General features: G+C 58.4%; 55 protein-coding genes (2 of these 55 cut by a window edge). 21 read left to right on the plus strand and 34 right to left on the minus strand.

The window, feature by feature from the left end; all coding sequences use genetic code 11:
- From C2846_RS07975 to C2846_RS08020, 10 genes are all read left to right on the plus strand, one after another.
- Window positions 1-131, plus strand: the end of a protein-coding gene (locus C2846_RS07975) for an NUDIX hydrolase (RefSeq protein ID WP_080050693.1). The gene continues 304 nt to the left of window position 1, outside the view; 131 of the gene's 435 nt are visible here — the last part of the coding sequence; its start codon lies off the left edge, out of view; the stop codon is at window positions 129-131.
- Window position 132: 1 nt separating this feature from the next.
- On the plus strand, window positions 133-1,275 hold the full coding sequence (mnmA, locus tag C2846_RS07980) for a tRNA 2-thiouridine(34) synthase MnmA (protein ID WP_119701185.1): 1,143 nt from the start codon (window positions 133-135) through the stop codon (window positions 1,273-1,275).
- Window positions 1,272-1,892 carry a high frequency lysogenization protein HflD gene (gene hflD / locus C2846_RS07985; RefSeq protein ID WP_080050697.1) on the plus strand — a complete coding sequence of 207 codons (621 nt, stop codon included), beginning with the start codon at window positions 1,272-1,274 and terminating at the stop codon, window positions 1,890-1,892. Before mnmA ends, hflD begins: the two co-directional genes overlap by 4 nt.
- Entirely contained in the window at window positions 1,885-2,757 is an 873-nt protein-coding gene (locus C2846_RS07990) for a DMT family transporter (protein ID WP_080050699.1), read from the plus strand. Before hflD ends, C2846_RS07990 begins: the two co-directional genes overlap by 8 nt.
- A gap of 74 nt (window positions 2,758-2,831) precedes the next feature.
- Window positions 2,832-4,202, plus strand: a complete 1,371-nt coding sequence (gene purB / locus C2846_RS07995) for an adenylosuccinate lyase (protein WP_080050701.1) — start codon at window positions 2,832-2,834, stop codon at window positions 4,200-4,202.
- A gap of 379 nt (window positions 4,203-4,581) precedes the next feature.
- Window positions 4,582-5,748, plus strand: coding sequence for a ribosomal protein uL16 3-hydroxylase (locus C2846_RS08000; RefSeq protein ID WP_119701186.1), 1,167 nt, complete (start codon window positions 4,582-4,584; stop codon window positions 5,746-5,748).
- The gene (locus C2846_RS08005; protein WP_080050703.1) at window positions 5,741-6,757 is read left to right on the plus strand and encodes a GNAT family N-acetyltransferase; all 1,017 of its coding nucleotides are present in this window, start codon (window positions 5,741-5,743) and stop codon (window positions 6,755-6,757) included. The genes C2846_RS08000 and C2846_RS08005 overlap by 8 nt, the downstream gene beginning before the upstream one ends.
- On the plus strand, window positions 6,754-7,566 hold the full coding sequence (locus C2846_RS08010) for a secretin N-terminal domain-containing protein (protein WP_119701187.1): 813 nt from the start codon (window positions 6,754-6,756) through the stop codon (window positions 7,564-7,566). Before C2846_RS08005 ends, C2846_RS08010 begins: the two co-directional genes overlap by 4 nt.
- A 468-nt stretch (window positions 7,567-8,034) precedes the next feature.
- Window positions 8,035-9,630 carry an isocitrate lyase gene (locus tag C2846_RS08015; protein ID WP_119701188.1) on the plus strand — a complete coding sequence of 532 codons (1,596 nt, stop codon included), beginning with the start codon at window positions 8,035-8,037 and terminating at the stop codon, window positions 9,628-9,630.
- Between the two features lie 181 nt (window positions 9,631-9,811).
- Window positions 9,812-10,258 (plus strand): thioesterase family protein, encoded by a 447-nt coding sequence (locus tag C2846_RS08020; RefSeq protein ID WP_080050706.1) that lies wholly within the window; start codon window positions 9,812-9,814, stop codon window positions 10,256-10,258.
- An 88-nt stretch (window positions 10,259-10,346) separates the two neighbouring features.
- On the opposite strand, the gene C2846_RS08025 is transcribed toward C2846_RS08020, so the two are convergent.
- The 6 genes from C2846_RS08025 to ppsA all read right to left on the minus strand — a co-directional run bounded on the left by C2846_RS08025 (window position 10,347) and on the right by ppsA (window position 16,098).
- Window positions 10,347-11,306 (minus strand): OmpA family protein, encoded by a 960-nt coding sequence (locus tag C2846_RS08025; RefSeq protein ID WP_080050707.1) that lies wholly within the window; start codon window positions 11,304-11,306, stop codon window positions 10,347-10,349.
- 95 nt (window positions 11,307-11,401) lie between these two features.
- Entirely contained in the window at window positions 11,402-11,983 is a 582-nt protein-coding gene (sigX, locus tag C2846_RS08030) for an RNA polymerase sigma factor SigX (protein ID WP_080050708.1), read from the minus strand.
- A 42-nt stretch (window positions 11,984-12,025) separates the two neighbouring features.
- Window positions 12,026-12,847 (minus strand): mechanosensitive ion channel family protein, encoded by an 822-nt coding sequence (locus C2846_RS08035; protein ID WP_080050709.1) that lies wholly within the window; start codon window positions 12,845-12,847, stop codon window positions 12,026-12,028.
- A gap of 14 nt (window positions 12,848-12,861) precedes the next feature.
- Entirely contained in the window at window positions 12,862-13,113 is a 252-nt protein-coding gene (locus C2846_RS08040; RefSeq protein ID WP_080050710.1) for a hypothetical protein, read from the minus strand.
- Between the two features lie 110 nt (window positions 13,114-13,223).
- Entirely contained in the window at window positions 13,224-13,712 is a 489-nt protein-coding gene (gene rraA / locus C2846_RS08045) for a ribonuclease E activity regulator RraA (RefSeq protein ID WP_119701189.1), read from the minus strand.
- Between the two features lie 16 nt (window positions 13,713-13,728).
- Complete coding sequence (gene ppsA, locus C2846_RS08050; RefSeq protein WP_080050712.1) at window positions 13,729-16,098, minus strand: phosphoenolpyruvate synthase; 2,370 nt, start codon at window positions 16,096-16,098, stop codon at window positions 13,729-13,731.
- A 152-nt stretch (window positions 16,099-16,250) separates the two neighbouring features.
- Here ppsA and ppsR point away from each other — a divergent pair, with 152 nt between their 5' ends.
- Window positions 16,251-17,069 carry a posphoenolpyruvate synthetase regulatory kinase/phosphorylase PpsR gene (gene ppsR, locus C2846_RS08055; RefSeq protein WP_080050713.1) on the plus strand — a complete coding sequence of 273 codons (819 nt, stop codon included), beginning with the start codon at window positions 16,251-16,253 and terminating at the stop codon, window positions 17,067-17,069.
- 7 nt (window positions 17,070-17,076) lie between these two features.
- Here the strand turns inward: ppsR and C2846_RS08060 are convergent, their stop codons facing one another.
- Entirely contained in the window at window positions 17,077-17,988 is a 912-nt protein-coding gene (locus tag C2846_RS08060; RefSeq protein WP_205890133.1) for a LysR family transcriptional regulator, read from the minus strand.
- A gap of 462 nt (window positions 17,989-18,450) precedes the next feature.
- Between C2846_RS08060 and C2846_RS08070 the strand changes: the two genes are divergently transcribed.
- Window positions 18,451-20,625 (plus strand): TonB-dependent receptor domain-containing protein, encoded by a 2,175-nt coding sequence (locus C2846_RS08070; RefSeq protein ID WP_240638180.1) that lies wholly within the window; start codon window positions 18,451-18,453, stop codon window positions 20,623-20,625.
- 210 nt (window positions 20,626-20,835) lie between these two features.
- Window positions 20,836-22,029, plus strand: coding sequence for a benzoate/H(+) symporter BenE family transporter (locus C2846_RS08075; RefSeq protein ID WP_119701191.1), 1,194 nt, complete (start codon window positions 20,836-20,838; stop codon window positions 22,027-22,029).
- Here C2846_RS08075 and C2846_RS08080 read toward each other — a convergent pair whose 3' ends face one another.
- From C2846_RS08080 to C2846_RS08090, 3 genes are read right to left on the minus strand one after another with little or no spacing between them, the layout of a single operon-like run.
- Window positions 22,030-23,847, minus strand: coding sequence for a GGDEF domain-containing protein (locus C2846_RS08080; protein WP_119701192.1), 1,818 nt, complete (start codon window positions 23,845-23,847; stop codon window positions 22,030-22,032).
- Entirely contained in the window at window positions 23,837-24,973 is a 1,137-nt protein-coding gene (locus tag C2846_RS08085; RefSeq protein WP_119701193.1) for an ABC transporter substrate-binding protein, read from the minus strand. Before C2846_RS08085 ends, C2846_RS08080 begins: the two co-directional genes overlap by 11 nt.
- Window positions 24,974-24,983: 10 nt before the next feature.
- On the minus strand, window positions 24,984-25,778 hold the full coding sequence (locus C2846_RS08090) for a CHAD domain-containing protein (RefSeq protein WP_165443794.1): 795 nt from the start codon (window positions 25,776-25,778) through the stop codon (window positions 24,984-24,986).
- Between the two features lie 81 nt (window positions 25,779-25,859).
- Between C2846_RS08090 and C2846_RS08095 the strand changes: the two genes are divergently transcribed.
- Window positions 25,860-26,288, plus strand: coding sequence for a DUF411 domain-containing protein (locus tag C2846_RS08095; RefSeq protein WP_119701194.1), 429 nt, complete (start codon window positions 25,860-25,862; stop codon window positions 26,286-26,288).
- Here C2846_RS08095 and C2846_RS08100 read toward each other — a convergent pair.
- The 9 genes from C2846_RS08100 to iscR all read right to left on the minus strand — a co-directional run bounded on the left by C2846_RS08100 (window position 26,279) and on the right by iscR (window position 34,180).
- Window positions 26,279-27,304 carry a GGDEF domain-containing protein gene (locus C2846_RS08100; RefSeq protein ID WP_119701195.1) on the minus strand — a complete coding sequence of 342 codons (1,026 nt, stop codon included), beginning with the start codon at window positions 27,302-27,304 and terminating at the stop codon, window positions 26,279-26,281. The genes C2846_RS08095 and C2846_RS08100 overlap by 10 nt on opposite strands.
- A 156-nt stretch (window positions 27,305-27,460) precedes the next feature.
- Entirely contained in the window at window positions 27,461-27,877 is a 417-nt protein-coding gene (locus C2846_RS08105; RefSeq protein WP_119701196.1) for a SufE family protein, read from the minus strand.
- A gap of 11 nt (window positions 27,878-27,888) precedes the next feature.
- Complete coding sequence (gene sufT, locus C2846_RS08110) at window positions 27,889-28,422, minus strand: putative Fe-S cluster assembly protein SufT (RefSeq protein WP_205890135.1); 534 nt, start codon at window positions 28,420-28,422, stop codon at window positions 27,889-27,891.
- Between the two features lie 18 nt (window positions 28,423-28,440).
- The gene (locus C2846_RS08115; RefSeq protein ID WP_080050724.1) at window positions 28,441-28,797 is read right to left on the minus strand and encodes a HesB/IscA family protein; all 357 of its coding nucleotides are present in this window, start codon (window positions 28,795-28,797) and stop codon (window positions 28,441-28,443) included.
- Between the two features lie 9 nt (window positions 28,798-28,806).
- Window positions 28,807-30,054, minus strand: a complete 1,248-nt coding sequence (locus C2846_RS08120) for an aminotransferase class V-fold PLP-dependent enzyme (protein WP_080050725.1) — start codon at window positions 30,052-30,054, stop codon at window positions 28,807-28,809.
- Window positions 30,047-31,354 (minus strand): Fe-S cluster assembly protein SufD, encoded by a 1,308-nt coding sequence (gene sufD / locus C2846_RS08125; protein WP_119701198.1) that lies wholly within the window; start codon window positions 31,352-31,354, stop codon window positions 30,047-30,049. The genes C2846_RS08120 and sufD overlap by 8 nt, the downstream gene beginning before the upstream one ends.
- 4 nt (window positions 31,355-31,358) lie before the next feature.
- Window positions 31,359-32,108: a Fe-S cluster assembly ATPase SufC gene (gene sufC / locus C2846_RS08130; RefSeq protein WP_080050727.1), complete on the minus strand. Its 750-nt coding sequence runs from the start codon at window positions 32,106-32,108 to the stop codon at window positions 31,359-31,361.
- Between the two features lie 53 nt (window positions 32,109-32,161).
- The gene (sufB, locus tag C2846_RS08135) at window positions 32,162-33,598 is read right to left on the minus strand and encodes a Fe-S cluster assembly protein SufB (RefSeq protein ID WP_080050728.1); all 1,437 of its coding nucleotides are present in this window, start codon (window positions 33,596-33,598) and stop codon (window positions 32,162-32,164) included.
- Window positions 33,599-33,697: 99 nt separating this feature from the next.
- Window positions 33,698-34,180 (minus strand): Fe-S cluster assembly transcriptional regulator IscR, encoded by a 483-nt coding sequence (gene iscR, locus C2846_RS08140; protein WP_080050729.1) that lies wholly within the window; start codon window positions 34,178-34,180, stop codon window positions 33,698-33,700.
- A gap of 246 nt (window positions 34,181-34,426) precedes the next feature.
- On the opposite strand from iscR, the gene C2846_RS08145 reads away from it, so the two are divergent.
- A complete protein-coding gene (locus C2846_RS08145) occupies window positions 34,427-35,863 on the plus strand; it encodes an aldehyde dehydrogenase family protein (RefSeq protein WP_119701199.1) in 1,437 nt (478 codons plus the stop codon).
- Window positions 35,864-35,899: 36 nt separating this feature from the next.
- Here C2846_RS08145 and C2846_RS08150 read toward each other — a convergent pair whose 3' ends face one another.
- The 5 genes from C2846_RS08150 to C2846_RS08170 all read right to left on the minus strand — a co-directional run bounded on the left by C2846_RS08150 (window position 35,900) and on the right by C2846_RS08170 (window position 40,697).
- Window positions 35,900-37,324, minus strand: a complete 1,425-nt coding sequence (locus C2846_RS08150; RefSeq protein WP_080050731.1) for an NAD(P)(+) transhydrogenase (Re/Si-specific) subunit beta — start codon at window positions 37,322-37,324, stop codon at window positions 35,900-35,902.
- Between the two features lie 3 nt (window positions 37,325-37,327).
- Entirely contained in the window at window positions 37,328-37,654 is a 327-nt protein-coding gene (locus tag C2846_RS08155) for an NAD(P) transhydrogenase subunit alpha part 2 (protein WP_080050732.1), read from the minus strand.
- Between the two features lie 4 nt (window positions 37,655-37,658).
- The gene (locus tag C2846_RS08160; protein WP_119701200.1) at window positions 37,659-38,786 is read right to left on the minus strand and encodes an NAD(P) transhydrogenase subunit alpha; all 1,128 of its coding nucleotides are present in this window, start codon (window positions 38,784-38,786) and stop codon (window positions 37,659-37,661) included.
- A gap of 94 nt (window positions 38,787-38,880) precedes the next feature.
- A complete protein-coding gene (locus tag C2846_RS08165; RefSeq protein WP_119701201.1) occupies window positions 38,881-39,780 on the minus strand; it encodes an AEC family transporter in 900 nt (299 codons plus the stop codon).
- Between the two features lie 68 nt (window positions 39,781-39,848).
- Window positions 39,849-40,697, minus strand: a complete 849-nt coding sequence (locus tag C2846_RS08170; protein WP_119701202.1) for a metal-dependent hydrolase — start codon at window positions 40,695-40,697, stop codon at window positions 39,849-39,851.
- A 210-nt stretch (window positions 40,698-40,907) separates the two neighbouring features.
- On the opposite strand from C2846_RS08170, the gene C2846_RS08175 reads away from it, so the two are divergent.
- From C2846_RS08175 to C2846_RS08185, 3 genes are all read left to right on the plus strand, one after another.
- Window positions 40,908-42,320 (plus strand): alanine/glycine:cation symporter family protein, encoded by a 1,413-nt coding sequence (locus tag C2846_RS08175; protein WP_119701203.1) that lies wholly within the window; start codon window positions 40,908-40,910, stop codon window positions 42,318-42,320.
- A gap of 65 nt (window positions 42,321-42,385) precedes the next feature.
- Complete coding sequence (locus C2846_RS08180) at window positions 42,386-43,429, plus strand: M14 family zinc carboxypeptidase (RefSeq protein WP_119701204.1); 1,044 nt, start codon at window positions 42,386-42,388, stop codon at window positions 43,427-43,429.
- Window positions 43,430-43,507: 78 nt separating this feature from the next.
- Window positions 43,508-44,485 (plus strand): hypothetical protein, encoded by a 978-nt coding sequence (locus C2846_RS08185; protein ID WP_119701205.1) that lies wholly within the window; start codon window positions 43,508-43,510, stop codon window positions 44,483-44,485.
- Here C2846_RS08185 and C2846_RS08190 read toward each other — a convergent pair.
- The 7 genes from C2846_RS08190 to C2846_RS08220 all read right to left on the minus strand — a co-directional run bounded on the left by C2846_RS08190 (window position 44,467) and on the right by C2846_RS08220 (window position 52,274).
- Window positions 44,467-45,180 (minus strand): glutamine amidotransferase-related protein, encoded by a 714-nt coding sequence (locus C2846_RS08190; protein WP_080050739.1) that lies wholly within the window; start codon window positions 45,178-45,180, stop codon window positions 44,467-44,469. The two genes, C2846_RS08185 and C2846_RS08190, sit on opposite strands and share 19 nt — an antisense overlap.
- Window position 45,181: 1 nt before the next feature.
- Window positions 45,182-46,345: an iron-containing alcohol dehydrogenase gene (locus tag C2846_RS08195; protein ID WP_080050740.1), complete on the minus strand. Its 1,164-nt coding sequence runs from the start codon at window positions 46,343-46,345 to the stop codon at window positions 45,182-45,184.
- Between the two features lie 7 nt (window positions 46,346-46,352).
- Window positions 46,353-47,744 (minus strand): aldehyde dehydrogenase family protein, encoded by a 1,392-nt coding sequence (locus C2846_RS08200; protein WP_119701206.1) that lies wholly within the window; start codon window positions 47,742-47,744, stop codon window positions 46,353-46,355.
- 8 nt (window positions 47,745-47,752) lie between these two features.
- Window positions 47,753-49,126, minus strand: a complete 1,374-nt coding sequence (locus tag C2846_RS08205; protein WP_080050742.1) for a glutamine synthetase family protein — start codon at window positions 49,124-49,126, stop codon at window positions 47,753-47,755.
- 104 nt (window positions 49,127-49,230) lie between these two features.
- Window positions 49,231-50,289: a TRAP transporter substrate-binding protein gene (locus C2846_RS08210; protein ID WP_080050743.1), complete on the minus strand. Its 1,059-nt coding sequence runs from the start codon at window positions 50,287-50,289 to the stop codon at window positions 49,231-49,233.
- A 153-nt stretch (window positions 50,290-50,442) separates the two neighbouring features.
- Entirely contained in the window at window positions 50,443-51,768 is a 1,326-nt protein-coding gene (locus C2846_RS08215; RefSeq protein ID WP_119701207.1) for a TRAP transporter large permease, read from the minus strand.
- Window positions 51,765-52,274 (minus strand): TRAP transporter small permease subunit, encoded by a 510-nt coding sequence (locus C2846_RS08220; protein ID WP_165443795.1) that lies wholly within the window; start codon window positions 52,272-52,274, stop codon window positions 51,765-51,767. The genes C2846_RS08215 and C2846_RS08220 overlap by 4 nt, the downstream gene beginning before the upstream one ends.
- A 95-nt stretch (window positions 52,275-52,369) precedes the next feature.
- Between C2846_RS08220 and C2846_RS08225 the strand changes: the two genes are divergently transcribed.
- Window positions 52,370-52,591: a DUF3820 family protein gene (locus C2846_RS08225; RefSeq protein WP_080051742.1), complete on the plus strand. Its 222-nt coding sequence runs from the start codon at window positions 52,370-52,372 to the stop codon at window positions 52,589-52,591.
- Here the strand turns inward: C2846_RS08225 and C2846_RS08230 are convergent, their stop codons facing one another.
- Together C2846_RS08230 and C2846_RS08235 are read right to left on the minus strand one after the other, a co-directional pair.
- Window positions 52,592-53,740, minus strand: coding sequence for a hypothetical protein (locus C2846_RS08230; RefSeq protein ID WP_119701209.1), 1,149 nt, complete (start codon window positions 53,738-53,740; stop codon window positions 52,592-52,594). It abuts the gene before it with no gap.
- The gene (locus C2846_RS08235) at window positions 53,733-54,509 is read right to left on the minus strand and encodes a hypothetical protein (RefSeq protein ID WP_119701210.1); all 777 of its coding nucleotides are present in this window, start codon (window positions 54,507-54,509) and stop codon (window positions 53,733-53,735) included. The genes C2846_RS08230 and C2846_RS08235 overlap by 8 nt, the downstream gene beginning before the upstream one ends.
- Before the next feature lie 77 nt (window positions 54,510-54,586).
- Here C2846_RS08235 and C2846_RS08240 point away from each other — a divergent pair, with 77 nt between their 5' ends.
- Window positions 54,587-55,645, plus strand: a complete 1,059-nt coding sequence (locus C2846_RS08240) for an AI-2E family transporter (RefSeq protein WP_080050748.1) — start codon at window positions 54,587-54,589, stop codon at window positions 55,643-55,645.
- Window positions 55,646-55,660: 15 nt separating this feature from the next.
- Here C2846_RS08240 and C2846_RS08245 read toward each other — a convergent pair whose 3' ends face one another.
- Window positions 55,661-56,668 carry an Lnb N-terminal periplasmic domain-containing protein gene (locus C2846_RS08245; RefSeq protein ID WP_119701211.1) on the minus strand — a complete coding sequence of 336 codons (1,008 nt, stop codon included), beginning with the start codon at window positions 56,666-56,668 and terminating at the stop codon, window positions 55,661-55,663.
- A 269-nt stretch (window positions 56,669-56,937) separates the two neighbouring features.
- Between C2846_RS08245 and C2846_RS08250 the strand changes: the two genes are divergently transcribed.
- Window positions 56,938-57,671 carry the 5' portion of an OmpP1/FadL family transporter gene (locus C2846_RS08250; protein ID WP_119701212.1) on the plus strand. Its footprint extends 544 nt past the window's final position, so 734 of the gene's 1,278 nt are visible here — the first part of the coding sequence; its start codon is at window positions 56,938-56,940; its stop codon lies beyond the right edge, outside the window.

Consider the following 57,671-nt stretch of genomic DNA (forward strand, 5'->3'; position numbering starts at 1 on the left):
TCGTGCGAGCCAGTTGGATGAGCCTTGAGCAACTACAGGCCAAACGCCAGGATTTACGCAGTTACCTGGTGCTCGACTGCATTCAGGACTACCTGAACAAACCTCACTACTCTTTGGATCTGATTCGCTGACATGACCACTTCCGCCAGCCGCCCCGCCAACCAGGCCCCCAGCCAAACCAGAGTCATCGTCGGCATGTCCGGCGGGGTCGACTCGTCCGTTTCCGCAGCCTTGCTGCTTGAACAGGGCTATCAGGTCGAAGGCTTGTTCATGAAGAACTGGGATGAGGATGACGGCACCGAGTATTGCACTGCCATGACCGACCTGGCCGATGCCCAGGCGGTAGCCGATCGCCTTGGCATCAAACTGCACACCGCCAACTTCGCCGCCGAGTACTGGGACAATGTGTTTGAACACTTCCTGGCCGAATACAAGGCCGGACGTACACCAAACCCGGACATCCTGTGTAACCGCGAAATCAAGTTCAAGGCTTTTCTCGACTACGCGCTGATGCTCGGCGCCGATCTGATCGCCACCGGCCACTATTGCCGGCGCGGTGAGCGCGACGGCCAGACCGTGCTCCTGCGTGGCATCGACACCAACAAGGACCAGAGCTACTTCCTGCATGCGGTTGGCGCGGAGCAGATCGCTCGCACCCTGTTCCCGGTCGGCGAACTGGAAAAGCCCGAAGTACGGCGTATCGCCGAGAAATACGATCTGGCTACCGCCCGCAAGAAAGATTCGACCGGGATCTGCTTCATCGGCGAACGGCGTTTCACCGACTTTCTCAAGCAATACCTGCCAGCCCAGCCCGGTGATATTGAAACCACTGAGGGCACGGTGATCGGTCGCCATCACGGTTTGATGTACCACACTATCGGCCAGCGTCAGGGCCTTGGTATCGGCGGTATGCAGGGCGCTGGCGACGAGCCCTGGTATGTCCTGCGCAAGGATTTGACCCGTAACGTGCTGGTGGTTGGCCAGGGCAATGATCATCCATGGCTGTTCGCCCAGGCTCTGGAGTGCTCCAGCATCTGGTGGGTCAACCCGCTGGAGCTTGCCCAGCCGCGACGGCTGACCGCCAAGGTGCGCTATCGCCAGGCTGATCAGTCCTGCACCCTTGAACGCACCGCCAGCGGTTACCGCGCGCACTTTGACGAGCCCCAGCGGGCGGTGACACCCGGTCAGTCGGTGGTGTTCTACGACGGTGATATCTGCCTTGGTGGCGGCGTTATCGAAACGGCCATTCCGGCCTTTGCCGAGGATGCCGCATGACCCGCTATGAAGAGCTGGCCGTAGCCCTGGGCGCGGTATTCGAGACAGCCATTCTGGTCGACAAGCTGGCCCGTTCCGGGCAACTGGCCGAAGGGCCTGCCGCCTGTCTGGTGCGTAGTATTCTTGAGCGCTCGCCCGATGACGTGATGGGCGTTTATGGCGGCAGCCACCACCAGATCCGTCAAGGTTTGCAGGCGCTGGAATCAATGCTGGCTCGCGACAATGCCGCACTACAGCGCGATGCCCTGCGCTACACAATGAACCTGCTGGTGCTCGAGCGCCAACTCAACAAGCGCGATGACATGCTGCAGGTGCTTGGTCAGCGGCTTCAGCAAGCCGAAAGCCAGGTCGAACACTTCGGCGCCCTGCACGACAATGTCTGGGCCTCACTTGGCAGCATTTATCAGGACACCATCAGCACGCTGAAACTGCGTATCCAGGTGCATGGCGACATGCGCTACCTACAGCAGCCAGATATCGCCAACCGGATCCGCGCCCTGCTGCTGGCCGGTATCCGTTCAGCCCGGCTCTGGCGTCAACTCGGCGGTCACCGCTGGCATCTGTTGTTTTACCGCAAACGCCTGCTTGAAGCGGTGCGTGCGGTGCTCAATGACTGAATTGCCACGGACCGACCTGCCACGCAAAGGCGCCCTGCTGTTGGCTATTTCGGCGTTGCTGTTTGCACTGATGGGGGTGCTGATCAGGGAGGTCTCGAGCGGGGTCAATAATGAAACCGTGGTGTTTTTCCGCAACCTGGTCGGTGTGTTTTTCTTCCTGCCGATGATTCTGGTGCGCGGTTTTGGTCCTTTTCGTACCCAGCGCCTAGGTAATCATTTCCTGCGCACCTTTTACGGTCTGGGTGCGATGTATTGTTTTTTCTATGCCATCGCCCACCTGCCACTGGCCGATGCCATGGTGTTCACCTACGCCGCGCCGGTTTTCACTCCGATTCTGGCCTGGTGGTGGCTTAAAGAAAGCCTGACCGGGCGCATGATGTTCATGGTGCTGCTCGGCTTTGCCGGGGTGCTGCTGGTTGCCAAGCCCAGCGGCGCACTGTTCGATCCCAAGGGGTTGGTGGGCATCGGGGCCAGCTTGCTGGCTGCCTGCGCCTTTGTCTCAATCCGGGCCATGAGCAATAGCGAGCCGGCCAGCCGGATCGTCTTCTACTTCTCGACTTTCTCCGCCCTACTCTCAGCCATTCCGCTGATCTGGGCCTGGCAGCCGCTGACACTGACACAGCTGGCAATGCTGGTCGCGATCGGACTGGTCGCAACCACCAGCCAACTGGTTATGTCAAAGGCCTATGCCCTGGCACCACCCGGCAAGATCGGCCCACTCAGCTATCTGGCCATCGTCTTCTCCGGGCTGTTTGCCTGGTTGTTGTGGAGCGAGGTTCCCGGACTGTCCTCCTGGTTGGGCGCTGGCCTGATCTTCGCCTCGACCTTGATCAGCCTGACTCAACCCGCAGCGAAGACCAAATAGCCCATTGTGTTGTATCATTCGGTCCTTTTCTGCCAGACCCACTTCCGCCAGACCAATTGATGATGAGAACGCCCATGCAACTGTCCTCCCTGACCGCCGTTTCCCCGGTAGATGGCCGCTACGGCAGCAAAACCTCCAGCCTGCGTAGCATTTTCAGTGAATACGGCCTGATCCGCTTCCGCGTTGAGGTGGAGGTGCGCTGGCTCCAGTGCCTGGCCGCCCATCCAGGCATTCCGGAAATTGGTCCGTTCTCGGCCCAGGCCAATGCCCTGCTCGACGGCCTGGTCAGCGACTTCAAGCTGGAATACGCCGAGCGCATCAAGGAAATCGAGCGCACCACCAATCACGACGTGAAAGCAGTTGAATACCTGCTCAAGGAGCAGGTCGCAGTCCTGCCGGAACTGCAGCAGGTCAACGAGTTCATTCACTTCGCCTGCACCAGTGAAGACATCAACAACCTGTCGCATGCACTGATGCTGCGTGCCGGGCGTGATGAGGTGGTACTGCCGCTGATGCGCCGCATCGCTGGTGAAATCCGTACCCTGGCTCATGAGCATGCCAAGGTTCCGATGCTGTCACGCACCCATGGTCAACCAGCCTCGCCGACCACTATGGGCAAGGAACTGGCTAATGTGGTCTACCGCCTTGAGCGCCAGATTGCTCAGATTGAGCAGATTCCGCTGTTGGGCAAGATTAATGGCGCAGTCGGCAACTACAACGCTCATCTGTCGGCCTATCCGCAGGTTGACTGGGAAGCCAATGCCCGCCAGTTCATCGAAACCACCCTGGGTCTGGACTTCAACCCCTACACCACTCAGATCGAGCCGCACGACTACATCGCCGAACTGTTCGATGCCGTGGCCCGCTTCAACACCATCCTGATCGACTTTGATCGCGACATCTGGGGCTATATCTCCCTCGGCTACTTCAAGCAGAAGACCGTAGCTGGCGAAATTGGCTCCTCAACCATGCCGCACAAGGTCAACCCGATCGACTTCGAGAACTCCGAAGGCAACCTCGGCATCGCCAATGCAATCATGCAGCATCTGGCCAGCAAGCTGCCGATCTCGCGCTGGCAGCGTGACCTGACCGACTCCACCGTACTACGCAACCTGGGTGTTGGCTTCGCTCATAGCGTTATTGCCTATGAGTCAACCCTCAAGGGAATCAGCAAGTTGGAGATCAATGCTCAGCGTCTTTCTGAAGATCTGAACAACTGCTGGGAGGTTCTGGCCGAGCCGATCCAGACCGTGATGCGCCGCTATGCAGTACCCAATGCCTACGAGAAGCTCAAGGAGCTGACCCGTGGCAAGGGTATTACTCCGGATGCCCTGCTGGCCTTCGTTGACGGCCTGGAAATTCCTGAGCAAGCCAAAACCGAGCTCAAAGCGCTGACCCCAGCTTCGTACCTAGGCAACGCGATTGATCAGGCCGGCCGGGTTTAAGACTTTTGCTTTGTATAATGTGCCTGGACGGTGTTGTACTACGGCTGTTCCGGGCACGCACAAGTACTTCCCTGTAGCTCTTCGATGCCATCCCTGGTATCGAACGGCCCGGAACAGCCGTAGCACAACACCGCCCTACCAGTTCCGTGCATAATCGCATTCAGATTACTGCTGGAACGTGGACTGACCAACTCAGACCTCAAGAGCCGACTGCCTGTCCCCATATCCTGGACCGTTCGATGCCAGGGATGGCATCGAAGAGCTACAGGGATGTACTTGTGCGTGTCCAGGATATGGGGACAGGTAGTCGGCCAGCGCGCAAACCAATGTCAGTCCGCGATCCTTGCACGAACTTGAAATCACCACGAGAAACCAACCCATGTCCAACCTCCCACTGCTTGGCAACCTCACCCCAGAACAGTTCCTGCGCGACTACTGGCAGAAAAAGCCCCTGCTGATTCGTCAGGCAGTACCAGGCTATGAAAGCCCTATCAGCCCCAATGAACTGGCAGGACTGTCGCTCGAAGAAGAGGTTGAGTCGCGGATCATTCTCGAGCACGGCCAGCACCCTTGGGAGCAGCGCCGAGGCCCCTTTGCCGAAGATGCCTTTCAGAATTTGCCAGAGCGTGACTGGACACTGCTGGTTCAGGCCGTAGATCAGTTTGTCCCGGAAGTAGCCGAGTTGCTCAAAGCCTTCGACTTCCTGCCCAGTTGGCGCAAGGACGACATCATGATCAGCTACGCAACGCCGGGTGGTGGTGTCGGGCCGCACTATGACAACTACGACGTATTTCTGCTGCAAGGGCAAGGTCGCCGGCGCTGGAAAATTGGTCAGCACTGCGACGAAAACAGCCCGCTGCTCGACCATCCTGATCTGCGCATCCTACGCGACTTCGAACAGACGGATGAGTGGGTACTGGAGCCTGGCGACATGCTTTACATCCCGCCAGGTGTCGCCCACTGGGGGACCGCTGAGGATGACTGCATGACCTTCTCGGTAGGCTTTCGCGCACCCAGCCATGCCGAAATTTTGTTGCATTACACTGACTTCGTCAGCCAACAGTTGGGTGACAGCCTGCGCTACAGTGATGCAGGCATGACGCCAGTCGAGGATCCCGCCAGCATTGATGAGCAGAGTATCGACCGGTTGCAACAAATTTTGCGCCCACTGGTCGAAGACAGAGAGGCATTGGCCACCTGGTTCGGACGCTTCATGACCGAGGCGCGTTATCCGGAACTGATACAGCCTCAAGAGTGGGAAGCAGCCGATTTGCTTGCATTGCTTGAGGCTGGGTACGGTTTGATACGTCACCCAAGTAGCCGTCTGGCATGGCGCAAAGGGAAAAATGACAGCTTGCGGCTGTTCGCCAGCGGCGAGCATTGTGAGCTGTCAATTTCCTTGCTGCCACTGGTTCAGCTAGTCTGCAAACAGGACTACCTTGAAGCCGGAGCCCTGGAGCCGTGGTTGCAGCAGGAAGATGCACGGGAATTGCTGGTGCAATTGCTCAACAAGGGAGAACTCTTGCCGGAGGAGGATGATGAATGATGCAAGGGTCGAACTGGTAAGCTGGTCAGCCACACCTGCCTTGCGGGATATTCGCCAGCGGGTGTTTGTCGACGAACAGCATGTGCCGCCCTCCCTTGAATGGGATGAGCATGATCTGAGCGCGGTGCATTTTCAGCTTCTGGTCAATGAACAACCCGCGGGCACTGCCCGGTTGCTGCGCGATGGGCACATTGGCCGGGTGGCGATTCTTCCGGATTACCGTGGCCTGGGGCTAGGCAACCTGCTTATGCGAGAGGTGATGCGCCACGCCCAAGAACTTGGGCATCGACACCTGGAACTGTCAGCGCAAACGCATGCTCAGCGATTTTACGAACGCCTGGGCTTCATTCGCTGCTCCGAACCGTACATGGATGCCGGCATTGCGCATATCGATATGCGCTGGAGCGCTGACACCCAAAGCCAGGCCGAGCTGCCGCCAATCGAGTTTGTCTCTCCTGGCTCTTTCAGCATCCACAATCCCGAGCAGCAGGCCAAGCGCTACAGCACTCACCTGCCCTATCAACTGGGTGAACAGCGTGATTTGATCGAAATTGATGAGGAGCATGCCCTTGCACATGCCTGTCATCTGGTCCTGCAGGCCCGGCGACGCCTGACTATCAGCAGCCCGGAGCAGGCAATGTGGTTATTTCACCGACGCGATTTTATCGACTGCTGCGAACAGTTCATCGCCACCCATCCCAAGGGCAGTATCCGCGTACTGGTCAATCAAGTGACTGCCGATTTCACCCAGGGGCACAGCTTGTCCAGCCTGCAGCACCGCTTCCCCAGTCTGTGCGAAATCCGTAAGCGCCACCCTGATCTGGCCCGAGAGCCGCAGGTGTACCTGCTGGCTGACGACAGCGGTATTCTGATGTTTCCGCAGGCGCTTCAGCCTCAAGGGTTCGTGCGCTATAACAGCCCCGATCAGGTCAGGCGCTGGCAGGCCAGTTTTGATGAGCACTGGAGCCGCAGCCTGAGTGACCAGGGATTGAGGAGATTTACCCTATGAAATGGATTGTTTCGCTGGTTCTGCTGAGCACCCTGAGCTGGGCCGCCCCTACTCTCGCAGCGCCTCAGACCGAGGTCATCAACCTGAATTACAGCCTGGCAGAACAGGTATTGCCGGCACTTACACCCATGCTGCGCGATGATGAGCGGGCTTCGGCTTATGGCAATCAGCTTATCGTCCGTGCAGAACCTGCCCGGTTAGCCGAAATTCGTGAACTGCTGCAACAACTGGATCGCCGGCCAGCCAAATTGTTGATCAGTGTGGCCAACACGGGTGACAACGTCACTCACGAGCAGGGCTACCAAGTGAACGGCCGGGTAAGTAGCGGGCCGGTTGATATCGTTGTCGGCCAGCCCGGTCAGGGCAATCAGGCCCGAGTCATACGCCGGCAAACCCGGGGAGCAGATGACTCGATACGCCAGATCAGCGCCAATGAGGGATATCCTGTGCTGATCCAGTCTGGCCAGAGCGTACCACTGACCAGCACCACTACCGACATTTACGGCCGCGTTGTGCAGCAAACCGAATACCGCGACGTCACCCAGGGGTTTTATGCCACGGTCCGGCTCAATGGTGATATTGCGACTATCAGCCTCAGCGCCAACCATGACCGACTCAATCGCTCCGACAGCCGTCTGATCGACGTCCAGCAGACCGACACCGTCGTTACCGCCCGACTTGGTGAATGGGTCACTGTCGGCGGCCTGGACGACAGCAGCGCCGGGCAATCCAGTGACATTGGCCGGCGGATCAGCACGCGCGGCCAGCATCAGTACAGTGTTCGGCTGATGGTGGAGCGTCTGGAATAGACATTCGTGACTCGGTAGCCACCATTGATACTTATGTAGTGGTTTGAAAAAAACACTACATTGCGATTGACTTCTCGCAAGCGAAGACGCATTATTGCCCCGCTCCCGCTAGCCAGAGACTCTGAATGAGCCTCCGGATCGGCTCCGAAACCAAAGGACCGATGCGTGTCACAACAGCCCAGAAGGCGGTTCGACGAGGTGGCGACTGGAACGAAAGTTGTCCTGAGGGACGGGGAAGCGATTTAACGTATCAGCCTGCATGACAGGTTTAGCCAGTCCGACACATGTCCCAAGTGACGAGTCGGTGGCACGGTCATCGTCTGTTCGTCACAGCCCCCATTCTGAACGGACTATCTGCTTTCTTCCTCCAGTTTGCCCTTCCTATGTCAACCCTTGACGGCAGTTCCGTTTGGCGGGAACAGGGTCACAAATCGTGCTGAACCTACTGCAAACTGTGAAGGATTGACCATGTCAGCTTATCAAAACGATATCAAGGCCGTTGCCGCTCTGAAAGAGAAGTTCGGCAGCAGCTGGAGCGCTATCAACCCCGAGTCCGTCGCCCGTATGCGTGCTCAGAACCGCTTCAAGACCGGTCTGGAAATCGCTCAATACACCGCCGATATCATGCGCAAAGACATGGAAGAGTATGACGCCGACTCCTCCGTCTACACCCAGTCGCTGGGCTGCTGGCACGGCTTCATCGGTCAGCAGAAGCTGATCTCGATCAAGAAGCACCTGAAGACCACCAACAAGCGTTACCTGTACCTGTCCGGCTGGATGGTTGCTGCACTGCGCTCCGACTTCGGTCCGCTGCCTGACCAGTCCATGCACGAGAAAACCGCTGTTTCCGACCTGATCGAAGAGCTGTACACCTTCCTGCGTCAGGCCGACAGCCGCGAACTGGACCTGCTGTTCACCGCTCTGGACGCCGCTCGTGAAGCTGGCGATACCGCCAAGGCTGCAGAGATCCAGAACCAGATCGACAACTACGAAACTCACATCGTACCGATCATCGCTGACATCGACGCCGGCTTCGGTAACCCGGAAGCCACCTACCTGCTGGCCAAGCGCATGATCGAAGCTGGTGCTTGCTGCATCCAGATCGAAAACCAGGTATCTGACGAGAAGCAGTGTGGCCACCAGGACGGTAAAGTAACCGTTCCGCATGCCGACTTCCTCGCCAAGATCGCTGCCGTTCGTTACGCCTTCCTTGAGCTGGGCATCGACAACGGCGTGATCGTTGCTCGTACCGACTCTCTGGGTGCCGGCCTGACCAAGCAGATCGCTGTTACCAACCAGCCGGGCGACCTCGGCGACCTGTACAACTCCTTCCTGGATTGCGAAGAAATCTCCGAAGCCGAACTCGGCAACGGCGACGTCGTCATCAAGCGCGAAGGCAAACTGCTGCGTCCCAAGCGCCTGCCGTCCAACCTGTTCCAGTTCCGCGCTGGCACTGGCGAAGACCGCTGCGTTCTGGACTGCATCACCAGCCTGCAAAACGGCGCCGACCTGCTGTGGATCGAAACCGAGAAGCCGCACGTTGGTCAGATCAAGGCCATGGTTGACCGCATCCGCGAAGTCATCCCGAACGCCAAGCTGGTTTACAACAACAGCCCGTCGTTCAACTGGACCCTGAACTTCCGTCAGCAGGTATTCGATGCGATGGTTGCCGAAGGCAAGGATGTTTCTGCCTACGATCGCGCCAACCTGATGAGCGTCGACTACGACGAAACCGAACTGGCCCAACTGGCGGACGAGAAGATCCGTACCTTCCAGCGTGACGGTTCTGCTCAGGCTGGTATCTTCCACCACCTGATCACTCTGCCGACCTATCACACTGCTGCTCTGTCGACCGACAACCTGGCCAAAGGTTACTTCGCCGACCAAGGCATGCTGGCCTACGTGAAAGGTGTTCAGCGTCAGGAAATCCGCCAGGGTATCGCCTGCGTCAAGCACCAGAACATGGCTGGTTCTGACATTGGTGATAACCACAAGGAGTACTTCGCTGGCGAAGCTGCTCTGAAGGCTAGCGGTAAAGACAACACCATGAATCAGTTCGGCTAATCACCGATAGGTTCACCGGGTTCGCCCGGTTGTCAGAAAGAGGCCACCTTCGGGTGGCCTTTTTCGTGATGGGCCTGCGTATTACCCGCGAGTCGCGTACAATGCGCCCTGCCCTGCCGGTCTCTCCGGCCCGATTGATCAAAGCCGCCAAGGCATCCGTACAATAGGTAAAAGATTCAGCATGGCTCGCCTGAACCTCGTATTCCCCGATGACCAGTTCTACTTCACCACACAGCTGACCGTTCGTATCACCGATATCAACGCAGGCAAGCACCTGGCCAATGACTCGATGATTTCGATGATCTCCGAAGCCAGAGCTCGGTTTCTGTACCAGTTTGGCATTGAAGAAGTTGGCGAGAATGACACTGGGATTATCGTCACCGACCTTGCCACCACCTACAAGCGCGAGGCCTTTGCCCGTGACCGGCTGATCTTTGAGGTGGGCCTGATGGACCTGAACAGATACGGCGGTGATATCATCTTCCGCATCAGCAAGGCCGAAGGTGGCGAGCTGGTGGCCCTGGCAAAATCAGGGTTTGTCTTCTACGACTTCACCACATCCAAGGTAGTACCCATGCCCGAAGACTTCCGTCTGCGCTTTCCCGGAGCCAATTACCTTGAGTACTGAGTTTACGCAGAGCTGACAAAAAAGCCCCGGCATGAGCCGGGGCTTTTTTGTTCATGCCTGGCAAGCCAGGCATGGGATTGAGTTCGACTTAGCGAACTTCAACCTGTGCTTCAACTTCAGCTTCAACACGACGGTTCATCGCGCGACCTTCGTCGGTACTGTTATCGGCGATCGGGCGGGACTCGCCGTAGCCAACAGCGCTAACGCGGGACGGCTCAACGCCTTCGTCGATCAGAGCCTGACGAACTGCATTGGCGCGACGCTCGGACAGACCCTGGTTGTAGGCATCCGAACCGACGGAGTCGGTGTGACCTTCAACAGTGGTGGTGACCGACGGGTAGGTCTTCATGAACTCGGCCAGGCTCTGGATGTCCTGACGGAATTCCGGGCGAATGCTGTCACGGTCGAAGTCAAACTTGACGTCCAGTTCAACGCGGACCGACTGCATGACCGGCTCAGGTGCCGGAGCCGGAGCAGGTGCCGGAGCAGGTGCCGGAGCAACAACCGGAGCCGGCTTGCCGCCGAAGTTCAGCCCCATGCCAACACCGGCTTGCCACTCGGTGTTGCTGCTGTCGAAGCCGTACAGCACGTCCAGGCCAGCTTTGACATAGAAATTGTCGCTCAGGTACTGCTTGACGCCAGCACCGGCCAGAGCCATGGTGGTCTTGTCACGGCTGCTGCTGGTGACCTGATCCAGTTCCTGGTGACCCAGACCGCCAGACAGGTAAGGACGGAAGTTACCAGCACCGAAGTGGTAGATGGCTTCAACGGTAGCCAGGCGGCCGTTGATGTCTTCTTTGGTCGCATCGTCTTCCAGGCTGTTGCGATAGGTGCCCAGATTGATGTTCAGCAGAACGTCATCGGTCAGGAAGTAACCAATGCCGCCGCCCACCAGGGTGCCGTCGCTCATGTTGCGGTAGCTATCGGTGAAGTAGCGTTTGGCGAAAGCCTCAACTTCGACAGATCCGGCACCCTTGGCCATGACAGGCATGGTGGAAGCCGCGATAGCGGCGCCAACAACGATACCCACAGTGTTTTTCAATTTCATCTTTGAATCCCCATATAATCCATTAGGACACTAGGTTTGCGCACAACACAGGCGCAAGTATAACAGAAATACAACAATTTCAATATGCGAGCGATCTAAAAAGGATTGTCGATATGCTTTCTGAGTTTTTCCAAGGCGCGCTTGTAACGCATCTTGGTGGCACTTAGCCCCATATGCATGATGTCGGCAATCTCTTGAAACTCCAACTCAGCAATAAAACGCAACACTAAAATTTCTCTGTCTACAGGGTTCACATGGACCAGGAAACGGTCAAGACTGGTGCGCTCGGCAACACTCTCTTCCTGTTCATGATGTTCATCCTGCGGATCCAGGCTTAGTGCATCCAGCAAGCGCTTTTTGCGCTTCTCCTTGCGGTACTGAGTAATACATTCGTTATAGGTAATACTATATAGCCAGGTTTTGAACTTGGCCTTTCCTTCAAAATGCCTCAGGCCATGCAGAACTTTAAGCATGACTTCCTGACAGACATCATCTGCGTCACGCTCGTTACCAAGATAGCGTGCACAAACATTGAACAGCGTGCGCTGATAACGGCGCATCAACTCTTCATAGGCCGTGGTCGTATGAAACAGCTCGCTGTTGGCCTTGGCCACCAGCTCTTCGTCCGAGAGTTCGGCAGGTCGATAACGGGTACGGGCTACGCTGGGCGGACTCAAAATAGATCGTCGCGACGTGTCAGTATTAAGGGGGTCCCGCACTCAGCGGGACACTCGCTCATCAATCAAAGTGCGGTTTGACACCGAAATAATGGCACCTTCATCGTCGACCAGCGTGGTTTTGACTGTACCAATTTCGTCAATTATCCCTTCGAGCTCGCCGACCTTGATCCGGTCACCGACCTGATACAGCTCTCGCACATAAACCCCGGCAACGATCTGACCGACGATCTGGCGACTGCCCAGACCCAGCGCCAATGCTGCGGCAGCACCAAAGGACACAAGCACGATAGCGATGACCGTATTGAGTAGCGCAGTTTCAATCTGCAGCTGACCGATCGCCAGTGACACCGTGATGATTACCAGCAAGCCTTGAACAAAACGTCCCAGACTGCTGGCATAGTCGACGCCGATACTTTCAGCAGCACCCTTGACCACACCGCCAACCAGATGCGACAGCAGCAAGCCGGCCAGCAGAATCAGAGCGGCACCAAATACTTTGGGTAGATATAGTGCAAAAGCATCAAGAGTCGCAGAGACCCGGGCCAGGCCCATGGTTTCGGCAGCAGAAACGACAAAGGTCAGCACAATGAACCAATAGACGATCTTGCCCACCACTGCTGACACCGGCGCCCGAATCCCAACCCGGCCCAGCATCTTGGTCACACCCGCCCCAGTCATCAGGCGGTCAAGCCCCAACTTGGCCAAGCCTTTGCTAAGAATGGTATCGACGATCTTGGCTACCACGAAGCCCAACAGGATGATGAACAGCGCAGCGATCAGGTCGGGAATGAAAGAAGCCACCTTGCCCCACAGGGTAGTCATGGCGGCAACAAAGCTTTGACTCCAGGTTTCCAGTTCCATGGTTCGCTCGCTATTCAATGGGGGTCAATGGATGAGTTTTCGTCGTGTTCACGACGTACCGGCTTGATATGTCTCAAACCACGCGCGCCGCCTTCAGACAAAACCCAACCCCAACGGGTAAACAGATTCAGCAGGTCGAAGATGCCACCGTGGATATGGGCCTTGTGCAGTACCCGCTCCAAACGCTGGTCATCGGTACTCTCCGACTGCTGCTCAGATGCCTGACGCATCAATTCGCGCACTCGGCGCTCAAAAGGATCTTCCATGGCTGACCTCCGGATCAGTGGACTCCTGTTTCAGACGCACGCCGACCGGTCAGTGTCACCACTGACCGGTCATGAGAGCCCATTAAACCAGAATGCCCGCCACGCCTTATTTATTCAGGCATACTCAAAGGCTCGGCTGAGACGATGATGCCGTTGTTGTCGGCATATACGTACTCACCCGGTTTGAAGGTGACACCGCCAAAGGTGACAGCCACGTTCAGGTCGCCAATCCCCCGCTTGTCGGTCTTCATCGGGTGACTGGCCAGCGCCTGAATACCGAGCGCGGTCTGAGCCAGTACATCGACGTCCCGTACACAGCCATAGACGATGATGCCTTCCCAGCCATTACTGGCTGCTTTCTCAGCCAGCATGTCGCCCAGCAGTGCCCGGCGCATGGAGCCGCCACCATCGACTACCATGACCTTGCCACGGCCATCCTGCTCGACCTGCTCCTTGACCACCGAGTTGTCTTCGAAACATTTGATCGTGACAATCTGGCCGCCGAAGGAGTCATGACCACCGAAGTTGCTGAACATCGGTTCGACCACGGCGACGTCAGGATAGGCGTCACACAGATCCGGGGTTACATAGTGCTGCATAGGTAGCTCCTTGCGCTTAGTTCTGACCTTCGGCCAGGAAGAACCAGGTATCCATTACCGAATCGGGGTTGAGCGATACGGTATCGATGCCCTGCTCCATCAGCCACTTGGCCAGATCCGGATGATCAGAAGGCCCCTGACCGCAGATGCCGATGTACTTTCCGGCAGCGCGGCAGGCGCTGATGGCGTTGGACAGCAGCTTTTTGACCGCGGCATTACGCTCATCAAACAAGTGGGCAATAATGCCGGAGTCGCGATCCAGCCCCAGGGTCAACTGAGTCAGGTCGTTGGAACCGATCGAGAAGCCGTCGAAGTGTTCAAGGAACTCTTCGGCCAGCAGCGCATTGGCCGGCAACTCGCACATCATGATCAGACGCAAGCCATTGTCGCCGCGCTTGAGGCCGTTTTCGGCCAGCAGTTCAACGACCTGCTTGGCTTCGCCGACGGTACGCACAAACGGCACCATGATTTCGACGTTGGTCAGCCCCATGACATCGCGCACGCGCTTCATTGCCCGGCACTCGAGTTCAAAACAGTCGCGGAACGAGTCGCTGATATAGCGCGAAGCGCCACGGAAGCCCAGCATCGGGTTCTCTTCTTCCGGTTCGTACAGACGACCGCCGATCAGGTTGGCGTATTCGTTGGACTTGAAGTCGGACAGTCGCACAATGACCTTTTTCGGCCAGAAGGCCGCAGCCAGGGTGCTGACACCCTCAACCAGCTTCTCGACATAGAAGTCGACCGGGTCGGGGTAGCCGGCGATGCGCTTTTCGACGCTGTCCTTGACGTCCGCCGGCAGGCTGGCGAAGTTCAGCAGCGCCTTGGGATGCACGCCGATCATGCGGTTGATGATGAACTCCAGACGGGCCAGTCCTACGCCCTCATTGGGCAGATTGGCGAAGTCGAAGGCGCGATCAGGGTTGCCGACGTTCATCATGATCTTGAATGGCAGCGGCGGCATGGCATCAACGCTGTTGGTGCGGATATCGAACGACAACTGGCCATCGTAAATCAGTCCGGTATCACCTTCGGCGCAGGAAACGGTAACTTCCTGGCCATCTCTGAGCTCGCTGGTGGCGTTGCCACAGCCGACCACAGCCGGAATACCCAGCTCACGGGCAATGATCGCCGCGTGACAGGTGCGACCACCGCGATTGGTGACGATGGCGCTGGCGCGCTTCATGATCGGTTCCCAGTCCGGATCGGTCATGTCCGAGACCAGCACATCGCCTGGCTGCACCTTGTCCATTTCCGAGACATCATGAATGACCTTGACCGGGCCAGAACCAATCCGCTGACCAATGGCTCGACCTTCGACCAGTACCTTGCCTTTTTCCTTGAGCAGGTAGCGCTCCATGACATTGGCATTGCTACGGCTTTTGACCGTTTCAGGGCGCGCCTGAACGATATACAGCTTGCCATCGTCTCCGTCCTTGGCCCACTCAATATCCATCGGCCGGTCGTAATGCTTCTCGATGATCAGCGCCTGCTTTGCCAGGTTGACCACTTCCTCATCGCTGATACAGAAACGTGCCCGCTCGGCCTTGTCGACATCAACGGTCTTGACTGAACGACCGGCCTTGGCCTCTTCGCCATAGATCATCTTGATCGCCTTGCTGCCCAGATTGCGGCGCAGGATCGACGGCCGCCCGGCTTCCAGGGTCGGCTTGTGTACGTAGAATTCATCGGGGTTGACCGCACCCTGCACCACGGTCTCACCCAAACCGTAGGCACCAGTGATAAAGACCACGTCACGGAAGCCCGACTCGGTGTCCAGGGTGAACATTACCCCGGCGGTGCCAGTTTCCGAGCGCACCATACGCTGCACACCAGCTGATAGCGCCACGCCCTTATGGTCGAAGCCCTGGTGGACCCGGTAGGCGATGGCGCGATCATTGAACAGAGAGGCGAAGACTTCCTTGCAGGCGCGGATCACGTTATCGACGCCGCGAATATTAAGGAAGGTTTCCTGCTGGCCGGCAAAGGATGCGTCTGGCAGGTCTTCAGCAGTAGCCGAGGAGCGCACGGCTACTGCCAGATTGTCATTGCCCGCAGAAAGCTCAACGAAGGCCTTGCGGATCGCCTCGTCCAAAGCGGCAGGGAATTGAGCATCCATTACCCACTGACGGATTTGCGCACCGGTTTGCGCCAGGGCGTTGACGTCGTCGACATCCAGCGCATCGAGGGCTGCATGGATGCGGTCGTTCAGACCACTTTGTTCGAGGAAGTCACGATAGGCCTGGGCGGTAGTGGCGAAGCCACCAGGAACCGACACACCGGCGTGGGACAGGTTGCTGATCATTTCACCCAGGGAAGCGTTCTTGCCGCCTACCCGCTCAACATCACCAACGCCCAGCTGTTCGAAGGACACTACGTACTCTAACAAGGTGATCTCTCCGTAAATCGATAAGTTGAGTGGCGCATGCCACAAATCAGACTGTCTGGCCTGAATGTGACAAATGCGCCACAATGCCGGCAAGGAGCCTCAGGCTCGTTACCGCAGCACTCAGCCAATCAGGACATCTTAAGGCCTCGCGCATGAAACGCACCGCTTTTTTCATCTCGGATGGTACCGGTATTACCGCAGAAACTCTCGGTCAAAGCCTGCTCACGCAGTTTGAAAACATTCAGTTCACCAAACGGCTGCGGCCCTACGTGGATACCATCGAAAAAGCGCGAAACATGGTACAACAAATCAATGCGGCTGCCGAGCAGGATGGGGCACGTCCGATCATCTTCGATACCGTGGTCAACAAGGAAATTCGTGAAGAACTGGCCAAGGCCAATGCCTTCATGATCGACATCTTCTCCTCATTCCTGGCCCCGCTGGAGCAGGAACTGGGTGACGGTTCCTCCTACTCGGTCGGCAAGTCGCACTCTATTCAGCACAACGCTCACTACAAGGATCGTATTGATGCCGTGCACTTCGCCATGGACAATGACGATGGTGCCCGCACCCATTACTACAATGAAGCCGATATCATTCTGGTCGGGGTCTCGCGCTGCGGCAAAACTCCTTCCTGCCTTTATATGGCCCTGCAATATGGCATCCGTGCGGCCAATTACCCCCTGACCGAAGATGACATGGAGCGCCTGCAACTACCGGCCGCGCTCAAACAGCACAAGCACAAGCTCTTCGGCCTTACCATTGACCCCGACAGGCTGGCCAGCATCCGCAATGAACGCCGGCCAAACAGCCGTTATGCCAGCTTTGCCCAGTGCGAGTTCGAAGTTCGCGAAGTGGAAAACCTGTTCCGCCGCGAGAACATCGACTTCATCAACTCGACGCACTTTTCGGTCGAAGAGATTTCCGCCAAGATTCTGGTCCAGATGGGCATTGAGCGCCGCCTGAAATAATTGTGGGCTACTGGCGCCAGGCTTCTGGCGCCGCTTGACGTAACCAGTCGATCAGGGCGCCAACCTTGCGCGGCGCCCTACCGAAACTGTACATCAGGTTTACCGGCAAGGCTTCCGGTGCCCAGCCGTCCAGGCAGCGCACAAAGCTGCCTGGATGGGCCGCTTCGTAACGCTCGGCATACCAGTTGGGCAGAATCCCGATGCCTTGCCCACGCACCAGCGCATCGGCTTGCAGAACCACTGTGTCTGCCTTAAGCCGCGACGGCGTTGGTTTGAACAGATAAGGCCCTTTTTGACCATGTAGCAAACGCACCGACTCCGTACCACCGCCCAATACATCGACCCAGCGATGCAGGTTGAGCTGGCGAGGATGCTCGGGTGCTCCGTTAGCCTGCACATAGGCCGGGCTGGCATATAGTCCTGTGGTCCAGCGCCCCAGCGGCTCACTGCGCAGCCCATTGCTGGCTTCAGGTCCAAGCCAAAGCCACAGATCGCCTTGACCGGCATCCTCCTGCGACGGTGGACGCAAGCTACTGCTTACCTGGATCCGTATACCCGGATGCTCTTCTATGAATGAGTGAATTACCGGCGGCAGCCAGCCACGCTCGAAGGCATTGTGAATACGCAACACAAGCTCACCGCTCACCTCTTCCTTCAGGTCGTCCAGAGCTTGCTGGCTTTGCTCGCCAAGATCCAGCATCTGCCGGCAATAGTTGTAAAACAACTTGCCGGCTTCAGTCGCCAGCATCCGGTTAGACTGGCGTAGTAACAGGCGTTGACCTACGCGGTTTTCGAGTTGACTGATGCGCCGGCTCAAAGTTGACTTGGGCAAACCCAGCGCGGTTGAAACCGGGGTCAGGCCTCCCTGCTCAACCACCGCGACGAACACACTCAGTTCATTGAAGTCATGCATCACCATGCCTTTTTCCCTCCACGACGGGTATGACCCAGGGCACTGACGCAAGGTTCGGATCTGGACTGCGGCATATGAAATCAAACGCTTGTTGGGGAGACTTCCCGATTCTCTTGGTAACGAGAATTATTGTCAAATGCTTGACAGCAGAATTCCGGCCAGTGGCTATCAGTCTTCGCCACCTCACCTACGCCAAGCCCTTGATCCCTATGCGGGCTGAGCAGCTACCTACCCTGTTCCAGTTTGAGCAACACGAGGTTTCACCCCTAACGCTGGAACTTTTCCTTTGCGCTCTTTAGAGTTATCGGCAGTTGATAATCATTATCATCATTACTGCCAATCGCGAACTAGTTGCACACAAACGCACTCACGGCAGCAATTACCAAAGGAAAGGAGTACCGATTGATGACGCACTACCGCCCCTCCCTCGCCGTTGGCGGCCTGGCTTTGCTGGCCAGCAGCATTGCCATGGCCAACCAGGCCCAGGACAGTGTTCGGCTGGCCGATACCGTGGTGACCGCTTCAGGCTTTGAGCAGAAGATCACCGACGCGCCCGCCAGCATCAGCGTCATCAGTCAGCAAGACCTGCGCCGCAACCGTTACACCAATCTGGCTCAGGCGCTGGACGGGGTGGAAGGTATTGATATTCGCCAGGGTACCGGCAAGACCGGTGGGCTGAATATCAGCATGCGCGGCCTGCCCAGCGAATACACGCTGATCCTGATCGATGGCCGACGTCAGAACACCGCGGGCAATGTCACTCCCAACGGCTTCAACGAGACCGCTACCAGCTTCATGCCGCCAATGTCGGCAATTGAGCGTATCGAAGTCATCCGCGGGCCGATGTCGACCCTGTACGGATCAGACGCCATGGGCGGTGTGGTCAACATCATCACCAAGAAAGTTGCCGCTGAATGGGGAGCCACTGTAACCGTTGACCACGTTTTCCAGGAAGACAGTGACTATGGCGACAGCACCCGTACCAACCTCTATGCCAGCGGCCCGCTGGTTGATGACCTGCTGGGCGTTTCCCTGCGTGGCAGTTTCTATGACCGCGAGAAGTCCAACCTGCAGTTCAGTGACGGCAGCAACGTCAGCAAGCGCGGCGCTTCACCGGTAGAAGGTCAGAACTTCACTGCTGGTGTGCGCCTCAACCTCACTCCCAGTGAGCGTAACGATTTTTATCTGGATTTCGAGCGTGGCGCTCAGCGTTACAACAACGACGACTGCCAGTTGGGTAGTCTGGATGGCAAGGCCGGCGGCAACGCTGTCAATGGCTGTACCACCGACGCTCCGACTCGCGCCAATGGCTATAAGGATGAACTACGCTTCACCCGCAATCAGGTCGCGCTGGGGCATGAAGCCAGGCTGGACTTTGGCCGCTGGAGCAGTAGTGTGACCCACAATGTCACTGAGACCCTAGGTCGTACCATTCCCGGCACGCCTATTGGCCAGGGCTATGTAGGATTCCCAAGCATCATCGTCGGCGCCGACCGCGAGCTCAAATCTACCGACCTGATTTTCGATACCAAACTGGTCGCTCCGCTGGGGCAGTCGCATGTCGGTACGTTTGGCGCCCAATGGTGGGATGCCGAAGTAAAAGACGGCATTACCACCGAAACCTTCGAACAGAAGTCCTGGGCGCTGTTCGCCGAAGATGAATGGCGTCTGCGCCAAAATCTGGCTCTGACCCTTGGCGCACGCTACGAGCACCATGACAGTTTTGGCGGTCACGTCAGTCCACGCGCCTATCTGGTGTGGAATACCACCGACAACTGGACCCTCAAAGGCGGTGTCAGCCGGGGCTACAAAACCCCGATCCTGAATCAGTTGCACAATGGAATCAACGGGGTAACCGCTCAGGGAGCCACCATCACCATTGGTAGCCCTGATCTTGATCCAGAAATCACCACCAATACCGAGTTTGGCGTTTATTACGACAATCTGGCCAACTTCAACGCCAACGTTACCCTGTTCCACAACCAGTTCAAAGACAAGATCGATACTGGCACCCCGATCCCGAACTGTTTCTCCAGTGCCAACCCCAACCTGCCCGGCTGCATCAGTTTCGGTCCTGGGTTCGATCAGGACAGCTTCGCCCAGAACAAGAACATCGGTAAGGCCATGACCCAGGGGGTAGAGATTGCAGGTAAATGGCAATTCGCACCGGCCTGGAGCCTGAGCGCCAACTACACCTACACTGATAGTGAGCAGAAGAGCGGCGACAACAAGGGCGCACCCCTGACCAACAGCCCGGATCATCAGCTTTATGCCCGGATCAACTGGGATACTACTCAACGACTGAACCTGTGGTTCCAGGGTGAGTATCGCAGCAAGCGTGAGCGTTTCACTGACCGTTACGAGAACCTGTCAGCGGCCAACCAGGCGCTGTACGATGCTGCTGGCGACCTTAAGGCCTACGAAGTGTTCCACCTTGGCGGCTCCTACCGTGCCACTGACCGCCTGAGTCTGAACGCGGCTATCTACAACGTGTTTGACAAGGACTTCACCAAAGGTCAGTTCTACACGACCAATACCGGTGCGACCGGCTGGGTATCCAACTATATCCAGACGGGTCAGTCTACCGACGGCACCCTGGAAGAAGCCCGCCGTCTCTGGCTGTCAGCCACCTACGAGTTCTGAAGTACAGCGGAGCTCTCTGCAACGCCCGCAACGCCCGCTTATGCGGGCGTTGTGCGTTGTTTAGCCCCTGCCACAACATGACTATCACTTCGAACTGACTCGTCACTGACCATCTGTTGCCCCAACTCTCTGCTCAACTGTATCGCTGAGCATAGGGCAGCCTGACCTATGCTGTGCGCACCCCCCTGGTTTCTTATTGGACATTGCGGTATGCGCACGGCTGAATCGCAGACAAACCTGCTGAATGACTTCAACTCATCGACCCTGGTGGCCGGCTTTGTCGCCACCCTCACCGGCTATGCCAGCTCGCTGGTACTGATGATTCAGGCGGGGCAAGCCGCCGGTTTGACCGAGTCCCAGATCGCTTCCTGGATCTGGGCGCTGGCCATCGGCATGGCCGTCTGCACCCTGATCCTGTCGCTGCGTTATCGAACCCCGATTCTGGTTGTCTGGTCCACCCCTGGGGCAGCCTTGCTGATCACCAGCCTGCCGACTGTCAGCTACGCCGACGCCATCGGGGCATTCATCTTTTGCGGGCTGCTGGTCATGCTTACCGGGCTGACTGGGAGTTTCGAACGTCTGGTCAGGCGCATCCCGGCATCGCTGGCGGCAGCACTGCTGGCCGGCATCCTGTTCCGGATCGCCGGTGAAATGCTGATCGCCGCTGAACAACAGGTGGGACTGGTAGTCGGCATGGGACTGACCTGGTTGCTTGGCAAGCGCTGGCTGCCGCGCTATGCCGTGCCGCTGGCCTTGCTGGCAGGCTGTCTGATTGCCTGGTTTACCGGGCTGTTTGATCTGCCTACGGTTGAATGGACGCCAACCCTGCCAGAGTTAACCGTACCGGGCCTGTCACTCAGCGCTCTGATCAGCATCGGCTTGCCGCTGTATATTGTCGCGATGACTTCACAGAACCTGCCAGGCATGGCGGTACTGCGGGCCGACGGCTACCGGGTATCGGCCTCACCGATTCTTTCGCTGACCGGTCTGGCTTCAATGCTGCTGGCCCCGCTGGGGGCTCACGGGGTCAACCTGGCGGCAATCAGCGCTGCGGTTTGTACCGGCCCTGAGGCCCATCAGGACCCGAGCAAACGCTACGCCGCGGCCATCTGGTGCGGGTTGCTGAATCTACCCATCGCCCTGTTCGCCGGGGCTCTGACCGCAGTGTTCATCGCCCTGCCCTGGACACTGGTGATTTCAATTGCCGCACTGGCGCTCTTGGGGTCGATTGCCAACGGCCTGACCCAGGCCATGGCCAATCCAGGTGAACGCGATGCCGCGCTGATCACCTTTATGGTCAGCGCCTCGGGCATCAGTCTGCTGTCGATAGGTTCAGCCTTCTGGGGCGTGGTTGCCGGGGTTCTGGCCTTGTGGCTTCTGCGGCCCAAGAATCCCGACAACTGATCAGCAATCGCGCTGTTCAACCTCGGTGCCGGGCTCATCTTCGGCACCGGGAGCCTCCAGCGCCTGGGCGCAAACCTGGTTGCGACCCTGCCCCTTGGCCTGATAGAGCGCGCTGTCGGCGGCATTCATCAGGCGGCTGATCAAGCGGGTCACACCCTCATCTCTGCTGGAGCCATCCCACCAGACACAACCGACGCTGACGGTTACCACCCGCAAGGGTGAGCCGTTATGCGCAATCCCCAGACCGAACACTGCCTCTCGCAAGTTCTCGGCAGCAGCCAGAGCCTGCTCCCTGGAGTAACCGGGCAATAGTACTGAGAACTCCTCACCGCCGAGCCGAGCCGGTAACTCCGCGGCTCGTTTGAACCGCCGTTTGAGCTGATCGGCCAGGGCAACCAGACAATCATCGCCGTGACCATGGCCATAGAGATCATTGAAGTTCTTGAAATAGTCGACATCGATCATCAGCAATCCAACCGGTTGCTGATTGCGCAGCGCACGACGAACTTCATCGGCTCGGCGCTCATCGAAATGCCGGCGATTGGCCAGCCCGGTCAAGTGGTCCCGGTGTGACAACACCAACAGTTCCTGGCGGGCACGCTCCAGATCCAGTGCGTGCTCCCAGCGCTGCAACAGACTGAACAGCCACTGCCCCGCATCCTCAAGCAGACTCAGCCGGGCCGGCGGCAAGGCCTGGCGTTCGGCACTTCTGACCGCACAGGTAAAGCCCCGCTGCTGGCTGTGATAACGCACCAGTATCACGCCCGGGTCAGCCTCCGATGACTGCAGGGTCCAGCCCGGTTCCTGCGGCTGTCCTGGCAGGCCCAGTTGCCGATGAGTGCGTTCAAGCCAGGGCCAATCCTCGGAACCAAACCAGACCAGGCGAGTAGTCCAGCTCTGCTGCCCATGACGTTCGAATAGCGCACAGGCATCCAGCTTTAAGTAACCAGCCAGCTCGCCCAGCAAGCGCTGCAGAGTATCGGGGTAATCGGCATGGCCTATATGCATGAAGCTGAGCATGCTTTGCGATAGCCATTCCTGATAGCCGCTGACAAAGGCCAATTCTTCGGTGCGCTCAGCCACTCGCCGGTCCAGGCTATCGCGCTCCTGTTCCAGCGTGTGCAACGCCTGTTCATGGCGCGCGGCATAATGACCAATGCTCTCACGCAGAGTATCGAATCCCTCAGCCACCTGATCGATCTCATCTCTCCAGGGTCGCTGCGGATGAAGTGGTGCCAGTGCCGGCGGATGCTTCTCCGGTACCAGGGCGCCGACATAGCCGGCCATGCGCCCCAATGGAACCACCAGTTCCCGGCGCAGGTAATGGAAGATAACCAGGCAGATCAATAGCGTGAACAATGACAGTTCAAACAGGCGCAAGCCCGCTGCAGCGACAATAGCCTGGGTCAGGCGCTGATGCTGGTAGTACACATGCAACTCGGCCAGATCGAAGGCGCCCCCATCGGGTGGAGGAATCCGCAGGCTGGCATCCGGGCGGATCAGGCTGGCGAAATTGCCTGCGCGCACATCCAGACCGGTTGTCGCCCTAAGTTCGACGGCGGCAATGTCCGGCAGCAACGCAATCTGCTCGACCTGACGACTCAGGGCCTCGATCTCGATATCCCAAAGCGCCACCTGAAGCAGCGGCACATGCAGTTCGGCCAATTGCTGTATGGTCTGAGTGAAATGGCGTTTTTCCTGCTGGTAGAGCAGCAGCGCGTGGATGATCGAACCCGCGAGGATGCAGAGCAGCGCCAATCCGGCCAGGCGTTTGATCAGCCGGGCACTCAGCGGTGCGAAAGGCTTGTCACTGGTCATGGACCGGCGCCTCCAACCAACTTTTCAGAGAAAAGTCGTAGTCCTCGCGGGCCGAATTGCAGACCTTGCTGAAATGGCAATAGTCAACAGTTGTCCCTGTCAGGCTCTGGCGCTCGAGAAACTGCCGGGCGCTGTCCGAATCGAACGACATGAACATCGGGCGTTCAAGCTCCGTACCTTCGGTCGCAGCAAAGTCGAGACCATGATAATGATCATACAGCAGCACCAGCGCCCAGACTCCGGTCAGATAATGCCCCCCAGCCAAAGCACCCAGTTCTCCGGAAATCAGCGCCTGCATGGCTTCTTCGGAGGTATTGATCGCAGAAAACAGCATGTCCTGGCCGGGAACACCTCCACCCTGGCGCAAGCTATCAATGGCGCCAAAGGCCATTAGATCGCTCCCAGCCCAAAGCACTCTGGCTTCTGGATAGCGCAGATATAGCTGTCGAGCCTGCTCCGCCGCCTTGTCCTTGCGCCAGTCGCCATGCACCAGCTGACGCAACTGTACATCCGGATACTCGGCCAACGCCGCCTGCATTCCGCGATTACGTCGGTTCGAACTATCTGTTGCCCGGTCGCCGGAGATCGCCAGCACTTCAATAATGCCTTCAGGATTGCTCAGCCCTCGGGATCGGGCCTTTTCCACCAGAGCCCTGGCCGTCAGATAGCCGGCATCCTCGGCCCGTGGCACCAGGCTACCGAGCCAAAAGGCATAGCGTTCACGGGGGTATCCAAGGACCGCCCGCTCATCGCTCTGCACGGTGTTGTAGGCCACGAAGCTTTGGATATTGGCGCCTTCGGCCAGCTCAAGCTGCTCGAACAGAGTCCGCTTGTCCCCGACCAGGACAAGATAGTCGGGCTGCAATTGTCGAGGGCGCTCAGCCACCTCACGAGTGAGACTGATCTGGGCCAGATAGTCTCTCTCGGCAAACAGCATTTCAAGCTCAATCCCCAAACTGGTGGCAGCCTCTTGCATGGCCAAGGCTGCGTCCTGCCAGAATGGCTCGTCTTGCTTGCCTGGATTGATGAAAGCCACACTGGGTCCGGCATCAGCTGAACTAGCCACCAGCGCCGTCAAAGCCAAGCCCAACCCGGCGCCTAACCGGCCACTGCGTCCGTTACCCATCACCCGTTTCCTAATCCTTGAAGCTGCCCCGAAACAATGTGCCAGTATACCTGTTAAGCCGCTTCAGCTCTCGCCTTGCCTGCTTTTCATACTGCTCCAGCTGCCGTTGCCAGGTCTTGGTCAAAGGGCGCAGGTCCTGCTCAACCTGACTGCGTTGAAGCCATTGCCAGCGATCATGCCAGTCGCCCAGGCTGCTCTGGCACTGCTGCAGAGCCGTCAACAGCTCTGGAGACATCGCCAGAGCCGGTGCGAAGGCCTGAAGTAGATAACGCAAACGTTTCACCAAAATGCGCACCCGATGCAAATCGAGCGATTTGCGGCTTAGCTGATTGTCAAGCCGACGCCGCAGACGCATCAGTTCGGCAATCAACTGCTTAGCCATCCGGCCGGCCGGCCAGTCAGCCAGTAACAAGGGGGCATCGTTCAAAAAGTTCTCAAGTTGCTGTTCGAGTTGCGGCAAGAGCGGATCCTCACGCAACAGCAGATAACCAGTTTCCAGCGCTGCGCTGCGAGCGCTTAGAGCCATATCCTGTCCCTGCTTGGCCAGCTCGACACACAGCACCTCCAGATCCCGCCAAGGCCCCGAGCGCTGGCCAAACGCGCTTGCCGAGCACAATATCTCTTCGCACCAGTCTGCCTTGCGCCAGGGGCGGGTCAGGCTGCGCAACGAGCGCAAGGCTACTCGTAGGTCATGCAATGCCTCCTGCTCACCCGCCCCACCGAGCAATGCCCGGTTCGCCACCAAAGCCCGATATTGCTGTTCGATTCCTTTGCACAAACAGCCCGGTACTGTGTCCATGGACATCCCCCGTTTCCTTTGTGTCATTGCCAGAATTGAAGGTTGATCATACTCTTGGCAAAAGTCATACACGATATGGGGATGCCAATGCTTCGTGCACTGCTGTTGTTTGTCTTTTTGAGTAGCCCACTGCTGGCCGCAGAGCAGCCAGACATCGATGTCTATCGTGACCCGAACTGTGGTTGCTGCTCGGCCTGGATCGACCACCTGCGCGATAATGGCTTTACCGTCAGGGATCACCTGGAGAGCAATATGGCGGCGGTCAAGGCCCATTTGGGCGTGCCAGCGGACATGGCGTCCTGCCACACTGCTGTGATTGACGGGCGTTTTATCGAAGGGCATGTGCCTGCTGCCGATATTCTACTGATGCGCAGCCAGCCGGATCTGTTGGGCCTGGCAGTACCCGGCATGCCCATAGGTTCACCGGGCATGGAGATCGGTGACCGGGTCGACGCCTATGATGTCATCTCCATCGATCAGCAGGGCGAGCGCCGGGTTCTGACCAGCTACCCCTGAATTGTTTGTGTCTGCACCTCCAGGGGCAGACATACCCTATTGCGCCCTTCGCGCTTTGCCCGATAGAGATTTTCATCGGCCTGCTGTAGCCAGACCTCCCAACTGACCTGATCGGTCAGCAAGGCCCCACCGATAGAAACCGTAACGCCTCCGCCCGGGCTGCTCAGCTCGGCGGCTATTCGTGCACGCAGGTGTTCCGCCGCTTTAAGCAATCCCTTGGCATCTATTCCTGGCAACAGCAGCACAAACTCCTCGCCGCCCAGACGGAAGAGCCGGTCAGATTTACGGCAGACAGCTTTGACGATACGCACAAAATCGACCAGTACCTGATCCCCCGCCTTGTGCCCGTGCCGATCATTGATCTGCTTGAAATTGTCCAGATCTAGCACCAACAGGCCATATGCCTGGGCATAACGCTGGCGGGCTGACATGGCGATGACCAGTTCCTGCTCCATGGTGCGACGATTACCAGCCCCGGTCAGCGGATCGATGGTGGCCAGGGTATTGAGCTGTTCGCGCTGACGGCGACCGCGATAGGCAAAAACAAAAGCGAACAGGCTGGCCATCAGACAGGTAACCAGAAACGAGCTCATCTGGTAGTAGCTTTCAAATACCTCACCGGGGTTAAGCAGCCCATACAGGCACAGCACAGCCAGCGCTGAGAGTGTCGCAACCAGGCTTTGCCGGGGAGGCACTACAAAGAAGTTGAACAGTATCAGGTTGTAGAACCAGAACAGGCCGTTGACGCCCAATTTGATAGAGACCAGCACGGCGCCAATCGAGTAGATAGTCGCCAGAAACTGACCAGGCCGAATAGTATTACCAGTACGCCAGGCATATGCGATGGCAACCAGTGTGCAGAGTACCAGCAGGCTATCGACAATACCGACCAGCCAACTACCCTCGATCAGGCGAAAGATTGCATAGGGAGTCACACCCAGAAGCGCCACTAGGCCAACCAGGGTGATGATGGACAACTGAAAGTCGTCTTTCAGTCTCAGCAACAGCTTTGCCATTAAGCCTCGTGTGCGCTCGGTATTGTTACAGGCGATCTAAAATGCCGCCATGGGTCAATATGCGAACACTACAGTGGCTTGAAGTCACAAATCAATAGCGATGTGCGATCACGTTGCGTCGGGCGGCGTATAGCCGGCCGACGCCCAAGCCAATACTTACTGAGCAGCGGTATCCTGAATCCGCTTGACCATGGCCCGCAGGCCATTGCCGCGGGTCACGCTCAAGTGCTTGAGCAGGTTGAGCTGCTCAAAATAGCCTTCGATATCAAAATCGAGAATCTGCTGGCGAGTCTTGCCGTTATAGGCAGCCAGTACTACCGCCAGCAGGCCCTTGACGATGAACGCGTCACTGTCGGCACTGAAGAACAGCTTGTCGTCGCGCTGATCGCTGACCAGCCAGACCTGGCTTTGACAGCCACGTACGAAGTTTTCCTCGGTCCGCAGAGCATCATCCAGTACCGGCAACTCGCGGCCCAGGTCGATGATGTACTTGTAGCGATCCTCCCAACTATCGAAGAATGACAGGCTATCAACGATGTCATCGCTGGTAATATCGATACCAAACTGGCTCATGCCGACCTCTCTCAGAAAAACATACCGGTTTCGAGTTGAGCCTCTTCGCTCATCATCTCACGGCTCCAGGGCGGGTCAAATACCAGTTCAACCTTGACCGTCTCGACATTCGGCACCCGCTTGACCCGGTATTCGACGTCACCAACCAGAACTGGGCCCATCCCACATCCAGGCGCAGTCAGAGTCATGCGGATATCGACATGCTTACCCGGCTGATCCACCTCAACCCCATAGATCAATCCCAGATTGACCAGATCAACCGGAATTTCCGGGTCATAAACCGATTTCAGTGCAGTCCAGACCTGTTCAATATCGATCTGATCATTAACCGGCTCAGGGAACTCCAGCAGCTCCGGCTCCAGGCCGAGCTTGTCGGCATCGGTGCCATCCACCCGCACCATCTGACCGTGATAGGTCACCGTGTAGTTGCCACCCAGAGCCTGGGTAATGGTTACAAAGGTATCCTTGGGGATGGTCAGCGGCGTGCCATCAGGAACCCGGCGCGCAGGGCAATCGGCCTGCGCTACCACCATACGTCTTTCCATTCAGTTCACACCAGCCATTCAATTGACACTAAAGCTTTCGCCGCAACCGCACTGGTCTTTGACGTTGGGGTTGATGAAGCGGATCTGCCGGTTGATGCCTTCCTTGACCAAGTCGATCTCGGTGCCGGACAGAATCGGCAGACTATCGTGATCGACCAGCAGCGCAACCTGATCATCAAGTTGGTAGCGCAGATCGTTGTCAGCGCCCTTCTCGACCAGATCGATCACGTACATGAAACCGGTACAACCACTCTTTTTCACGCTCAAGCGCACCGCCTTGCCCGGCTCCGCGCCTAGCTGGCGACGAAAATGCTCCAGCGCCGCAGGGGTTACACTCACGACCTGGCGTGCCGGATCAAAGGACTCAACACTCATGATGCACTCCTAAACAAGGAACTGCCGGACCTTGGCCAAAGCCTCGAACAGGCGATCGACGTCGGCACGGGTGTTGTAGAAACTGAAGCTGGCACGCACTGTGCCAGGAATACCAAACTGATCCATGATCGGCTGGGCACAGTGATTCCCGGTCCGCACCGCCACGCCCTGCTGATCCAGCAGCATCCCGATATCATGGGGGTGGGCACCTTCGAGCAAAAAGCTCATCACGCTGGTTTTGCGGGCAGCAGTACCGACCAGGATCACACCAGGGGTATTGCGTGCGCAGTCTTCGGCGTAGGCCAGCAGAGCCTGCTCATGGGCCGTCGCACCAGCGCGGTCCAGGCCCAGAATGTAATCAATGGCCGCCCCCAAACCGATTACACCGGCGATGTCGGGGGTGCCGGCTTCGAACTTATAGGGCAACTGGTTGAAGGTGGTTCCGGCAAAGCTGACCGATTCGATCATTTCGCCACCGCCCTGATAAGGCGGCATCGCCTCCAGCAGAGCTGCTTTGCCATAAAGCACACCCAGACCGGTCGGACCAAACAGCTTGTGCGAGGAAAAAGCGTAGAAATCGCAGTCCAGGGCCTGTACATCAACTTCGAAATGGCTGACCGCCTGAGCCCCGTCGATCAGACACAAGGCTCCAACGCTATGAGCCAGACGCACTACCTGCTCGACCGGATTGATGGTACCCAAAGCGTTGGACACATGCACACAGGCAACCATCCGCACCCGCTCATCAAGCATGGCTTCCAGAGCGGCCATGTCCAGCGTACCACTGGCATCGACAGGAATCGGTTCGACGCTGGCACCCTTCTCCGCCGCCACCAGTTGCCACGGCACGATGTCCGAATGATGCTCCATGGCCGAAACCAGAATCCGATCACCCGGTTTAAGTTCGCTGCGGCCCCAGCAGGCGGCGACCAGATTGATGCCCTCAGTGGTACCGCGAGTCCAGATGATTTCACGCCGCTCGGCGGCATGGATGAACTGCTGAACCTTGACCCTGGCGGCCTCAAACTTTTCCGTCGCCCGGTCAGCCAGCGCGTGGGCACCGCGGTGCACATTGCTGTTGTCCTGACGATAATAGTCGCTGATTGCCTGGATCACCGCTTCCGGCTTCTGGGTCGTGGCGGCATTGTCCAGATAGACCAGAGGATGCCCGTTGACCTGCTGATGCAGGATCGGGAAGTCCTTGCGGACACGCTCGGCATCGAAAGCCGGCTTGAGGTTCAGCACCTGATCATTCATAAGCCAATTGTCCCACCTGTTCGCTGCCCTGACCAAACAAAGTGGCCAAACGCGGGCGCAAATAGTCCTGAATGGCCTGTTCCGGCACTTCGTTCAGCAGCTCATTGATGAAACCGAAGCTGAGCATGGTGCGTGCATCGGCCTCGGATACGCCACGGCTTTGCAGGTAATACAGCGAGGTCACATCCAACTGAGCGATAGTGGCGCCATGGGCACAGCGCACATCGTCGGCATAAATTTCCAACTCAGGCTTGGTGTCGATCTCGGCATTGGGCGAAGTCAGCAAATTCTTGTTGCTGAGTTCGGCCAGGGTTTTCTGGGCCTTGGGATGGATATGAATCCGCCCATTGAATACCGCCTTGGCCGAGTCTCCGACGATACCCCGGAACACCTCGTTGCTAGTGCAGTGCGGCACACAATGCTCGATATTGGTGTGGTAGTCGATCAACTGGCGATTGCGCGGCAGGTAGACCCCGTCCAGCTCTAGATGCGCACCTTCACCCCGGTGATTGACCTGATAGTCGATCCGTTTGAGTCGGCTGCCCTGGGCCAGAGTGAAGCCATGGAAACGGGCATCGCGCTGCAGATCGACATGCACGCCACCAACATGCAGCAGGTCTTCCTGCTCCAGGTTGAGGCGGTAATGCTGTACCTGTGCATTGGCCCCGACCACAACCTCGGTCAGACTGTTGACGAAGCCGTTCTGGCTGGCATCACTGGAGACATAGTGCTCGATCAGCTCGGCCTGACTGTTATCCTCCAGCACCACCAGTACGCGCTGGCTGGCCACGGCCGGCTCCGCGCTAGGAGTCGAGACATTCAGGATATAGACCGGCTTGGTCAGTTTCTGGCCACGGCCAACATGGACCAGCACACCGTCGGCCGCCCAGGCGTTGCTCAGCGCTGCAAACAAGTGCCGCTGGCTGTCCACCACCTTGCCCAGATGCTGCTGAATCAGCGCCTGCTGCTGCTCGTCGGCTGAGGCAAAGCGCACCACGCCAGTCGGCAGCGGATCGGAATGGGTCGCATCGAACACACCATTGACGAATACCAGACGAGTCGCGTCCAGCTCGATCGGTTCAACCGAGTCTTGCCAGTCAGCGCTGTCGACCAGCCCCCAGCGTGCCGGCGCGTCGTTGGCCAATGGAGTCAGCGGGGTGTATTTCCACAATTCGGTTTTACGGGTCGGCCAACTTGCCGCCGACCAGCTATCAGCACCCTGGCGGCGCAACGCATCAAGCCAGGCAGGGCTTTGCTGTTGCTGCGCCAGTTCCAGAGCCAGTTGTTGGAAGTCGCTCATGGGCTCAGGCTACCTCGCCTTCAAGCCAGCCATAGCCCTTGGCCTCAAGCTCGAGGGCCAGGCTCTTGTCGCCGGACTTAACGATCCGGCCACCGGCCAGCACGTGAACATAATCGGGAACGATGTAATCGAGCAGACGCTGGTAGTGAGTCACCACCAGAAAGCTGCGCTTGCCGTCACGCATGGCATTGACCCCGTCAGCCACCACTTGCAAAGCATCAATGTCCAGACCCGAGTCGGTCTCATCGAGGATGCACAGATCCGGCTCGAGCAGCATCATCTGCATGATCTCGTTGCGTTTCTTTTCACCGCCAGAGAAGCCTTCGTTGACCCCGCGCTTGAGGAAGCCGGGGTCCAGGCTAACGCGCTTGCTGGTTTCACGGGCGAGCTTCATGAACTCGACCGACGACAGCTCAGGCAGCGCCTGGTGCTTGCGCTTGGCATCGACTGCGGCCTTGAGGAACTCCATGTTGCTCACGCCCGGAATTTCGACCGGATACTGGAACGCCAGGAACAGGCCTTCGCGGGCACGCTCTTCGGTATCCATATCCAGCAGGTCGTGGCCTTTGAAGAGCACGCTGCCAGAGGTCGCTTCGTAACCAGGACGCCCGGACAGCACATTACCCAGGGTGCTCTTGCCCGAACCGTTGGGCCCCATGATCGCATGGACCTCGCCCGGCTTTACCTCGATGCTCAATCCCTTAAGAATGTTTTTCTCTTCAACTTTGGCGCACAAATCTTTGATAGATAACATATTTGTTAACCTGAAACCGTCTTAAAACCAATCCACTGATCCGCTACTGGCGATCAGCCCACTGAACCTTCAAGGCTGACTTCGAGCAACTTGCCAGCCTCAACTGCGAACTCCATCGGCAACTCCTTGAACACCTCTCGGCAGAAGCCGTTGACGATCATGGAAATGGCCTTTTCCGCATCCAGCCCGCGCTGCTGACACAGGAACAACTGATCATCGCTGACCTTGGATGTAGTGGCCTCGTGCTCGATTACCGCACTGGGGTTCTTGCTCTCGATATAGGGGAAGGTGTGAGCCCCGCAACGATCACCGATCAGCAGCGAATCACACTGGGTGTAGTTGCGCGCGCCTTCAGCACCAGGGTTGATCCGTACCAGTCCGCGATAGGCACTGTCGCTCTGGCCGGCCGAAATCCCCTTGGCAACGATGGTCGAACGGGTGTTCTTGCCCAGGTGGATCATCTTGGTGCCGGTATCGGCCTGCTGGAAATTATTGGTCAGCGCGACCGAATAGAACTCACCGACGCTGTTGTCACCCTTGAGAATACAGCTCGGGTACTTCCAGGTTACCGCCGAGCCAGTCTCGACCTGGGTCCAGGAAATCTTGGCGTTGGTGTGGGCAATGCCACGCTTGGTGACGAAGTTGTAGATCCCGCCTTTGCCTTCGGCGTTACCCGGATACCAGTTCTGAACTGTGGAGTACTTGATCTGGGCGTTGTCCATGGCAACCAGTTCGACCACGGCAGCATGCAGCTGGTTTTCGTCGCGCATCGGCGCGGTACAGCCTTCCAGATAGCTGACGTAGGAGCCTTCGTCGGCCACGATCAGGGTCCGCTCGAACTGCCCGGTGTTCATCTCGTTGATCCGGAAGTAGGTCGACAGCTCCATCGGGCAGCGCACGCCCTTGGGGATATAGACAAACGAACCATCGGAGAACACCGCCGAGTTCAGCGCGGCATAGAAATTGTCTTTCTGCGGAACCACGCTACCCAGGTATTTCTGCACCAGATCCGGGAAACGCTTCACCGCTTCACTGATCGGGCAGAAGATTACCCCGGCTTCTTCCAGCTTCTCGCGGAAGGTGGTTACTACCGAAACCGAATCGAAGACCGCATCGACCGCCACACCGGCGAGCATTTCCTGTTCATGCAGCGGAATGCCGAGTTTTTCATAGGTCGCCAGCAGCTCCGGATCGACCTCATCGAGGCTCTTGGGCTTGTTGGCCATGCTCTTGGGCGCGGAATAATAGGATACCGCCTGGAAATCGATTTCCGGATAGTGGACATGGGCCCACTTGGGCTCTTCCATTTCCTGCCAGGCGCGAAACGCCTTCAAGCGCCACTCGAGCAGCCATTCAGGCTCCTCTTTCTTGGCTGAAATGAAACGAATCACGTCTTCATTGAGCCCAGGTGGCAGGGTCTCGGACTCAATGGCCGAATGGAACCCGGCCGCGTAGTCCTTCTTGATAAGGCTTTCGACTTCTTCAGTCACGGTATCACCTCAATCATGCAGCCCTCGATATGGGGCCGCCACTTCAGTTCAGGCTAGCGGATCCATGCTCCGCAGGATGAACGGTTCTTCCGACCGTTTTCAGATAATGCGTTCCAGGTTGACCACGCTCTCATGGCCATTGCTACAGCCACGGTCCTGGCGGGAACGTACGCGCTGGATATCGTCGCGGGACACCAGATCAGCCAGAGTGATATCACTTAGAAACTGGCGCAGGCGATCACTAAGATCGGACCACAGGTGATGGGTCAGACACACCTCGCCATGCTGGCAGTCGCCCTTACCCATGCATCGGGTGGCATCCATGGAGTCGTTCACCGCTTCGACGATCTGCGCCACACTGATGGCACCCGCACCGCCGGCCAGCCGATAACCGCCACCTGGACCGCGAACGCTTTCAACCAGCTTGCTGCGGCGCAATTTGGCAAACAACTGTTCCAGATAGGAGATCGATACGCCCTGACGCATGGAAATATCCGCCAGGGTAATCGGCCCCTGGTCCTCGTGGAGCGCCAGGTCCAGCATGGCCGTTACGGCATAGCGGCCCTTGGTCGTCAGTCGCATAAAAGCTCCCAAGCCCTTGATGACATGCTCGGCATGATGCAATATCCAAGCAAATCAGTCAAGTATTTGACCCGATAAACGACCGCTCAGGCCCGCGCAGTATAAGAGTTTTGCCACTAATCTTGAAGGAAAAGCATGGTACTCAATCAGGCTGGCTGATTGACCACAAAATGGCTGATACAAACATGCAATGAGTGTTATCGTTTGTCAGTTTTCATGAACAGTATAAAAAGGAGTCAGTGCACCATGAGCCACACCCGGCAGTTCTATATCAATGGCCAGTGGGTTGCTCCCAAGGGCGATAAAACCCTGGACGTCATCAATCCTGCCACTGAAGAAGTAGTGGCCACCATTGCCCTGGGCAACAAAGAGGATGTTGACCTGGCTGTGGACGCTGCGCGCGAGGCCTTTGAAAGCTACTCGCAGATCAGCCGCGAAGAGCGCCAGGCCCTGCTCGGTCGCGTTATTGAAGTATTCAAGAAGCGCATGGGCGACGTTGCCGTCGCCATTTCCCAGGAAATGGGTGCGCCGGCCAAGCTGTCACAGGTTGCCCAGGCGCCGTCCGGGCTGGGCCATTTCGCCACCGCCCTCGAAGCACTCAAGCATTTCGAGTTCGAAGAGCAAATCGGCACCACCCAAGTAGTCAAGGAACCCATTGGCGTTTGCGGTCTGATCACCCCCTGGAACTGGCCGATGAACCAGCTCACCTGCAAGGTCGCCCCGGCGCTGGCCACCGGCTGCACCATGGTGCTCAAGCCGTCCGAAGTTGCCCCGCTGTCAGCCCTGCTGCTGGCCGAGATTCTTGATGAGGCCGGTGTCCCGGCAGGCGTGTTCAACCTGGTCAACGGCGATGGCCCGACCGTGGGTGCCGCCATGTCCGCCCACCCCGGCATCGACATGATGTCATTCACCGGTTCCACCGGGGCCGGTCGTCAGGTGATGATGAACAGCGCTCAAACCATCAAGCGTGTTGCGCTGGAGCTGGGTGGCAAGTCCGCCAACATCCTGCTCGATGATGTCAACTTCGAGAAGATGGTTGCCCATGGGGTGATGAGCTGCATGAACAACAGCGGCCAGTCCTGTAACGCACCGACCCGCATGCTGGTACCCAACAGCCGTATGGATGAAGTCGCCGCGATTGCCGAAGCTGTAGTCGCCAAGGTCAAGGCCGGTGATCCGAACGCCGAAGATACCGTGATCGGTCCGGTAGTCTCCCATGCCCAGTTCGACAAGATTCAGAGCCTGATCCAGGCCGGCATCGACGAAGGCGCGCGGCTGATCGCCGGCGGCACCGGCAAGCCGGAGGGACTGGACAAGGGGTACTTTGTCAAGCCGACCATCTTCACCCACGTCACCAACGAGATGACCATCGCTCGCCAGGAAATTTTTGGCCCGGTGCTGTCGATCATCGGTTACGAAGATGAAGAGGATGCTATCCGCATCGCCAACGACACCAACTACGGCCTGTCCGGCTATGTTTCATCGGCTGACCTGGATCGCGCTCGCCGCGTTGCCCGCCGTATCCGGACCGGCATGGTCCACCTCAACGGCGCGCCGCTGGACAACAAGGCGCCGTTTGGCGGTTACAAGGAGTCGGGCATCGGTCGTGAATGGGGCCATTACGGCTTCGAGGATTTCCTCGAGGTGAAGTCGATCTTCGGCTATCACCCCAAGCAAGCGTAAGCTCAGAAAGCCAAGGTGAGGGCGGCAACACCGCCCTCACCCCAGCGCTTTAACCGCCTCAATCATCTGCACCATGACCTTCTGCGCATCGCCATACACCATCGCGGTGTTTTCGGCATAGAACAGCTCGTTTTCAACCCCTGAATACCCTTTGCCCTGCCCGCGCTTGATCACGTAGGCCTGATGAGCCTGATCAACATTGAGAATCGGCATGCCATAGATCGGGCTGGACTTGCGGGTCCGGGCGGCGGGATTGACCACATCATTGGCACCGATGACTACGGCCACATCAGCCTGGGTGAAGTCTTCGTTGATATCCTCCAGATCCGCAATAATGTCGTAGGGCACCCCGGCCTCGGCCAATAGCACGTTCATGTGCCCGGGCATCCGGCCGGCCACCGGGTGGATGGCGAAGCGCACGTCCACGCCCTGCTTCTGCAATAGTTTCACAAACTCATAGAGTTTGTGCTGGGCCTGAGCTACCGCCAGACCATAACCGGGAACGATAATGACCTTGCTGGCGTAGTACATGGCGATTGCCGCATCCGAAGCCTCACTGGCCTTCATGCTGCCCTGTATATCTCCGGCATCGCCCTCCTCGTCGCCGCCGAATTGACTGAACAGCACATTGGTTACCGACCGGTTCATGGCCTTGGCCATCATCAAGGTCAGCAACGTACCGGCCGAGCCAACGACCGTGCCAGCAATAATCATCGCCGGGTTCTGCAAAACGAAACCCTCGAATGCCACGGCCAGACCAGTCAAGGCGTTGTAAAGTGAGATCACCACTGGCATATCGGCTCCGCCAATCGGCGTGGTAATCATCACCCCCAGTGCCAGCGCAATCAGGAAGAACACCGCAATCAGCAGCATCGGCGGCTCGGCTCCAGCCATCCCGGCAGTAACCACTGCCGCGCCGGTAGCCAACGAAGCGAAGAACAGCACGGCATTAACCAACTGCTGCATAGGCAGACGCAGCACTCGGTTCAAGCGGCCATCGAGCTTGGCCCAGGCGACCAGCGACCCGGACAGCGCCACCGAACCGATCAGCCCTCCCAGCACGGCCAGAATGCTGATCACCACACCATGAGCCTGAGCATTGCCGGAAAACAGCTCGACCGCCGCAATCGCCGCCGCCGCACCGCCGCCCATGCCGTTGTACAGGGCCACCATCTGCGGCATGTTGGTCATCGCCACTTTCTTGCCGCTGTACCAGGCCCAGCCAACCCCAAGCCCCAGAGCAATCAACACCAGGGCGATATTCATAGTCAGGTGCGGCTGGGCCCGTTCATTGACATCGAAGCCGTAGAGAAAGGCCACCACCACCGCCAGCGCCATACCCCAACCGGCAACCAGGATGCCCGAACGCGCGGTAACCGGGCTGGACATGCGTTTGAGACCGTAGATGAACAGCAGTGCCGCGACGAAATAAGCCGTCTCGATGATCAGCGAGGTGTCCATGACTTACTCCTTGTCAGCCGCTGCAGCATCCCGCTTGTCGCTGGGCTTGAACATTTCCAGCATGCGTTCGGTCACCACATAGCCTCCGGCAGCATTGCCGGCACCGAGCAACACACCGACAAAACCAATCAATTGCTCCAAAGGCGAGCCTGCGTTGAGCAGCGCCCACATGGCGCCAACCACCACGATCCCGTGAATGAAGTTGGAGCCGGACATCAATGGCGTATGCAGGATCGCCGGCACCCTGGCGATGACCTCGTAACCAGTAAAGGCCGCCAGCATGAAGATATACAGTGCAACGAACCCGGTGATGGTACTGGTGAAGTCCATGGTCTCACTCCCCCGTATTTTCGACGGCCTTACGGGCCGCTTCGTTCTTGATTTCGCCGTCTTTGGTCAGTAGCGCATGGGCCAGCACCTCATCCTCCCAGTCCGGCGCCAGCTCTCCGTCATGCATCAGCAACCCGGCCAATGCCAACAAGTTGCGGGCATATAGCTCAGAGGCGTGCTCGGCCAGATGACTGGGAATGTTCAGCGGCGCGACTATGGTCGCCGGACCGACCTCAACCGTATCGCCTGGGTGCGTCAGCGGGGTATTGCCGCCCCCCTCGGCCGCCAGATCGACGATCACCGCCCCTGGTTTCATGCCCATGATCTGCGCTTCGCTGATGATCTTCGGGCTCGGCCGCCCAGGAATCGAGGCTGTGGTGATCACCGCATCGGCCTGTTGAATATGCCTGGTCAGCACCTCGGCGACCCGCTCCTGCTCCTCGCTGGTCAGCTCCCTGGCATAGCCCCCCAAACCGCTGGCCGAAACTCCGGTATCAACGAACTTGCCACCCACCGACTCAACCTGCTCCTTCACTTCAGGGCGCACGTCATAGCCCTCGACCATAGCGCCCAACCGCCTGGCCGTAGCCAGCGCCTGCAACCCAGCCACCCCCGCGCCCATCACCAGTATCTTGGCCGGGCGTAGCGATCCGACTGCGGTGGTCATCATCGGCAATATCCGGTTGAGACTGGTCGCCGCCAGTAACGCCGCGTAATAGCCCGCCAACGCGGCCTGGGATGACAGTGCATCCATGGCCTGAGCCCGGGTAATCCGGGGAATCAGCTCCATCGCCAGACAGGTGATCTGTCGGTCGCGCAAAGCCTTAACCAATTCAGGCTCGCGGTGAGCGTGGACGAAACAGCAGAGGATGGTGCCTGGCGGCATCTGTTCGACATCCGCCAGCGCTGGTGGCTGCACCCGGAAAATCAGTCGGGTGTTCTCAGGCATTGGACCAATGCTGGTCCCGGCCTGCTGATAGAGCGGATCGGGAATTCTGGCAGCCTCGCCAGCCCCGGATTGCAGGTGGGTATGTATTCCGAGCTTTTCCAACTTGGCGACGACGGCGGGGACCAGCGCCACCCGTTTTTCATGCAGTCGTGTTTCCTTGGGAACAAACAGCGTAACCGGCATGGCCACTCCTTGCGACTGATCGGTTGTCTGTCACTAGCATAGACCACCCAAGGATTCTTACACTTGCCGATCACAGCATTGCGGTAGCACCAAATCAACTCAACAGCAGCAGCCATAGCGGCATGCTGAACGCAGCCAGCAGGGTTGAAAGGAAAATTACCGAGCTGATTATCCGGTTGTCTTCCTGCCCCATCGCATAGGCCAGGACATTGACACCGGTCGGGCAAGCAGCCATCAGTATCAGCACGGTTCTGGCTTCGGGATTCAATGGCAACAGCGAAGTGAAGCCCATGACCAGCAACGGAAACGCCAGCAATTTGGCCAGGGTCAGTGACAGCATAGCCCGGCTCAGATAGAGCCGGTAATGCGCCAGACTCATGCCCAACACCAGCAGCGCACAGAGCAATGAGGCCGCAGCCAGCCAGTCGACGGTACGCCAGACCGCAGCCGGCAGCGCTAAGCCACTCAGATTGAGCGTCGCCCCCAGCAGTAACCCGACAATGATCGGATTGGTCAGGCTCGACAGGGTCTGACGCCACGACAGGCGCTCGCCATGACCGCTGAACAGTGCGATATAGAGGCTTTGCAGGGTGAACAGTATCAGGCTGTGAAACACCAGCACGGCGAACAGATAAACCAGCTTATCCGTCCCCAGCAACAGGCTGACCAGCGGGATGCCAACCAGCACGTTATTGGAGTAGCTGGCCGCCAGCCCCATGGAAGTGGGACGCCCCTGCGAGCGATGGGCTACCACATTGATCAGGATGAACACCAGCAATGCCGGGACAAAATACGCCACCAGCAACATGGGCGAGAGCCCCTCACTGAGGTCAGCCCGGGCCAGGCCAGCGAACAGCAATACCGGCATGAACAGCTTGAAGGTGATCGCCGCCAGAGCCGTGCCGGCCTCAGTCGGCAACCAGCGGCGCCAGCCGAGCAGATAACCAATGGCAATCAGGGCAAAGATCGGGATCAGTGCATCGACTACGGACACAAGCAACTCCTGACACAGGGCTGGACGGCGCAGCCCGGGGCCATAGAGTCTACCAGCGCAAAGACGCTTTAGCGGATCAGGTTTGCAGAATACTCTGTTGCAGTTTGCTCAAGCAGATCCATGTTGTCGTGTTGCCAAGGATGAAAGTTCTCGCGGTAAAAATCGCGATACGCCCCAAGCAACCCGGTGAAAAAGCCATTACGCCCCCATAGCCAGCGCATACCGCGCCACCACATGCCAGGACGCAACAGCAGGCCATCGCGGCGCAACATATGCCACATCCCCCGGGTCACATCCTTGAGAAAGAAAAAGGTCGCCTGGCGCATAGCCTTGCGCAGTAGTTTGCGGTCACCACAGACCTGCATGTAGACATCAAAGGCCACCGCCTTGTGCTCGGTTTCCTCCAATGCATGCCAGCGCCACAAACGCAGCATTTCCGGGGTTGCGCCCTGCATCCAGCGCGGCTCGCGCAGCACCGCATCGGCCATGATCGCCGTAAAGTGTTCCATGGCCACAGTGCCAGCCAACTGCCGCTCAGGCGAGAAGTTCTTTTCCACGAAGCGAATGCGCCGTTTGACTGGCAATTCCAGAGCGTCAATATCGTAGCCCAGCTGACGCAGGCGTTGGTTGTAGTTGATATGCTCGCGGCTGTGGTGGCCTTCCTGACCGATAAACCCGCGGATCTGCTCTTGCAACTGCGGATCATTGATCTGATCCCGGAACAGGCGGACAGAGTCGATGAAATAGCGCTCACCATCCGGAAACAGCACCGACATAGCATTGAAGAAGTGCGTCTTGAACGGGTCGCCATCCAGCCAGTAACGGGGCAGCGGATCGGGCAAACCGGGATCCAGTCGGCGGGGACGGATATCAAGCCGAGCGGGCGTGAGGCGGGGTACTGCGGATTCCTTTTCCATGGGGGCAGGACTCTCTGGTTGTTATCTCGTGATCATACTCCGCTATTCACTCAAGTCATTAGGTCATATCCGCCAACCCAGGGCGGCTCTGCTGCCATACTCCCCTCTCAGCCTCACGCTGGCGTCTGCGCGTATTGCAGCTAAAGTTTAGGAAACATTCTGAAATAAGCCGTATCAGAATCCCAATGATCTCCTGGGGGCCTGTTCGCCATGACATGGATTATCGATACGCTCAACACCCTGTTCTGGGGCTATGTGCTGATCTACGGATTGCTTGGGGTTGGCATCTTCTTCACCTTCCGGCTTGGACTGCTGCAGTTTCGCTACTTCGGCGAAATGGTGCGCTCCATTCTCCATGCCCGGCAAAGCGATGCTTCAGGGATATCACCTTTTCAGGCTCTGTGTACCAGCCTGGCCTCGCGCATTGGTACCGGCAACCTGGCCGGGGTGGCAGTCGCACTCTACCTGGGCGGCGCCGGGGCAATATTCTGGATGTGGATGGTAGCGCTGGTCGGCATGGCCACCGCCTACTCAGAAAGCACCCTGGCCCAGCTTTACAAGGTTCGCGATGCCAAGGGCCAATACCGTGGCGGTCCGGCGTTCTATATTTCCAAGGGCCTCAAGGCACCTTGGGCTGGCAGCATCTTTGCCATCTGCCTGATCATTTCCTTCGGGCTGGTGTTCAATGCGGTCCAGGCCAACTCGATTGCCGACGCCATGCAGGGCGCCTTTGGCTTGCCCAAACTGTGGGTAGGGGTCGTGATTGCCATACTCGCCGGCCTGGTGATCTTTGGCGGTTTACGCTCGATTGCCCGCTTCGCCGAACTGGTCGTCCCCTTCATGGCTACCGCTTATGTGCTGGTCGCCCTGGTGGTCCTGGTGCTGAACATCACCGAAGTGCCCGGGGTGCTGGCCACCATCATCAAAAGCGCCTTCGGGCTTGAAGAAGCGGCTGGTGGAGTCGCAGGGTCGGTAACTGCCGCCATGCTCAATGGCATCAAGCGCGGCCTGTTTTCCAATGAGGCCGGCATGGGCTCGGCTCCGAACGTTGCCGCGACCGCCACCCCGGCGCCACATCACCCCTCCTCTCAGGGATTCGTCCAGGCCATGGGGGTTTTTATCGACACCATCGTGATCTGTACCGCCACCGCTATCATGATCCTGCTGTCCGGTGCGCTGGAGCCCGGTTCAGGAGTGACAGGCACCCAACTTACCCAGCAGGCTCTGCACGAGCATATTGGCGCAGCCGGCACCTATTTCATCGCCTTTGCCATTCTGTTCTTTGCCTTTACCTCGATCGTCGCCAATTACTCCTACGCTGAGAACGCCCTGATATACCTTGGCGTGGGCAACACTCTGGGGATGACCATACTGCGACTGGGCACACTGAGCATGGTGATCTGGGGTGCCTATCAAGCGGTTACCACGGTATTCGATGCCGCCGACGCTTCGATGGGGCTGATGGCCACCATCAACCTGATTGCCATTGTGCTACTGTCTGGCACCGTGGTGAAACTGACCCAGGACTACATGGCACAGCGCAAGAATGGCGAAATACCCAAGTTCAAGGCGGCGGACTACCCCGAGCTGAAGGAAAAGATCAATACCGATATTTGGCGCTAGGGTCTGTCACACCGTTGCAACGCTGATATGACAAGCTGGCGGCAGTCTCGTTACGAACTGCCGCCATGGCCGAAACGCTACACCAGATACAGCGCCACCTTCCCGAACAGATCCAGCTTGACCGCCTCCTGGACAAAGGCGCTCGCCACCTGCGTATCAGCACGGCTCATCAGGTCGATATTCAGGGCATCATCATCCCCATTCGAGTGATCGAGCTTGGCAGCCGCTCACCCCAGGCTCCGGTCATCGGTTTTTTCGGGGGAGTGCATGGGGTCGAGCGAATCGGCACACAGGTGCTGTTGTCATGGTTGCACAGCCTGGTTCACCGCCTGGACTGGGATGATCACCTGGGACGCCAGCTTGAGCGCGTGCGTCTGGTGTTCATGCCGATGATCAACCCCGGAGGGATATGGCATCACCGACGCAGCAACCTCAATGGTGTCGACCTGATGCGCAATGCACCAATCGACGCCATGGGGCCGGTGCCCTGGCTGGTCGGCGGTCATCGCATCAGCCGGCGCCTGCCCTGGTACCGGGGCAGGCGCAACGCCCCGCTGGAGGCCGAGGCTCAGGCACTGGTCGATACCGTGCGCGAACGCCTGCTCAGCGCGCCCTTCGCCATCAGTATCGACTGCCACAGCGGCTTCGGTCGCCGTGACCGGCTCTGGTGCAGCTATGCGCGCAGTCACCGACCAATCCAGCATATTGCCGAGGTCTACGCCCTGAAGCTGTTGTTTGAGCGCACCTACCCCCACCACCACCCGTATATCATCGAGCCGCAGTCGATCAACTACACCACTCATGGCGATCTCTGGGATTATCTCTACGACGAATCACTTGAACAGCATCCGGACAACCTCTACCTGCCCTTTACCCTGGAAATGGGCTCTTGGCTCTGGGTCCGCAAGAACCCCAGGCAGATGCTCGATTATTTCGGTTACTTCAATCCGGTGATCAACCACCGCAAACGCCGGGTACTACGCCAGCACCTGCCGCTGTTCGAGTTTCTCACCCATGCTACCCAGGCCTGGCGCAACTGGCAGCCCCGCCCACAGCAACGCGACGAGTTAACCCGTCAAGCAATCGAGATGTGGTTCAACAACCGATAAAAATAAATTTGCGTGTTTGTTCCCCGGATGGCTGGCGTGTTGCCAGCTATACTTCAGTCAGGCCGGGAGATCACCAAAATGAAAAAGATCTTGGCGTTGATCGTAGTAGCAGTTGCCATGCAGGCCCATGCCGAGGAAGAGTCAGACTCGGACCTTCCCGAGTGGATGGTTGACAAGATAACCCCCGTCCACAGCCGGGTATCGCGCTGGGTCAGCAGCACATCACGCGGACTGGATGGCTTCTTTGGTACCGATGACAGCCTGCGAGTCAAAAACCAGTCCTACCTGCGTCTGAGCCAGGAATTCGAGTGGCGAGAGACCGAGGATTTCGACACCGACACCAGCCTGCGTTTCCGACTCGACCTGCCCACCACCAAAGAGCGCCTGCGTCTGGTCATTGATTCTGATCCGGAAGAAACCCAGGGCACGCTTGAGCAACAAGGCTCACAGAGCCTGCGCCAGGATCAGACCGACCGGCGCAATTCGGTCGTCGGTCTTGACCGCCTGAGCAGTCGCGACAAGACCCAGAACTGGGCCACCAAGTTCGGTGCCGGGGTCAAGCTGCGTTTTCCACTGGATCCCTATGTACGCATGACCACCGAGCGTCTGTGGGATGTAGGTGACGGCCCCTGGCAACTGGAGTCCTACAACCGCCTGTCCTGGTTCGACAGCGATGGCTATTCGGCTCGAAGCCGCTGGGACTTCGGCCGGCCACTGGATGAAGTACGCCACCTCAGATTCATCACCAACTTTCAGTGGCAGGAAGATGTCGACACTCTGGAGTTCTCAGAGACCATTGAGCTGAACCGCCGCCTGAGCAGGCGCAGCGCCATCCGCTACGCAGGTGTGATGGTCGGCAACAGCAGTTCAAACCCGCGGATCAACAACTACTACCTGCTGACTCAATATCGCCGCAGTCTGCACAAGGACATTCTGTTCATGGATGTAATACCTGAACTGCACTTCCCCCGGGACTCGAACTTCGACCCGCGCTGGGCCTTTACCCTGCGTCTGGAAATGCTGTTCACCGGCGATATTCAGGAGCCACGCGACTGACGCAGAAAGTTGACGATCCAGCGCATCATCAGCCGATCGTCGACTTCGGCGCTCAACGAGGCCTGCCCCTCACGCAGACGCGCATCGGCAATCACGCCCTTACGCCGATCCATCAGATCACGCGAGTAGGCCTTGCAGAATTCCGGGTGGCCCTGAACACTCATGAAATGTTGCTGGTACTGCACCAGGTAGTAAGGGCAAAAATCGCTGCTGGCAAGAATTTCCGCCTGCGGAGGCAAACGTACTACCTGGTCCTGATGGCTGACGATCAGATCGAGCTTATCCTGCCAGGGCTCCATCCAAGGCTTGCGCTCAACCACCTGATTGAACGACATACCCACTCCCCAACCTTTCTCCGATTGACGCACCTCGCCGCCCAGTGCCTTGGCCATGAGTTGATGGCCGAAACATACGCCCACCAGCGGCACGCCCTGCTCCCACAGTTCAACGATGAACGCCTGTAGATCCTCGATCCAGTCCAGCCCATCATTGACGCCATACTTGCTGCCGGTAGTCAGGTAGCCGTCGCATTCACCGGGTTGACCGGGCAGTTCACCATCCAGTGCGCGGTAAACCCGTATGTGCGCATCTGGCACCTGCTCCAGCAACAGAGTTCGAAACATCTCCGGATAATTGCCGTGCGCCGGCTGCAACTCGGGCATGACATCGTCACACTGCAGCAAGCCAATCTTCATTTCACAACTCTCCATTCAGAGCCTTGAGCAACAACTGCGAGTACTGCTGCGCAGTAAAGGGCACAGGGTTGGTCCCAGCCGAGGGATCGACCTCAGCCATCTGACCAACCCGCTCAAGCTGAGCGTCATCGATGCCGATCTCGGCTAACGTCATCGGAATGCCGACCGTAGCGCGCAAATCGAGCACCCAGTCCAGCACCGCGCCAAAGCCCGGCTGCGCCAGGCCCAGATAGCGCCCCAAACGCTCCATCGGCGCATTGATAACAGCGCGGTTGGCCATCAGCACATAGGGCATCAATACTGCATTGAGCAACCCATGATGGGCATCATAGAGCGCGCCAAGCGGGTGGGCCAGTGCATGCATGGCGCCGAGCCCACGCTGAAATGCCGTAGCGCCCATGCTTGAGGCGACCAGCATTTGCAAACGGGCCTCCAGATCGTTGCCCTGAGCCGTTGCCCGTGGCAGGTAGTCCTTGACCAGACGCATCCCCTCCAGCGCAATACCCTCAGCCATGGGGTGATACACCGGCGAGCAGAAGGCCTCCAGACTGTGCGACAACGCATCCATACCGGTGGCAGCGGTAATTTTGGGCGGCAGGCCAACGGTCAGTTCAGGATCCAGGATCACCAGTGCCGGCAGCATTCTGGCGTGGAAAATAATGCGTTTGACCCGAGCCTGCTCATCGGTAATCACCGAGGCGCGACCAACCTCAGAGCCTGTGCCGGCTGTCGTCGGCACCGCAACCACCGGCGCCATACCCGCCACATTGACCCGCAGATAGTTGTCACCCACATCCTCGAAATCCCATAACGGCCGACTTTGACCGACCATCAGCGCAATCGCCTTGCCGGCATCCAGCGCCGAGCCGCCACCGAAGGCGATCACTCCGTCATGGATTCCCGCCTTGAAGGCCGCAACCCCAGCATCCACATTGGCTCCGGTCGGATTGCCCTTGATTGCGGAAAACAACCCCACCTTGAGCCCCTGGTCACGGCAATACTGCAGCGCCTGCTCGACCATCGGCAGTCCGGCCAGACCAGGATCGGTGACCAGCAACGGTGCGCTCATCCCGAGCTGCTGACAAGCCGTGGGCAACTCGGCAATCCGCCCGGCGCCCACCCGGATCAAGGTCGGATAATTCCAGTTCATACGGTACTGGTCCATGATGACCTCACAACAGGGTTTTGAAATGGAAGGACTTGGGACGGGTCAGATGTTCATAGCCAATGCTCGACAACGTGCAGCCACGCCCTGAGTTCTTGACACCGGTCCAGGCCAGGGCCGGGTCCAGATAGTCACAGCGATTGAGAAACACCGTGCCGGCGTCGATACGCTCTGCCAGCGCCAGGGCGGCCGGCTCATTCTGGCTGAAGATCGCCGCGGTCAGGCCGAACTCGCTGTCGTTCATCAGGGCCAGGGCCTCATCATCATTGCTGACCCGCTGAATCCCTACGACTGGGCCAAAGGTTTCCTCAGTCATCACTCGCATGCCATGATTAACGCCGGTCAGTATCTGCGGGGCCAGATAGCAGGTTCCGGGCTTGTCCAGCTTGAAGCTGTCAGGGTCGATCAACGCACTGGCACCCTGCCCCACGGCTTCGGCCACCTGAGCACGAATGAAGGCCGCCGCCTCGGGCCGAACCACCGGCCCCAGGGTCGTTGCCGGATCATCCGAGCGGCCCAGCCGGTAAGTCTTGACCAACGCCACCGCCTGCTCGACAAAGTCATCGTACAAGTAGTCATGGACATAGATGCGCTCAATTGCGCAGCAGGACTGTCCGGAATTGAAGAACGCCCCATCCACACAGGTTTCCACTGCATGGGCCAGGTCGGCATCGGCCCGCACATAGGCCGGGTCCTTGCCGCCAAGCTCCAGGCCGGTGGCGATGAAGCGCCCGGCAGCCGCCTTCTCGACCATGGCGCCACCGGCCACCGAGCCGGTGAAGGCCACATGACGTACCGGCTCGGCCTGAATCAGCTGTTCGGTATCAGCATGGCTAAGGTGCAAAAACTGGAACACACCCTCAGGTAGCCCGGCCTCGCGAAATGCCTCGACCATACGTTCTGAGCACAGCGGGGTCTGGGCCGAATGCTTGAGCAATACTGCGTTGCCAGCCAGCAAGGCCGGCATCACCGCGTTCACTGCCGTAAGGTAGGGATAGTTCCAAGGCGCAATCACCAGCGATACCCCGAGCGGCTCGCGGCGAATGAAACGGCTAAAGCCGGGCTTGTCCGGCAGGCGGATATCGGCCAGCGCCTGCTCGGCGATATCGGCCATGTAACTGGCACGTTCGACAAAACCCCGCACTTCACCAGGCGCATAACGAATCGGCCGGCCCATCATCCAGCACAACTCCTCGGCCAGTTGCGCCTCGCGGGCGGCGAAGGCTTCAATCGCCCGGCGCCCCAACGCAACCCGCTCGGCCAGCGGCGTCTGTTTCCAGCGCTGCTGGGCATACACTGCGCTGTCCAGCACCCGCTGAATCTGCTCCTGCGTAGCCAGATCACGCTCTAGATAAAGCGAGCCGTCAATCGGCGAAAAGGTCTGCAAGCGCTTGCTCATGCGTCACCTCAGATAATTTCGAAGTAGCGATCCAGCTCCCAGTCGCTGACATGCCGGCGGTATTCACGTTCTTCCCATTCGCGGCTAGCTGCATAGTGTTCGACAAAGGCATCGCCGAACATTTCCCGCGCCGCCTGCGAGGCTTTCAAGCGCTGGGCGGCATCCCACAGCGTGCGCGGCAACGCCAGCTCGGGCGGATGGGTCATATCGTAGGCATTACCGGTCACAGCTGCGGTGGGCTCCCACTGCTGCATCACGCCATACAGCCCGGAGCCAATCGCCACCGCCAGCGCCAGATAGGGGTTGGCATCAGCGGCGCCGAGCCGGTACTCCTGGCGCTGCGACTTGTCCGAACCGGGAATCACCCGCAGAGCGGCGGTCCGGTTCTCTACCCCCCAGGTGGCATCGGTGGGAGCCCAGAATCCGGGAATCAGCCGTCGGTAGCTGTTCAGCGTCGGCGCGACCATGCACAAAAACTCCGGCATCAGGCGTTGCTGGCCAGCCAGAAAATGGCGCTGTAGCGGGCTCATGCCATGGGGCTGATCGGGGTCATAAAAAGCCGACTTGCCGGTTGCGCTGTCACGCAGCGAAACATGCATGTGCCCGCTCTGCCCGGGGTATTTGCCCGACCACTTGGCCATAAAGGTCGCCATCAGCCCATTGCGCTGGGCCAACACTTTCATGAAGGTCTTGAACAGCGCGGCCTTGTCTGCGGCGGCTTCGGCCCCGTCAACGGCAATCGCCGCCTCCAGCACGCCGGGTCCGGTTTCGGTGTGCAGGCCTTCCAGCGGAAAGTCCATGCGCTGGCCCATATCCAGAATCTGATGGTAGAGCTCGGCATGCACCGAGTTGCGCAGCATCGAGTAGCCGAACCAGTCCGGGGTAAATGGCTTCAGGTCACGAAACCCCTTGGCCCGGGCCGAGTCCGGGGTTTCATCGAACATGAAAAATTCGTATTCCAGTGCGGCAAAGGGCTCAAGGCCCAATGAGCGGCAGCGTTCAACCACCCGGCGTAGAGTCGCCCGCGGACAGATGGCCTCGGCCTGTTGATCGAATTCAGCCAGAAACAGCAGCATGCCGTCCTCGAACGGGATATCCCGACAACTGTCTGGCAAGATACGCACTGGTGCATCCGGGTAACCGGTATGCCAGCCGGTGTAGGTGGCATTGTCGTAGAGCTGGTCCTTGACGTCCCAGCCCAGTACCACATCGCAGAAGGCAAAACCCTTGTCCAGCGAGGAGAAGAACTTCTCCCGGCTCATGTATTTGCCACGCAGTACCCCGTCGTTGTCGAAAAGCCCCACCTTGACGTGGTTGAGTCCACGTTCTTCAACGATCTGCCTGGCCTGCTCCACGGTCTTGATTTCACGCGGTCTGAGCATGATAAGCCCCCGTCTTGTTGTCGTTCCGCCCTTCGCGCTCGCAGAGCGCTCCTGCCTTGAATGCCCGCTTGGCAGGAGCGGCCTGCGGCCGCGAAGGAGCTGACTCAGGCGCAGCGATACGGCGTACCGGCCTTGGCCATCAGTGCGTTGTATTTCTTGAAAATATCCACCACCCGGGCACAACGCGGGCTGGTCTTGGCGATTTCGTCCCAGAATTTCAGGGCCTCTGCCTCGACCGTGGCCCACTCTGCATCAGGAATGGTGGTCAACTGCATCTTGGTGCCTTCCACCCGCAACTGTGCCTCTCCGCCCCAATACCAGTGCTGACGGTAATAGTTGGAGCTGTCGATGCACAGCTTGAACAGGGTTTTGAGGTGCTCGGGTACTGCATTCCACTTGTCTTCGTTGGCAAAGTAGGAGCCGCACCAGGCGCCGGAGATGTTGTTAGTCAGGAAGTAGTTGGTCACATCGGCCCAACCCACCGTGTAGTCTTCGGTAATACCCGACCAGGCAATGCCATCGAGCTCACCAGTCTGCACCGCCACTTCCACATCCTCCCAGGGTACGGTGACCGGCACCACGCCGAAGCGTGACAGGAACCGCCCGGCAGTCGGGAAGGTAAAGATCCGCTTGCCCTTAAGGTCATCGAGCTTGTGAATCGGCTGCACAGTGGCGAAGTTGCACGGGTCCCAAGCTCCCGCGCCGAGCCAGGTCACGCCGCGAACCTCGCCATAAGCCTCGGCCCAGATTTCATTCAAACCGTATTGTTCGAACAGTACCGGAATGTCCAGGCTGTAGCGCGAGGCGAACGGGAAGTAGCCACCGAACACGGAAATATCCACCGGCGCGGCAATCGAGTCGTCGTCGCTTTGCACCGCATCAATGGTGCCGCGCTGCATAGCCCGGAACAGCTCGCCGGTCGGCACCAACTGATCGGCAAAATACAGCTGGATTTCCATTTCCCCGTTGGCAGCCTTGTTGAAGGCATCAATAGAAGGCTTGATCACGTGCTCGGCCAGGGCTGGCCCGGCATAGGTCTGCAATCGCCAGGTGATCTTGCGGGGTTCCTGAGCGTAAATGTGGGCGCTGCCGAGGGCAGCGGTACCCACCGCTGCGCCGCCGGTTATGGCCGCTTTCTTCAAAAACTCGCGTCTGCTGCTCATGCTGTCACCTCCAAAAAGTCGAACTCAATGTCGTCTACCGCATGGTCAGGCAGCCCGCTGGCTACCTGGTGCGTGAGGTCGTGGCATGAACAGCCAATCGATGCCTGGCCTTCGCGCAAAGCGCCGACTACTCGGCTGGCGCGCAAGTTGTTGCTATCGCCCGTAATGCCATTGCGGCAACCACAGCGCCAACTGTGGGAAGACCATCACCAGCACCAGAGCAATCACCATCACCAACACAAAGGGGGTGATGGACATATAAATGTCACGCAATGACACCTCGGGAGGCGCCATCGCTCGCATCAAGAATAAGTTATAGCCGAATGGTGGCGTCATATAGGCAATCTGACAGGTAATGGTGTACAGCACGCCGTACCAGATCAGGTCAAACCCCAAAGCGCCGACCAGCGGTATATACAGTGGGGCGACGATGACCAGCATCGCGGTATCGTCGAGAAACATGCCCATCAGGATGAACGACAGCTGCATCAGAATCAGCACCTGCCAGGCGGTCAGGTCCAGCCGCTCGATAAAGAAGTGCTCAATCGCCCGCACTGCCCCAAGCCCGTCGAACACCGCACCAAAACACAAGGCGGCAAGAATGATCCACATAAACATGCAGGTAATGGCCAGGGTCTTGCGCATGGTTTCTTCCAGCACCCGGCGGTTAAGCCGGCGCTTGACCAGCGCCGCCAGGGTGGCGGCGGTTGCGCCCACCGCCGAGCTTTCGACCAGACTGGTATAGCCCATGAGAAACAGCCCGGTCATGGAGAAGAAGATAAACAGCGGCACAAGACCGGCCGACAGCAGTCGAAACTTTTCACCCCAACTGATCTGCCGGCGCTCCTCTTCCGCCAGCACCGGCCCCAGATGCGGCTGCAACCGGCAACGAATGGCAATGTAAAGAATGAACAGTCCAGCCATGATCAGCCCGGGGAACACCCCGGCCAGCCATAGCTGCCCGACTGGCTGACGGGCGATCATGCCGTAGAGCACCAGCACCACACTCGGCGGGATCAGAATGCCCAGCGAACTACCGGCCTGGATAACCCCGGTGACCATCACCTTGTCATAGCCGCGTCGCAACAATTCGGGCAAGGCGATACTGGCGCCGATCGCCATACCTGCCACGCTCAGGCCGTTCATCGCCGAGATCGCCACCATCAAGGCAATGGTGCCGATAGCCAGACCACCATGCACCGGCCCCATCCAGACATGGAACATTCGGTACAGATCTTCAGCCAGACCCGACTCGGACAGCATATAGCCCATGTAGATAAACAGCGGCAGTGTCAGCAGCGGATACCAGCGCATCAGCTTCATTGCTGCGCTGAAGGCCATCTCTGAGCCACCGTCGCCCCACAGCCAGAAGGCAGCCACCACCGCGACAAAACCAATGGCGCCAAACACCCGTTTCCCGGTAATCAGCAGCAGCATCATGCTGCTGAACATCAGCAAGGCAATGACTTCATAACTCATTCGAGCGGTTTCCCCCAGGCTACGGCTACGTCCTTGAAGAAGGTGGAAATCGCCTGCAACAACATCAGCGCCACACCGATGGTCATGATGATCTTGATCGGCGCCATTCGCGGCGACCAGGACGAGAAGCTGGTTTCGTTGTATTCCAGCGCGTAGTACGACGAGGAAATCCCGCCGTAGAGCAGAAAGCACAGATAGACAATCAGCAGAATGATGGTGAAGGCATCGATTACTGCCCGGGTACGTGGTGACCAGCGGCTATACAGCAGGTCCATCCGAACATGGGAGCCAAGCTGCATGGAGTAGGCGCCGCCAATCAGGAAATAGCCGACCATCAGAAACTGGGCGGTTTCCATGGTCCAGAGTGCCGGAGTGAAGAAGGTCTTGCTGATCGATGAGTACAACAGCACACCAATCATGACGAATATCAGGTACATCGTGCATCGGCCAATAAACCGATTCATCGCATCCACTGCCCGCACGTACCATCGAATCGCCTTTGACATTGGCGCCTCGCCCGTTGTCGTCGTATGAATGCAATATAGACGAGGCTAAAGATATTCGAGGCATAATGAGCGCAAACTTGATTCAGGCCAGCGTAATGAACCCCGAAGACCTTTCCCTGCTAGTCACCCGCCAGATGCCCTTTGGCAAATATCAGGGCCGGCTGATCGCTGACCTGCCCGGCCATTATCTGGGCTGGTTTGCCCGTTCTGGCTTTCCCAAGGGTGAGCTTGGCCGGCTGCTGGCCCTGATGCATGAAATCGACCACAACGGCCTGAACGCCCTGCTCGAGCCGCTGCGCAAGAATGCTCGCCGCTGATCAGCGGCGACCAAAGATGTGAAAACGCGGTGCCAGTTCGGCGCTGTCGTAGGCTGCGGCCAAGGCATCATCACGGTGCCCGGCGGCCTGATCCAGCAATGCCCGCCATTGCCCCTTGAGCTTTGCACGCAGCAGATCCTGTTGCTCGGCCAGACCGGCATACAAGGCCTGCTCCTGATCATCGCGCAACATGGCTTCCTCGGCCTTGAGCACAGCAAAGTCGGTGACCACTATGGTGCCTGCCGCAGTCATGAACACCACCGCCCCCGTTGCCAATGCCCCAGGCCCACTCGGAGAAGTAGCCACTGCTGCCGCCCCACCGCTGCTGATCGCAGCACTCAGTCTGGGCGCCAGCCGGGCGGCATAGCCACTGAGAATCAGCCGTGCGCTCTGCAAGGCCGGCAGACTGGCCAGACGCGGCAACAAGGCCCGGCGGGCCAGCAGTCCAAGGCTACCAACACCAGCCACCGCCGAAGCCTGGGCGCTGATCTGCCAGCGCTGAACATCACGCTCGCCTGGGCCAAAGGCCCGGTTTATCGCCCGATCAATATCCACGCTGACCGGCTTGTCCTTGTCGCCCAGCACTACCTGCTGTTCGGCAAAGTTCGCGACCAGCCGCTGGCGCAGGGCCGTGCCCTGCTCTGCCAAACGGCGTGACAACTCCTGGGTCAAGGCCTGATCGAACTCGGCAAAGTGCTGCTGCGCGCCACTGTGTTCGAACAGATAACGGTACAGCCGCTCACTTGTGCCCGACTCGAGTTGACCGGTCACGGCCAGATACAGTCGGGTGTAGGAGCCAGGTAACGAGTAATACCAGTCCAGATAGGCCGGCACGGCCTGCTCGGCGCGGTCAAACCCCTGGGCCAGCCACAGATCGATCCAGGTCTGCATATCCTGGTCAAGCTTGCTGGCATGCTCGGCGCTCAGCGCCTCGAGTTGCTGATTGAAAGCCCGCAGGGTCTTGCCATCGAGTAGTAGTTGACGATCATCGACCAGTACCGCAAACACCTGATTGTCGGCCAGTTGAGCACTCAGGCTGCGCAGCCCCCAACTCAACAGCGCAAAAACCAGCAACACGCCGAGCAGACTGAGCAACAGCCACTGCCCGCGGCCAGACCTCAAACGTGTTGCAAAATCCAAATCAGCCATGATGCTTCTCCCGCCGGTTCAGCAGCGCATCAGAACCCACCAGCACCCGGACCCAGGCCCACAGAAAGGTCGCGGTGGTCAACAGCAACAGACTCCAGCCCAATATGGCGAGCAAGCCTCCGGTTTCGACATCACCCAAGGTGTTCTGTAGCGCCCACATCAGCGTCAGATCGAGCAGTTGATACAACCGCTCAAGCACACCAAAGAGCATCAGCACCCGCTGCTCGGTATCCAGGTTAACAGCCATAGCCCGATCCCAGGGCAACCCGATCATGTCCGGTTGTGACAGGGCCAAAGCCAGCAGCAGATAGCCCAGCATCAGTGCTACCGTGGCTACCGGCACCAACAGCCGCCGCCCCAGAGCCGCCAACGCCTGCGGTTTGACATGGGCCTGCAGGCGCTGGCGCATAAACACCGTCAGCCAGGCCAGTAACGGCATCGCCAACAGCAACACAGCCCAAAGCGCGGCTGGCAACAGGCTCAGTTTGACCAGCATCAGCAGCCCCAACCCAATGGCCAGCAGCAGATTCCAGCCGACCATCAACACGCCGCCACGCAACAGCCGGTGCCAGGGTGAGCTTTCCAGCAGGTACTGACCCAGCCAGGTCGCCCGTCGCAACCGGGAAGACTCCAGACAACCGGTGAAAATCAGCCAGGCGACCAGTCCCCACAGCGGCAGAAACAAACCACTGCGCCAAGGCTCCGGCAGCCACGTCCACAACAGCAGCACTGTGACAATCACTACATAATGGGCGGGCAAATAGCGCAAGAGCGGGCTCCGGTGGTGTGTCGGCCATGATTAATCATTATCATGGCGGCAGTTTACGATCCCGTACAGGACCCAATATGAGCAATTCCCCCGCAGAGACAGGCAGGCCCTTTTCCACCACTTGGCTGTGGCTAATGGGGGCCGCCGCTGTGGTGATTGTCCTGGCCGGCCTCAAGGCCATCAGTTCAATCGTCACCCCATTTCTGCTGGCCGCCTTTCTGGCCATCATCTGTGCACCACCGCTGACCTGGATGCAACGTCGTGGGGTACCCAGCCCGCTCTCGGTACTGATCCTGTTCTCTGTGGTAGGTCTGACCTTTTTTCTGCTGTTTCTGGCACTCAAAGATGCAGCAGAAAGTCTGGCGACCCACGCCCCGCTGTACCAAGCGCGATTCTCTGGCTGGATGAACGATCTGCGTCAACTGCTGGCCAACCGCGGGCTACCGCCGGAACTGCTGCCCCAGAGTCTGCCTCTACCAGCCACGGCCACCATCACCGGCGCTGCACGCGGTATCGCCGGCGGGCTGGGGCAATTCACCGCCAGCACCCTGCTGGTGCTGTTGGCGTTCATGTTCCTGCTGCTCGAAGAGCGGACCCTTTCTGACAAGCTCAATGCCGCCTTCCCCGATCGCCCCCGCGCCCGGGTCCGAGCCCGGCGTTTCCTGCGCTCGGTTTACCGCTACCTGCTGATCAAGACCGCCGCCAGCACCACCACCGGTCTACTGGTCGGCATTGGCCTTGCGCTGATCGGTGTGGAATTCGCTGTGCTCTGGGGGATTGTTGCCGGACTGCTGAACTTCATCCCGACCATTGGCTCAATCATCGCCGCTGTGCCGGCGGTTCTGGTTGCGCTGCTGGGGCTGGGCATTACCGAGGCCATCATAGTGCTGGGCATGTATGTGGCAATCAACACCATCATCGGCAATATCCTTGAGCCACGCCTAATGGGCCGCTCGCTGGGGCTGTCACCACTGGTGGTGCTGGTATCACTGCTGGTCTGGGGCTTTGTGTTCGGCCCAGTCGGCATGCTGCTGTCGATCCCGTTGACCATGATCGCCAAGCTTGCCCTGGACGCTTCACCACAAACTCGCTGGGCGGGCATTCTGATGAGTGATCAGGTGCGTAAACCGCGCTGAGCGCGGTGTAACGCCCTACTCGTCAGATGCCTGATCCCAGCCCGGCACCCCACGGCGAATCAAACGGGAGAAATCCGGGTCGGAGCCGGCCTGGATTGCCCGCTCGGTAATGCGTCCGCGCTGGCGCAGCTCCTCTAGGTCATAGCCTTTCTCCAGCCCATCAAGCTGCTTAATGTACTCGGGCAGGTAGCCTGTCAGCAGCAAGCGATAATCGCGTGGCAGGTGCGGCAGAATCTTGCGCGCCATGCCAAACACCAGAGTTGTGCAGTTGGGGCTGATGCTGTGGTAGAAGCGCGGTTCGGCTGCCAGCCGGTTGGCTTCGTCCACGAACGATAACAGCAAGGCCCGACCATCACGCGGGTTGAGCCCGATCCTGTAGAGATAGGCGTCCTCATCCCGCACATTGGTCCTGACCCGCACCGCATCACGCTCGTCGGTAGCAATGATGCTCAATTCGAACTGCTTGAAGAACCCGCCAATTTCGGAGAATTCCTCGCCCCGCTCACGGCGAATCTCCACGCTGAATACCACGAACTGCCCATCATCAAAACCGAAGGAGACCAGCACATGGGCAATCGCCCGGCGACCCCAGTAAGAGGTAATCATGTCTACGCTGTGCAGTCGGCTCAGATCGTATTCGCGACTCTCCCAGCGAATGTCGTAGTCCTCGGGCGTGCGCCAGTCGAAATTGCGGACATTATGCAGCGTCAGCCGGTCACCCTGTACTTCGCCGGTGGTGATGTGCGCCAGATCATCGGCCCAATCGCGCTCGCTGGAGGGTTTGAGCGTATGCCACCAAGCCAACAGCGCTGCGAACATCAGCCCATATACCAGCAGCACCAGCCAGGGACGCCCGCTCCACAGCAGCGCCATCAGGACCATCAGGGCCAGACACCAGCCAGCCATCAAGAGCAGTCGCGGCAATGTTCCCCAGGCCTGTTGAAAGTACAAAGCCAGCACCGCCCAGACGCTACTGGTCAGCAACACGGTGCTAAGTAGCAGCAACAGCAGAGTTCTCAACATTCGCCCCACGATCCCAAAAACGAAGCCGCAAACATATCAGGCTTTGCCAGCAAATTCCCTTGTGGTTCCGGTAAATAGCCAACAGCATCAACAAAGCCACCCAGGCAGCAGAAAACCGGACCAGATGGTCAAACATTGACTTAGTGGCAATATGTAAGATTTTCGCCCCAAACTGTCCCAAAAAACAAAGAAGATCGTTGCAAGATATAATCTTGGTTTTTGTTTCACCATGCTTTAGCCTCCCCGGTCCGCAAAACCGGAGTGATTCAATGTTTCAACGCGTCATGAAAACCTGCCTGGCACTGGCCGTCGCCAGCGCTTCCAGCCAAGCCCTGGCCAATGGCCTGGCCATCAACGAACAAAGCGCCAGTGGCGCCGGCACCGCCTTTGCCGGGCGCTCGTCCTCGGCGCTGGATTCAAGCACCATCTACGGCAACCCGGCCGGTCTGGCCCGGCTCAAACGCGCCGAAGTCAGCGGCGGTATCGCCATGGTCAAGGCTGATGTCGACATCTCCAACGTCAACAGCACCGCCCAGGGCAGCAACAAAGGCGACATGGTGCCACTGGCACACGTACCTTTCGGCTACTACGCCAAACCGATCAACGACGAATGGGCTTTCGGCCTCGGCGTCTATGTACCATTCGGCGTCATCAGCGACTACGAAAAGAGTTTCCAGGGCTCATCCCATGGCCTGTACAGCTCGGTCCGGGTCGTGACCATCCAGCCGACCGTCAGCTACGCCTTTAATGAGCGCGTATCTATCGGTTTTGGTCCGACCTTCAACCGTATTGACGGCAAACTGACCAATACGCTGGCTACCAGCCAGATGGGTGCGCCGTCAGACACCCTGGTCAATATCAAGGGTGACGACACCGCCATGGGCTTCAATGTCGGCATCATGGCCAGCCTCACCGACCGCACTACTGTCGGTGCAACCTACCACTCCAAGGTCAAATACCAGCTCGAAGGGCGTACCAAAATTTCCGGCTCGCCCATGGGCAT

The sequence above is a fragment of the Pseudomonas jilinensis genome (assembly GCF_003586265.1).
Taxonomy (GTDB): domain Bacteria; phylum Pseudomonadota; class Gammaproteobacteria; order Pseudomonadales; family Pseudomonadaceae; genus Halopseudomonas; species Halopseudomonas phragmitis.

Coding starts and splice junctions, on each gene's coding strand:
- C2846_RS08035 (WP_080050709.1), bottom strand. CDS start 12,847: ATGGAACTGGAAACCTGGAGTCAAAGCTTTGTTGCCGCCATGACTACC.
- C2846_RS08220 (WP_165443795.1), bottom strand. CDS start 52,274: ATGTCAAAGGCGATTCGATGGTACGTGCGGGCAGTGGATGCGATGAAT.
- C2846_RS08025 (WP_080050707.1), bottom strand. CDS start 11,306: ATGAAATTGAAAAACACTGTGGGTATCGTTGTTGGCGCCGCTATCGCG.
- C2846_RS08005 (WP_080050703.1), top strand. CDS start 5,741: ATGAATGATGCAAGGGTCGAACTGGTAAGCTGGTCAGCCACACCTGCC.
- mnmA (WP_119701185.1), top strand. CDS start 133: ATGACCACTTCCGCCAGCCGCCCCGCCAACCAGGCCCCCAGCCAAACC.
- C2846_RS08240 (WP_080050748.1), top strand. CDS start 54,587: ATGAGCAATTCCCCCGCAGAGACAGGCAGGCCCTTTTCCACCACTTGG.
- sufT (WP_205890135.1), bottom strand. CDS start 28,422: ATGGAAAGACGTATGGTGGTAGCGCAGGCCGATTGCCCTGCGCGCCGG.
- sufD (WP_119701198.1), bottom strand. CDS start 31,354: ATGAGCGACTTCCAACAACTGGCTCTGGAACTGGCGCAGCAACAGCAA.
- C2846_RS08060 (WP_205890133.1), bottom strand. CDS start 17,988: ATGGTGATGCATGACTTCAATGAACTGAGTGTGTTCGTCGCGGTGGTT.
- C2846_RS08185 (WP_119701205.1), top strand. CDS start 43,508: ATGAAAAAGATCTTGGCGTTGATCGTAGTAGCAGTTGCCATGCAGGCC.
- C2846_RS08015 (WP_119701188.1), top strand. CDS start 8,035: ATGTCAGCTTATCAAAACGATATCAAGGCCGTTGCCGCTCTGAAAGAG.
- C2846_RS08145 (WP_119701199.1), top strand. CDS start 34,427: ATGAGCCACACCCGGCAGTTCTATATCAATGGCCAGTGGGTTGCTCCC.
- C2846_RS08100 (WP_119701195.1), bottom strand. CDS start 27,304: ATGGCAAAGCTGTTGCTGAGACTGAAAGACGACTTTCAGTTGTCCATC.
- C2846_RS08200 (WP_119701206.1), bottom strand. CDS start 47,744: ATGAGCAAGCGCTTGCAGACCTTTTCGCCGATTGACGGCTCGCTTTAT.
- C2846_RS08095 (WP_119701194.1), top strand. CDS start 25,860: ATGCTTCGTGCACTGCTGTTGTTTGTCTTTTTGAGTAGCCCACTGCTG.
- C2846_RS08070 (WP_240638180.1), top strand. CDS start 18,451: ATGGCCAACCAGGCCCAGGACAGTGTTCGGCTGGCCGATACCGTGGTG.
- rraA (WP_119701189.1), bottom strand. CDS start 13,712: ATGCAGCACTATGTAACCCCGGATCTGTGTGACGCCTATCCTGACGTC.
- C2846_RS08170 (WP_119701202.1), bottom strand. CDS start 40,697: ATGGAAAAGGAATCCGCAGTACCCCGCCTCACGCCCGCTCGGCTTGAT.
- C2846_RS08245 (WP_119701211.1), bottom strand. CDS start 56,668: ATGTTGAGAACTCTGCTGTTGCTGCTACTTAGCACCGTGTTGCTGACC.
- C2846_RS08175 (WP_119701203.1), top strand. CDS start 40,908: ATGACATGGATTATCGATACGCTCAACACCCTGTTCTGGGGCTATGTG.
- C2846_RS08155 (WP_080050732.1), bottom strand. CDS start 37,654: ATGGACTTCACCAGTACCATCACCGGGTTCGTTGCACTGTATATCTTC.
- C2846_RS08205 (WP_080050742.1), bottom strand. CDS start 49,126: ATGCTCAGACCGCGTGAAATCAAGACCGTGGAGCAGGCCAGGCAGATC.
- C2846_RS08190 (WP_080050739.1), bottom strand. CDS start 45,180: ATGAAGATTGGCTTGCTGCAGTGTGACGATGTCATGCCCGAGTTGCAG.
- iscR (WP_080050729.1), bottom strand. CDS start 34,180: ATGCGACTGACGACCAAGGGCCGCTATGCCGTAACGGCCATGCTGGAC.
- C2846_RS08075 (WP_119701191.1), top strand. CDS start 20,836: ATGCGCACGGCTGAATCGCAGACAAACCTGCTGAATGACTTCAACTCA.
- C2846_RS08080 (WP_119701192.1), bottom strand. CDS start 23,847: ATGACCAGTGACAAGCCTTTCGCACCGCTGAGTGCCCGGCTGATCAAA.
- C2846_RS08020 (WP_080050706.1), top strand. CDS start 9,812: ATGGCTCGCCTGAACCTCGTATTCCCCGATGACCAGTTCTACTTCACC.
- C2846_RS08225 (WP_080051742.1), top strand. CDS start 52,370: ATGAACCCCGAAGACCTTTCCCTGCTAGTCACCCGCCAGATGCCCTTT.
- C2846_RS08000 (WP_119701186.1), top strand. CDS start 4,582: ATGTCCAACCTCCCACTGCTTGGCAACCTCACCCCAGAACAGTTCCTG.
- C2846_RS07990 (WP_080050699.1), top strand. CDS start 1,885: ATGACTGAATTGCCACGGACCGACCTGCCACGCAAAGGCGCCCTGCTG.
- purB (WP_080050701.1), top strand. CDS start 2,832: ATGCAACTGTCCTCCCTGACCGCCGTTTCCCCGGTAGATGGCCGCTAC.
- C2846_RS08195 (WP_080050740.1), bottom strand. CDS start 46,345: ATGGACCAGTACCGTATGAACTGGAATTATCCGACCTTGATCCGGGTG.
- C2846_RS08150 (WP_080050731.1), bottom strand. CDS start 37,324: ATGGACACCTCGCTGATCATCGAGACGGCTTATTTCGTCGCGGCACTG.
- hflD (WP_080050697.1), top strand. CDS start 1,272: ATGACCCGCTATGAAGAGCTGGCCGTAGCCCTGGGCGCGGTATTCGAG.
- sufC (WP_080050727.1), bottom strand. CDS start 32,108: ATGTTATCTATCAAAGATTTGTGCGCCAAAGTTGAAGAGAAAAACATT.
- C2846_RS08010 (WP_119701187.1), top strand. CDS start 6,754: ATGAAATGGATTGTTTCGCTGGTTCTGCTGAGCACCCTGAGCTGGGCC.
- C2846_RS08085 (WP_119701193.1), bottom strand. CDS start 24,973: ATGGGTAACGGACGCAGTGGCCGGTTAGGCGCCGGGTTGGGCTTGGCT.
- C2846_RS08040 (WP_080050710.1), bottom strand. CDS start 13,113: ATGGAAGATCCTTTTGAGCGCCGAGTGCGCGAATTGATGCGTCAGGCA.
- C2846_RS08090 (WP_165443794.1), bottom strand. CDS start 25,778: ATGTCCATGGACACAGTACCGGGCTGTTTGTGCAAAGGAATCGAACAG.
- C2846_RS08120 (WP_080050725.1), bottom strand. CDS start 30,054: ATGAATGATCAGGTGCTGAACCTCAAGCCGGCTTTCGATGCCGAGCGT.
- C2846_RS08115 (WP_080050724.1), bottom strand. CDS start 28,797: ATGAGTGTTGAGTCCTTTGATCCGGCACGCCAGGTCGTGAGTGTAACC.
- C2846_RS08105 (WP_119701196.1), bottom strand. CDS start 27,877: ATGAGCCAGTTTGGTATCGATATTACCAGCGATGACATCGTTGATAGC.
- C2846_RS08210 (WP_080050743.1), bottom strand. CDS start 50,289: ATGAGCAGCAGACGCGAGTTTTTGAAGAAAGCGGCCATAACCGGCGGC.
- C2846_RS08160 (WP_119701200.1), bottom strand. CDS start 38,786: ATGCCGGTTACGCTGTTTGTTCCCAAGGAAACACGACTGCATGAAAAA.
- C2846_RS08180 (WP_119701204.1), top strand. CDS start 42,386: ATGGCCGAAACGCTACACCAGATACAGCGCCACCTTCCCGAACAGATC.
- ppsR (WP_080050713.1), top strand. CDS start 16,251: ATGAAACGCACCGCTTTTTTCATCTCGGATGGTACCGGTATTACCGCA.
- C2846_RS08230 (WP_119701209.1), bottom strand. CDS start 53,740: ATGGCTGATTTGGATTTTGCAACACGTTTGAGGTCTGGCCGCGGGCAG.
- C2846_RS08215 (WP_119701207.1), bottom strand. CDS start 51,768: ATGAGTTATGAAGTCATTGCCTTGCTGATGTTCAGCAGCATGATGCTG.